The sequence below is a fragment of the Rhodococcus sp. 06-1474-1B genome, assembly GCF_002258885.1.
In the GTDB taxonomy this organism is placed as follows: Bacteria; Actinomycetota; Actinomycetes; order Mycobacteriales; family Mycobacteriaceae; genus Rhodococcoides; species Rhodococcoides fascians.
The window spans coordinates 632552-690222 of record NZ_NOYR01000023.1; the positions used below are offsets into that span (position 1 = coordinate 632552).

The 57671-nt window shown below is 65.3% G+C and carries 50 protein-coding genes and 1 tRNA gene (2 of these 51 running past the window's edge); 22 read left to right on the forward strand and 29 right to left on the reverse strand.

Annotated features, from left to right (window positions below; genetic code table 11):
- Window positions 1-95, reverse strand: the 5' end (the start) of a protein-coding gene (locus CH266_RS13190) for a hypothetical protein (RefSeq protein WP_176457081.1). It extends 739 nt beyond the left edge of the window; 95 of the gene's 834 nt are visible here — the first part of the coding sequence; the start codon lies at window positions 93-95; its stop codon lies beyond the left edge, outside the window.
- A 76-nt stretch (window positions 96-171) separates the two neighbouring features.
- On the opposite strand from CH266_RS13190, the gene CH266_RS13195 reads away from it, so the two are divergent.
- From CH266_RS13195 to CH266_RS13205, 3 genes are read left to right on the forward strand one after another with little or no spacing between them, the layout of a single operon-like run.
- The gene (locus CH266_RS13195; RefSeq protein ID WP_032365846.1) at window positions 172-978 is read left to right on the forward strand and encodes a DUF3097 domain-containing protein; all 807 of its coding nucleotides are present in this window, start codon (window positions 172-174) and stop codon (window positions 976-978) included.
- A gap of 56 nt (window positions 979-1034) precedes the next feature.
- Window positions 1035-1466 (forward strand): NfeD family protein, encoded by a 432-nt coding sequence (locus tag CH266_RS13200; RefSeq protein ID WP_027497041.1) that lies wholly within the window; start codon window positions 1035-1037, stop codon window positions 1464-1466.
- Window positions 1467-1471: 5 nt separating this feature from the next.
- A complete protein-coding gene (locus tag CH266_RS13205) occupies window positions 1472-2656 on the forward strand; it encodes an SPFH domain-containing protein (protein ID WP_032370513.1) in 1185 nt (394 codons plus the stop codon).
- Here the strand turns inward: CH266_RS13205 and CH266_RS13210 are convergent, their stop codons facing one another.
- Genes CH266_RS13210 through CH266_RS13220 form a run of 3 tightly spaced genes read right to left on the reverse strand, consistent with a single transcriptional unit; the run spans window position 2657 to window position 4510 of the window.
- Window positions 2657-3166 carry a hypothetical protein gene (locus CH266_RS13210; RefSeq protein WP_094715397.1) on the reverse strand — a complete coding sequence of 170 codons (510 nt, stop codon included), beginning with the start codon at window positions 3164-3166 and terminating at the stop codon, window positions 2657-2659. It abuts the gene before it with no gap.
- The gene (locus tag CH266_RS13215; protein ID WP_094715398.1) at window positions 3163-3762 is read right to left on the reverse strand and encodes a hypothetical protein; all 600 of its coding nucleotides are present in this window, start codon (window positions 3760-3762) and stop codon (window positions 3163-3165) included. Before CH266_RS13215 ends, CH266_RS13210 begins: the two co-directional genes overlap by 4 nt.
- A gap of 31 nt (window positions 3763-3793) precedes the next feature.
- Window positions 3794-4510 (reverse strand): TVP38/TMEM64 family protein, encoded by a 717-nt coding sequence (locus CH266_RS13220; protein WP_094715399.1) that lies wholly within the window; start codon window positions 4508-4510, stop codon window positions 3794-3796.
- A gap of 200 nt (window positions 4511-4710) precedes the next feature.
- On the opposite strand from CH266_RS13220, the gene mutA reads away from it, so the two are divergent.
- The 3 genes from mutA to meaB are packed head-to-tail and all read left to right on the forward strand — an operon-like array spanning window position 4711 to window position 9859.
- On the forward strand, window positions 4711-6591 hold the full coding sequence (mutA, locus tag CH266_RS13225; RefSeq protein ID WP_094715400.1) for a methylmalonyl-CoA mutase small subunit: 1881 nt from the start codon (window positions 4711-4713) through the stop codon (window positions 6589-6591).
- Complete coding sequence (scpA, locus tag CH266_RS13230; RefSeq protein ID WP_094652831.1) at window positions 6588-8858, forward strand: methylmalonyl-CoA mutase; 2271 nt, start codon at window positions 6588-6590, stop codon at window positions 8856-8858. Before mutA ends, scpA begins: the two co-directional genes overlap by 4 nt.
- 2 nt (window positions 8859-8860) lie before the next feature.
- A complete protein-coding gene (gene meaB, locus CH266_RS13235; RefSeq protein WP_032365780.1) occupies window positions 8861-9859 on the forward strand; it encodes a methylmalonyl Co-A mutase-associated GTPase MeaB in 999 nt (332 codons plus the stop codon).
- A gap of 12 nt (window positions 9860-9871) precedes the next feature.
- Here meaB and CH266_RS13240 read toward each other — a convergent pair whose 3' ends face one another.
- Together CH266_RS13240 and CH266_RS13245 are read right to left on the reverse strand one after the other, a co-directional pair.
- Window positions 9872-10909, reverse strand: coding sequence for a nucleoside hydrolase (locus CH266_RS13240; RefSeq protein ID WP_094715401.1), 1038 nt, complete (start codon window positions 10907-10909; stop codon window positions 9872-9874).
- On the reverse strand, window positions 10906-11376 hold the full coding sequence (locus CH266_RS13245) for an OsmC family protein (protein WP_032365782.1): 471 nt from the start codon (window positions 11374-11376) through the stop codon (window positions 10906-10908). Before CH266_RS13245 ends, CH266_RS13240 begins: the two co-directional genes overlap by 4 nt.
- Window positions 11377-11682: 306 nt before the next feature.
- Here CH266_RS13245 and proP point away from each other — a divergent pair, with 306 nt between their 5' ends.
- Window positions 11683-13113, forward strand: coding sequence for a glycine betaine/L-proline transporter ProP (gene proP / locus CH266_RS13250; RefSeq protein ID WP_370878783.1), 1431 nt, complete (start codon window positions 11683-11685; stop codon window positions 13111-13113).
- 188 nt (window positions 13114-13301) lie between these two features.
- Here the strand turns inward: proP and CH266_RS13255 are convergent, their stop codons facing one another.
- The 5 genes from CH266_RS13255 to CH266_RS13275 form a co-directional block, all read right to left on the reverse strand.
- The gene (locus CH266_RS13255; protein WP_255175900.1) at window positions 13302-14429 is read right to left on the reverse strand and encodes a CoA transferase; all 1128 of its coding nucleotides are present in this window, start codon (window positions 14427-14429) and stop codon (window positions 13302-13304) included.
- 5 nt (window positions 14430-14434) lie between these two features.
- Window positions 14435-15700, reverse strand: a complete 1266-nt coding sequence (locus tag CH266_RS13260; protein ID WP_032365784.1) for a saccharopine dehydrogenase family protein — start codon at window positions 15698-15700, stop codon at window positions 14435-14437.
- 38 nt (window positions 15701-15738) lie between these two features.
- Window positions 15739-17235 carry a glutamate-cysteine ligase family protein gene (locus CH266_RS13265; protein ID WP_094715402.1) on the reverse strand — a complete coding sequence of 499 codons (1497 nt, stop codon included), beginning with the start codon at window positions 17233-17235 and terminating at the stop codon, window positions 15739-15741.
- 134 nt (window positions 17236-17369) lie between these two features.
- The gene (locus CH266_RS13270) at window positions 17370-18833 is read right to left on the reverse strand and encodes an SDR family NAD(P)-dependent oxidoreductase (protein WP_094715403.1); all 1464 of its coding nucleotides are present in this window, start codon (window positions 18831-18833) and stop codon (window positions 17370-17372) included.
- A gap of 142 nt (window positions 18834-18975) precedes the next feature.
- Window positions 18976-19061, reverse strand: a tRNA-Leu gene (locus tag CH266_RS13275).
- Window positions 19062-19254: 193 nt separating this feature from the next.
- Between CH266_RS13275 and CH266_RS13280 the strand changes: the two genes are divergently transcribed.
- Both CH266_RS13280 and CH266_RS13285 read left to right on the forward strand, forming a co-directional pair.
- Window positions 19255-20613 carry a M20/M25/M40 family metallo-hydrolase gene (locus tag CH266_RS13280; protein WP_080729261.1) on the forward strand — a complete coding sequence of 453 codons (1359 nt, stop codon included), beginning with the start codon at window positions 19255-19257 and terminating at the stop codon, window positions 20611-20613.
- A 16-nt stretch (window positions 20614-20629) separates the two neighbouring features.
- Window positions 20630-21157 carry a YbhB/YbcL family Raf kinase inhibitor-like protein gene (locus CH266_RS13285; protein ID WP_027497057.1) on the forward strand — a complete coding sequence of 176 codons (528 nt, stop codon included), beginning with the start codon at window positions 20630-20632 and terminating at the stop codon, window positions 21155-21157.
- A gap of 57 nt (window positions 21158-21214) precedes the next feature.
- Here the strand turns inward: CH266_RS13285 and CH266_RS13290 are convergent, their stop codons facing one another.
- The 3 genes from CH266_RS13290 to CH266_RS13300 form a co-directional block, all read right to left on the reverse strand.
- Complete coding sequence (locus CH266_RS13290) at window positions 21215-22285, reverse strand: quinone-dependent dihydroorotate dehydrogenase (RefSeq protein ID WP_094715527.1); 1071 nt, start codon at window positions 22283-22285, stop codon at window positions 21215-21217.
- Between the two features lie 92 nt (window positions 22286-22377).
- Window positions 22378-22617 (reverse strand): DUF5703 family protein, encoded by a 240-nt coding sequence (locus CH266_RS13295; RefSeq protein WP_027497059.1) that lies wholly within the window; start codon window positions 22615-22617, stop codon window positions 22378-22380.
- A gap of 81 nt (window positions 22618-22698) precedes the next feature.
- On the reverse strand, window positions 22699-23724 hold the full coding sequence (locus CH266_RS13300; RefSeq protein ID WP_094715404.1) for a YncE family protein: 1026 nt from the start codon (window positions 23722-23724) through the stop codon (window positions 22699-22701).
- Here CH266_RS13300 and CH266_RS13305 point away from each other — a divergent pair.
- On the forward strand, window positions 23723-24256 hold the full coding sequence (locus CH266_RS13305) for a hypothetical protein (RefSeq protein ID WP_255175901.1): 534 nt from the start codon (window positions 23723-23725) through the stop codon (window positions 24254-24256). The two genes, CH266_RS13300 and CH266_RS13305, sit on opposite strands and share 2 nt — an antisense overlap.
- Here the strand turns inward: CH266_RS13305 and CH266_RS13310 are convergent.
- The 4 genes from CH266_RS13310 to CH266_RS13325 form a co-directional block, all read right to left on the reverse strand.
- A complete protein-coding gene (locus CH266_RS13310; RefSeq protein WP_094715405.1) occupies window positions 24231-25112 on the reverse strand; it encodes a heme ABC transporter ATP-binding protein in 882 nt (293 codons plus the stop codon). The genes CH266_RS13305 and CH266_RS13310 overlap by 26 nt on opposite strands.
- A complete protein-coding gene (locus CH266_RS13315) occupies window positions 25109-26176 on the reverse strand; it encodes a FecCD family ABC transporter permease (protein ID WP_094715406.1) in 1068 nt (355 codons plus the stop codon). The genes CH266_RS13310 and CH266_RS13315 overlap by 4 nt, the downstream gene beginning before the upstream one ends.
- Window positions 26173-27138, reverse strand: a complete 966-nt coding sequence (locus CH266_RS13320; RefSeq protein WP_371828536.1) for a heme/hemin ABC transporter substrate-binding protein — start codon at window positions 27136-27138, stop codon at window positions 26173-26175. The genes CH266_RS13315 and CH266_RS13320 overlap by 4 nt, the downstream gene beginning before the upstream one ends.
- 103 nt (window positions 27139-27241) lie before the next feature.
- The gene (locus CH266_RS13325; protein WP_032365792.1) at window positions 27242-28174 is read right to left on the reverse strand and encodes an aldo/keto reductase; all 933 of its coding nucleotides are present in this window, start codon (window positions 28172-28174) and stop codon (window positions 27242-27244) included.
- Window positions 28175-28385: 211 nt separating this feature from the next.
- On the opposite strand from CH266_RS13325, the gene CH266_RS13330 reads away from it, so the two are divergent.
- The 5 genes from CH266_RS13330 (at window position 28386) to mshC (ending at window position 32762) form a co-directional block, all read left to right on the forward strand.
- A complete protein-coding gene (locus CH266_RS13330) occupies window positions 28386-29216 on the forward strand; it encodes an undecaprenyl-diphosphate phosphatase (protein WP_032365850.1) in 831 nt (276 codons plus the stop codon).
- A gap of 25 nt (window positions 29217-29241) precedes the next feature.
- The gene (locus CH266_RS13335) at window positions 29242-29961 is read left to right on the forward strand and encodes a histidine phosphatase family protein (RefSeq protein WP_027497066.1); all 720 of its coding nucleotides are present in this window, start codon (window positions 29242-29244) and stop codon (window positions 29959-29961) included.
- Window positions 29962-30096: 135 nt separating this feature from the next.
- Complete coding sequence (locus CH266_RS13340; protein WP_027497067.1) at window positions 30097-30687, forward strand: DUF3090 domain-containing protein; 591 nt, start codon at window positions 30097-30099, stop codon at window positions 30685-30687.
- A gap of 35 nt (window positions 30688-30722) precedes the next feature.
- Window positions 30723-31496 carry an SCO1664 family protein gene (locus CH266_RS13345; RefSeq protein WP_167328042.1) on the forward strand — a complete coding sequence of 258 codons (774 nt, stop codon included), beginning with the start codon at window positions 30723-30725 and terminating at the stop codon, window positions 31494-31496.
- 24 nt (window positions 31497-31520) lie between these two features.
- On the forward strand, window positions 31521-32762 hold the full coding sequence (mshC, locus tag CH266_RS13350) for a cysteine--1-D-myo-inosityl 2-amino-2-deoxy-alpha-D-glucopyranoside ligase (protein ID WP_094715407.1): 1242 nt from the start codon (window positions 31521-31523) through the stop codon (window positions 32760-32762).
- On the opposite strand, the gene CH266_RS13355 is transcribed toward mshC, so the two are convergent.
- The 8 genes from CH266_RS13355 to CH266_RS13390 form a co-directional block, all read right to left on the reverse strand.
- Complete coding sequence (locus CH266_RS13355) at window positions 32759-33997, reverse strand: DUF2399 domain-containing protein (RefSeq protein ID WP_176457083.1); 1239 nt, start codon at window positions 33995-33997, stop codon at window positions 32759-32761. The genes mshC and CH266_RS13355 overlap by 4 nt on opposite strands.
- The gene (locus CH266_RS13360) at window positions 33987-38171 is read right to left on the reverse strand and encodes a TIGR02680 family protein (RefSeq protein ID WP_094715409.1); all 4185 of its coding nucleotides are present in this window, start codon (window positions 38169-38171) and stop codon (window positions 33987-33989) included. Before CH266_RS13360 ends, CH266_RS13355 begins: the two co-directional genes overlap by 11 nt.
- A 4-nt stretch (window positions 38172-38175) precedes the next feature.
- Window positions 38176-39591: a DUF2398 family protein gene (locus CH266_RS13365; protein ID WP_094715410.1), complete on the reverse strand. Its 1416-nt coding sequence runs from the start codon at window positions 39589-39591 to the stop codon at window positions 38176-38178.
- Window positions 39588-41063: a TIGR02677 family protein gene (locus CH266_RS13370; RefSeq protein WP_369597415.1), complete on the reverse strand. Its 1476-nt coding sequence runs from the start codon at window positions 41061-41063 to the stop codon at window positions 39588-39590. Before CH266_RS13370 ends, CH266_RS13365 begins: the two co-directional genes overlap by 4 nt.
- 254 nt (window positions 41064-41317) lie before the next feature.
- Window positions 41318-41617: a Rieske (2Fe-2S) protein gene (locus tag CH266_RS13375; RefSeq protein ID WP_094715412.1), complete on the reverse strand. Its 300-nt coding sequence runs from the start codon at window positions 41615-41617 to the stop codon at window positions 41318-41320.
- The gene (gene nirB, locus CH266_RS13380) at window positions 41614-44103 is read right to left on the reverse strand and encodes a nitrite reductase large subunit NirB (protein ID WP_094715413.1); all 2490 of its coding nucleotides are present in this window, start codon (window positions 44101-44103) and stop codon (window positions 41614-41616) included. The genes CH266_RS13375 and nirB overlap by 4 nt, the downstream gene beginning before the upstream one ends.
- Window positions 44103-44450: a hypothetical protein gene (locus CH266_RS13385; protein ID WP_027497076.1), complete on the reverse strand. Its 348-nt coding sequence runs from the start codon at window positions 44448-44450 to the stop codon at window positions 44103-44105. The genes nirB and CH266_RS13385 overlap by 1 nt, the downstream gene beginning before the upstream one ends.
- Window positions 44451-44551: 101 nt before the next feature.
- Window positions 44552-45532, reverse strand: coding sequence for a PAC2 family protein (locus CH266_RS13390; RefSeq protein ID WP_255175913.1), 981 nt, complete (start codon window positions 45530-45532; stop codon window positions 44552-44554).
- Window positions 45533-45636: 104 nt separating this feature from the next.
- On the opposite strand from CH266_RS13390, the gene metH reads away from it, so the two are divergent.
- The 4 genes from metH to hisG are packed head-to-tail and all read left to right on the forward strand — an operon-like array spanning window position 45637 to window position 51090.
- Window positions 45637-49206 carry a methionine synthase gene (gene metH, locus CH266_RS13395; protein WP_032365802.1) on the forward strand — a complete coding sequence of 1190 codons (3570 nt, stop codon included), beginning with the start codon at window positions 45637-45639 and terminating at the stop codon, window positions 49204-49206.
- The gene (locus CH266_RS13400) at window positions 49199-49867 is read left to right on the forward strand and encodes an HAD family hydrolase (RefSeq protein WP_094715414.1); all 669 of its coding nucleotides are present in this window, start codon (window positions 49199-49201) and stop codon (window positions 49865-49867) included. Before metH ends, CH266_RS13400 begins: the two co-directional genes overlap by 8 nt.
- 59 nt (window positions 49868-49926) lie before the next feature.
- Window positions 49927-50190 carry a phosphoribosyl-ATP diphosphatase gene (locus tag CH266_RS13405; protein WP_027497080.1) on the forward strand — a complete coding sequence of 88 codons (264 nt, stop codon included), beginning with the start codon at window positions 49927-49929 and terminating at the stop codon, window positions 50188-50190.
- 48 nt (window positions 50191-50238) lie between these two features.
- Window positions 50239-51090, forward strand: a complete 852-nt coding sequence (hisG, locus tag CH266_RS13410; protein WP_032372777.1) for an ATP phosphoribosyltransferase — start codon at window positions 50239-50241, stop codon at window positions 51088-51090.
- 33 nt (window positions 51091-51123) lie between these two features.
- Here the strand turns inward: hisG and CH266_RS13415 are convergent, their stop codons facing one another.
- Together CH266_RS13415 and CH266_RS13420 are read right to left on the reverse strand one after the other, a co-directional pair.
- Window positions 51124-51936, reverse strand: coding sequence for a thioesterase family protein (locus tag CH266_RS13415; RefSeq protein ID WP_094715415.1), 813 nt, complete (start codon window positions 51934-51936; stop codon window positions 51124-51126).
- Entirely contained in the window at window positions 51933-52829 is an 897-nt protein-coding gene (locus CH266_RS13420) for a RecB family exonuclease (RefSeq protein ID WP_371828014.1), read from the reverse strand. Before CH266_RS13420 ends, CH266_RS13415 begins: the two co-directional genes overlap by 4 nt.
- Before the next feature lie 369 nt (window positions 52830-53198).
- Between CH266_RS13420 and CH266_RS13425 the strand changes: the two genes are divergently transcribed.
- The gene (locus CH266_RS13425) at window positions 53199-54014 is read left to right on the forward strand and encodes a tRNA (adenine-N1)-methyltransferase (protein WP_048318521.1); all 816 of its coding nucleotides are present in this window, start codon (window positions 53199-53201) and stop codon (window positions 54012-54014) included.
- 22 nt (window positions 54015-54036) lie between these two features.
- Here CH266_RS13425 and CH266_RS13430 read toward each other — a convergent pair whose 3' ends face one another.
- A complete protein-coding gene (locus CH266_RS13430) occupies window positions 54037-54522 on the reverse strand; it encodes a hypothetical protein (protein ID WP_255175915.1) in 486 nt (161 codons plus the stop codon).
- 184 nt (window positions 54523-54706) lie between these two features.
- Between CH266_RS13430 and arc the strand changes: the two genes are divergently transcribed.
- Window positions 54707-56470 (forward strand): proteasome ATPase, encoded by a 1764-nt coding sequence (arc, locus tag CH266_RS13435; protein ID WP_032365854.1) that lies wholly within the window; start codon window positions 54707-54709, stop codon window positions 56468-56470.
- Between the two features lie 81 nt (window positions 56471-56551).
- Window positions 56552-57671: the 5' portion of a depupylase/deamidase Dop gene (gene dop / locus CH266_RS13440; RefSeq protein ID WP_027497085.1), read on the forward strand. It continues 380 nt past the right edge of the window; only the first 1120 of its 1500 coding nucleotides appear in the window; its start codon is at window positions 56552-56554; its stop codon lies beyond the right edge, outside the window.

A 57671-nucleotide genomic window follows, 5' to 3' on the forward strand; every position in this document is an offset into this window, starting at 1 on the left:
CACTCGGACATCGCGTCGATGACGTCGTCCGGCGAACCGACACCGGCCAGCCAGGAACCGGCCCACAGGGCAAGACTTGCACTCGGAGAACACACGACTCACGAGCATAGGTCGGCGTGGCGAACCGTGCTCGGGACGCCGGTATCGCTAGCGTTGGTCGCCGTGAACGACATGTACGGCGGAGACATTCTCAAAGGGCACAGTCGCATGCGGAAGGTCCCGGCACCGGAGGTGCCGGCCGAGCGCGGCATGGTGGTCGAGGACGCAGGTTCGGGTTATTGCGGTGCTGTGGTCGGCTTCGAGCGCACATACGACGGAGATTTCGTCCGACTCGAGGACGGTGCCCGAACGACGCGACTGTTCGCCCTGCGCGAGGCCGCATTTCTGATCGACGGCCGCCGGGTGACGCTGGTTCGCCCGAAGCCCGCGACCGCGGCGAAACCGACCAGATCGGCGTCCGGATCCACCAAGGTCGAGGGCCTGCGAGCCCGGACGGCTCGTGCCAGCCGTATCTGGGTCGAGGGTGTGCACGACGCGGCCCTGGTGGAAAGCGTGTGGGGACACGACCTTCGAGTGGAGGGCGTGGTCGTCGAACATCTCGAGGGCCTGGACAACTTGGGGGAGCGGTTGGCCGATTTCGGCCCCGGCCCGGGCCGTCGCGTCGGGGTCCTGGTCGACCACCTGGTGACCGGATCCAAGGAATCGAAGATGACCAGATCGCTGGGCGAACACGTTCTCGTCACCGGTCATCCGTTCATCGACGTGTGGGAGGCCGTCAAGCCGTCGGCGGTCGGCATTGCGGCGTGGCCGAAGATTCCGCGCGGCCAGGACTGGAAGACCGGAATCTGTCGAGAGCTGGGCTGGGGAACTCCGCAGGAAGGATGGCGGCGGGTGTACTCGTCGGTGTCGAGCTTCCGAGATCTGGAGGCTCCACTGATCGGTGCCGTCGAACAGTTGGTCGATTTCGTCACCGAGTAGCTGTTACGACCAGCTGATCCGTCGGCGGATGTCCGATTCGTGCCAGGATGGAGCTTGTGGCAGCGATCTTGTGGCTCATAGCGGCGGTTGTGCTTGCCGGTGCCGAAGCACTGACGGGGGACTTCTTCCTACTGATGATCGCCGGCGGTGCGCTCGGTACCGCCGGGGTGTCGGCGTTGACCGACTTCCCGGTATGGGCCGACGCAATCGTTTTCGGCGTGTTGTCGTTGGCGTTGGTTCTGGGTCTGCGTCCGATCTTGTTGCGGCGCTTCGCACATCCGCCGGACACCCCGATGGGGGTTGCCGCTCTCACCGGTAAGAGTGCAGTCGTGCTCGAACAGGTCACTGCGCACGAAGGCCAGATCAAACTCGGTGGCGAGGTGTGGACCGCGCGTCCGTTGGACGAGACAGAGGTCTACGCCCCCGGTACCACCGTGACCGTGATGGAAATCGACGGTGCCACCGCCGTCGTATGGAAGGGACCGTAAAGCCAGTGGAAGCACTCATAGCACTGGCCGTCATCGTTGCGTTCGTCGCCGTGTTGATGGCCAAGTCCATCTCGATCGTCCCGCAAGCCGAGGCAGCAGTGATCGAAAGACTCGGTCGGTACACGCGTACCGTGTCCGGTCAGCTCACGTTCCTCGTCCCGTTCGTCGATCGCATCCGTGCGAAAGTCGATCTGCGAGAACGGGTCGTCTCGTTCCCGCCGCAGCCGGTCATCACCAAGGACAACCTGACGGTGTCGATCGACACCGTCGTCTATTTTCAGGTGACCAATCCGCAGTCGGCCGTGTACGAGATCAACAACTACATCGTCGGTGTCGAGCAGTTGACCACCACCACGCTGCGTAACGTCGTCGGCGGAATGACGTTGGAAGAGACTCTGACGTCCCGTGATTCGATCAACGGTCAGCTCCGAGTGGTGCTGGACGAGGCCACCGGTCGGTGGGGTCTTCGAGTCGCCCGCGTCGAGCTCAAGAGCATCGATCCGCCACCCTCGATTCAGGAATCGATGGAGAAGCAGATGAAGGCCGACCGCGAGAAGCGCGCGACCATTCTCACGGCCGAGGGGCACCGTGAATCGGCGATCAAGACAGCCGAGGGCGACAAGCAGAGCCGAATCCTCGCAGCCGAGGGCGGTAAGCAGGCGGCCATCCTCACTGCCGAGGGTGAGCGTCAGTCCAGAATTCTGCGGGCTCAGGGTGATCGCGCCGCGAAGTACCTCGAGGCTCAGGGGCAGGCGAAGGCCATCGAGAAGGTCTTCGGTGCCATCAAGGCCGGTAAGCCCACTCCAGAACTGTTGGCCTACCAGTACATGCAGACGTTGCCTCAGATGGCGCAGGGCGACGCGAACAAGGTGTGGATGATCCCGAGCGATTTCGGCGACGCTCTCAAGGGATTCGCCAAGACCCTCGGAGCCCCAGGCGAGGACGGGGTGTTCCGATACGAGCCCAACGAGTCCGCGGGCAACGAGCCGAAGCCCGAGGACGACTCGGACGAGGTTGCAGAGTGGTTCGAGACAAAGACCGATCCGGCTGTCGCCGAAGCCGTCAAGGCCGCCGAGGCGGTGGCCCGTAAGCCGGTGGACACGTCGTTGGCCGCATCTCCGGAGCTGTCCAAGGGTCTGGATATCGGTGCCCTGTCGGCATCTCCCGAGGCAGAACCGGAAGCGCGCTGATCACGAATTGATCGCGAATCCCACGCCCGCTGCCGCCAGTGCCCACAGAACGCTGGCGAAGGTGCCGATGATGAACTGTTCGGAGGCGTGGGATTCGCGCAGTTCGGGGTAGCGCGCAAGTCCTTTGACCGCCAGTACGATGGCGATTCCCTCGGGCCAGCCGGTGAGAATGGATACCGCAACGGCAACACGTTCGAGAATTCCTATCGTCAACCCTCCACGCAGCGGCTCGACCGGCTCGTCGTCGGTCGAGTCGTTCTGTCGTCTGGCGACGCGAAAGACGCTCGGCACCACGGCGGTGCCGCCGACGGCGGCCACGGCAACGCTCAGGACGACTCCGACTGCATGACCGACGCCGTGTGCCGGCCCGGCGAGCGTGGCAAGCACAGCGGCTGCGGTGAGCAGAGTCGAGGCAGCCGCGGTGGGGACCCACAGCCTGACGCGGTCACCGGCCGGGACGAGGGCGACACCTGCCGTCAGAGCCAGTAGAACGAGGGCGACGACGATCATGACGTGTGGCTTCCTGTCGTGTTCGCCGCGTTCAACAACCTCGCGGCAAGGGTGCGGCCGGCGTTTTCGACGTGCCAGCCGGCGACGGAAAGTCGTTGCGACATAGCCTGTTTGCTGATGTCGAGCCTTTCGGCCGCGTCGGTCTGCGACATTCCCTCTGCCATGAGCGCAACCGCTTCTCGGCCCTGGTCCGAGCGACGAGCGACGAGTATGGCAACCAAGGTCGATGCGGTTTCGGCGTCCTCGGCCGCTTCCGGCTCGGGTGCGGTGACGGCGAGCGCAGCAGGCGCGTTCTTCGCTCTGGTGACGGCGTCTCGGGCAGCCTCGAATGCCTGGCCCCGGCCGGCGCGCGTCGTGTCGGGTAACGGAAGCTCGACCGAACCGACGCCGATTCCCACGCTCCAATGTGGCGTCGCCACCAGGTCGAGGGCGATCGCGACGACGGTTGCTGCGTCCTCACAGACGGCCTGGACCTCGTCGCCTGCGGTGCGTTCGAACGGGCGGATCAGATCGAAATCGCGATAGCGGTCCAGTAGATCGGGCACGCGATCGATGTCACGTCTGCTGCGACGCTGGTCGACGGTCATGACGAACATTCGACAAGGCTAGAGCGTTGATTGGATCAAGTCAAGCTTCCAGGCTTGATTGTCCCGAATCAAGGTTCTCACCCTGACGCCTGTTCTCCGCTGCCGACGCGGCCTCACGAGTCCGCGACAACCGCCAGTCGACGAACAACCCGCTCACGCCGATCGCAATGCAGATCCCGGACAGCACCAGCAGTGCGGGATGGGTCTGCCCGCCGATTGCTCCACCGATCACCACGATCCCGAGGGTGCCGGGCAGCATGCCGGCGGCAGTGGCCAGAGCGAAGGGTACGAGTCGAACCGCCGACACACCGCAGGCGTAGTTCACCAGAGAGAAAGGCACCGGGGCGATCAATCGCAGAGAGCCGACCGCGAGCCACCCTCGTCGGCGCAGGCTCTCGTCGACAGAGTCGAGAGCCGAATGCGACATCCGCGACGCCACGGCTTCTCGCCCGATCGCCCGAACCAACAGCAGGGCGAGGACCGCGCTGACCGTAGAGGCACCGATCGTCACCGCCAGACCGGTGAATGGCCCGAACAGCACTCCGGCGCTCAATGTGAACAGGGTTCTGGGAATGGGTGCAATGGTCACCAGTGCATGGACGGCGAAGAACACGAGCGGAAACGCAGGACCGACCGAGGTGCCCCACTGGCGCATCTGCTCGACGCTCGGATGCGGGGCGAACACCGCAACGACAGCCAGGACGACGATCACCGCCAGTAGCGCGATCAGACGAAGGTCGCGCAGGTGCCGGGTCACGAGAGGCAAGAGTACCGGCGTGAGATGACAGAACGGTTCGGGAGCGGAGCCTGCGGAGTGACCGAAAAGGGGCGGGAGCGGAGCCTGCGGCGTGGGTCACCGAACGTGAGGTGATCCTCACGATAGCCTGCATGTAGGTGGGGTTAGCATCACTTCAAGTCGGGTGTAGGACTGCCCGCCGAACCGAGGGAGCAGCACACGTGTCCATCGCGTCGCACGAAGATGCCGCACGCAGTGCCCACGCGGCCTGGCAGCAGGCGGTGGCCGGGGTCCTGGCGAAGTCTCGCCGGGTCGATGTGGCGGATCTGCCTGCCGATCCCGAACATCTTCTCGATTCCACGACGTACGACGGAATCACGGTGTCTCCGCTGTACACCGCGTTCGACGAGCGCCCCGAGGGTCCGTTGCCGGGGCAGTTTCCGTACCTGCGGGGGCGTGATCCGCATCGGGACGTCAATGCGGGCTGGAAGGTGTGCACGCGTCACGGTTCCGACGTTCGTGACGGTGTGCCCGCGCTGAACGGTCAGATCCTCGATTCGCTCGCCAACGGCACCAGTGCGCTCTGGTTGACGGTGGGGTCGCGTGGGTTGGATCCGTCGGCTCTGTCGGAGGCTCTCCGTGGTGTGCTGCTCGAGCTGGCCCCGTTGACGATCGATGCCCGCAGGGATGTTCGCGCGGCAGCGACGGCACTGTTCGACGTTCTCGATGCGGCAGAGATCGACGATCGCGCCGCCGTCGACGTCAGACTCGGAGTGGACACTCTCACTGCTGCAGTGGCAGGCACGGAATCCATAGAGATGGCCGATGCACTCGACCTGGCCCGCGCGTGCATCGACCGCGCCGAGTCGATGCGTGCCATCACCGTCGACGGCACCGTGTTCCACAATCTCGGTGCGTCGGATGCGCAGGAACTGGGTGCGTCGATCGCGGCCGGGCTCGAGTACGTCCGATCGATGACCGAGAACGGTGTGGCCGTCTCGGATGCATTGCGCCAGATCGAGTTTCGATTCGCAGCAACCGACGACCAGTTCCAGACCATCGCCAAGTTTCGCGCTGCTCGCATTCTGTGGGCACGGATTGCGCAGGTGTGCGGTGCGCCCGACGCCGGTGATGCTCCTCAGCATGCGGTGACGTCGGAAGCGATGATGTCTCAGCGCGATCCGTGGGTGAACATGCTGCGTACCACTCTTGCGTCGTTCGGCGCCGGAGTGGGTGGTGCGGATTCGGTGACGGTGCTGCCGTTCGACGCGGCACTGAACGGTGGCGCCGCCGGAGTGTCCAAGACGTTCGCTGCCCGTATCGCGAGAAACACTCAGTTGCTCCTGCTGGAGGAAGCCCATCTGGGTCGGGTTCTGGATCCGGGTTCGGGCTCGTGGTACATCGAGGAACTCACGGCTGCGGTCGCCGCGACGGCGTGGGACTTCTTCCAGACCATCGAAGCGTCGGGCGGATTCGCTGCTGCAACCGCGGACGGTTCGCTGGTCGCCGACATCGAGAAAACCCGTGCCGAACGCGATTCCGACATCGCGCATCGCATCACTCCGCTGACCGGTGTCAACGAATTTCCCAATCTGGCCGAGGCCCCCCTGACTCCCGGGCAGACGCAGCCTGCCGGCTCGGCACCCGTGTATCGGTACGGCCGGGCATTCGAGTCGCTCCGAGATCGATCCGATTCTTATCTGGTCCAACATGATTCGCGGCCCCAGGTGCTACTGATCCCGCTGGGGACCGTCGCCGAGCACAACGTCCGGACGACCTTCGCGTCCAATCTGTTGGCGTCGGGGGGAATCGAAGCGGTCAACCCCGGCCCCCTGGGAGTCGACGCTGTCGCCGGTGCTGTCGAAGCGTCGGGAGCCTCGATCGCCGTGGTGTGCGGAACCGACAAGCGCTACGGCGACGAGGCCGCTACTGCCGTGGATGCTCTGCGTGCGGCTGGGGTCTCGCGGGTCTTGCTCGCCGGCCCGGAAAAGATCTTCGCCGGCGTCGACGGCCCGTCCCGTCCCGATGGATTCCTGACCGCCAAGGTCGACGCCGTCGCCGTGCTGACCGAACTTCTCGACACGCTGGGAGCCTCGAAGTGAGTACCGACGAGAACCGAATCTCGCACACCATCGGCAGTTTCGCCGACGTACCGCTGGTCGATCCCGACGAGCCGACGCCGTCGCCGCCGTCCGCGGAGGACGTGGCCACACACGTGAAGAACGGTGCCAAGGCCAACTTCTACACGCCTGAGCAGGTGGTGTGGTCCACTCCCGAGGGCATCGACGTCAAGCCGGTGTACACCGAGGCAGACCGGGACGCCGCCGAGGCCGAGGGCTACCCGTTGCACAGCTATCCGGGTGCCCCGCCGTTCCTCCGCGGGCCGTATCCCACGATGTACGTCAACCAACCGTGGACCATTCGCCAGTACGCCGGATTCTCCACCGCAGCCGAGTCCAACGCCTTCTACCGCCGCAACCTCGCGGCCGGGCAGAAAGGCCTGTCGGTGGCGTTCGATCTGGCCACGCACCGGGGCTACGACTCCGATCACCCGCGAGTGCAGGGTGATGTCGGAATGGCCGGGGTGGCAATCGATTCCATTTACGACATGCGTCAGCTGTTCGACGGCATCGACCTCGGTAGCGTCTCGGTGTCGATGACCATGAACGGAGCGGTGCTGCCGATTCTGGCGCTGTACGTCGCCGCCGCGGAGGAGCAGGGCGTCGGGCCGGAGAAACTCGCCGGCACCATCCAGAACGACATCCTCAAAGAGTTCATGGTGCGCAACACCTACATCTATCCGCCGAAGCCGTCGATGCGCATCATCTCGGATATCTTTGCGTACACCAGCGAGAAGATGCCGAAGTACAACTCGATCTCCATCTCCGGATACCACATCCAAGAAGCCGGTGCCACAGCCGATCTCGAACTCGCCTACACCCTCGCGGACGGTGTCGAGTACATCCGTGCCGGCCTGGACGCCGGCATGGACATCGACACGTTCGCGCCGCGACTGTCGTTCTTCTGGGCCATCGGAATGAACTTCTTCATGGAGGTTGCCAAGCTCCGCGCCGGGCGGTTGCTGTGGGCCGAGCTCGTCCAACAATTCGAGCCCAAGAGTGCCAAATCCCGTTCCCTGCGCACTCATTCGCAGACGTCGGGTTGGTCGCTGACCGCACAGGACGTGTTCAACAACGTCGCCCGCACCTGTGTCGAAGCCATGGCCGCGACCCAGGGCCATACGCAGTCCCTGCACACCAACGCGCTCGACGAGGCACTGGCGTTGCCGACCGACTTCTCGGCCCGTATCGCCCGCAACACTCAGCTACTCATCGCGCAGGAATCCAACACCGTTCGGCCGATCGATCCGTGGGGCGGGTCGCACTACGTCGAGTGGCTCACCCATCAGCTGGCGAATCGGGCTCGCGCACACATTGCGGAGGTCGAGGAAGCGGGCGGCATGGCGCAGGCCATCGGCGAAGGCATTCCGAAGTTGCGCATCGAGGAGGCGGCGGCTCGTACCCAGGCGCGCATCGACTCCGGGCGCCAACCGCTGGTGGGCGTCAACAAGTACGTGCCCGACGAGCCCGACACCATCGAGGTACTCAAGGTCGAGAACTCGAAGGTGCGAAAAGAACAGATCGAGAAGCTCGAGCGTCTTCGTGCCGAGCGGGACACCGCCGAGGTCGAGGCCGCCCTGGCGAACCTGACTCGGGCCGCAGCGTCGGACCAGCCGGGCATGGAGAACAATCTGCTGGCTCTCGCCATCGATGCCGCCCGCAAGATGGCCACCGTCGGTGAGATTTCCGACGCCTTGGAGAAGGTCTACGGGCGCCATCAGGCGGAAATCCGGACAATCAGTGGTGTGTACCGCGACGAGGCAGGTAAATCCGAGAACATCACCCGCGCGACCGCGTTGGTCGAACAGTTCGCCGAGGACGAGGGCCGTCGTCCTCGTGTTCTGGTGTGCAAGATGGGGCAGGACGGACACGACCGAGGCCAGAAGGTCATTGCCACGGCGTTCGCCGACATCGGCTTCGACGTCGACGTCGGTCCGTTGTTCCAGACGCCCGAGGAGGTGGCCCGGCAGGCGGCGGACAACGACGTCCATGTCGTCGGAGTGTCGTCGCTGGCGGCGGGCCATCTGACGCTGGTGCCCGCCTTGCGACAGGCCTTGGCCGAGGTCGGGCGCGAGGACATCATGATCGTCGTCGGTGGCGTCATCCCGCCCGGCGATTTCGACGAGCTCTACGCGGCGGGTGCCGCGGCGATCTTCCCTCCGGGCACCGTCATCGCCGACGCGGCGATCGGCCTGGTGGAGAAGCTGTCCGTTGCGCTCGGGCATGCACCACGCGAGGCCAACGCCTGAATATGAACTCTCCGAACAAGGGCCGCGTCATCGACATCGATGCGGTGGCCGAGTCGGTCCGAGCGAACGAACGATCCGGGCTGGCGCGGGCGATCACGTTGGTCGAGTCGACCCGCGCGGATCATCGCGATCTGGCGCAGCAGTTGCTCCTTCGGGTGTTGCCCGACGCCGGCGGTTCTCACCGGGTGGGCATCACCGGGGTTCCGGGGGTCGGGAAGTCGACATTCATCGATGCGCTGGGAATGCGGTTGATCGAACAGGGCCATCGGGTGGCGGTGCTTGCGGTCGATCCGTCGTCGACGCGTACCGGTGGTTCCATCCTGGGTGACAAGACCCGGATGTCGCGTTTGGCGGTGCAGGAGAACGCGTACATCAGGCCGTCGCCGACCTCGGGAACGTTGGGCGGAGTGGCCCGCGCGACCCGAGAGACCATCGTGTTGCTCGAAGCCGCCGGGTTCGACGTGATCCTGGTCGAGACCGTGGGCGTGGGCCAGTCCGAGGTGACCGTCGCGAACATGGTCGACTGCTTCACGTTCCTCACGCTTGCGCGTACCGGGGATCAGTTGCAGGGCATCAAGAAGGGCGTTCTCGAACTCGCAGATCTGGTGGCCGTCAACAAGGCCGACGGCAAGCACGCGACCGACGCGAAGAACGCGGCGCGAGAGTTGGCGGGTGCGCTGCGGCTGATCTATCCGCACGATGCGATCTGGAAGCCCCCGGTGTTGACGATGAGCGCCATCGAAGGCACCGGCCTCGACGAGTTCTGGAACACGGTGCTCCGCCACCAGCAGGTGCTCCGTGACGCAGGCGAGTTCGCCGAGAAGCGTCGCAAGCAGCAGGTGGACTGGACGTGGACGATGGTCAACGATCAGCTACTGCGCCGGTTGGCTCAGAGCCCGTCGGTGAAGGCAATTCGAGACGACGTGGAATCTCGCGTGCGCGACGGGTCGCTCACGGCCGCATTGGCCGCTCAGGAACTACTCGACGCCTTCGATTCCTGACGTCTGCTGTCCCTACTGGGCGGGGTACAGAGTCGCCGCCAGCTCGCCGACGCGTTCGACGAGCTGATCGAAGAACGCCTGAGGATCGGCGTGGGTGGCGATGGCTGCGTTCGGAGGCTTGCCCCACATTCCGCGCCAATCCGCCACCGTCGTTCCGCGAGTGAGGGTTCCGACCAGTTCCACGTCCACGGTCGCGTGCCGGTAGGTGGCGATATCCGGTTGCACCGCCACTGCAGCGGCGAACGGATCGTGCATGTGGGCCAGAAAGCCCTGCTCTTGATCGCGATGGAATTCGAAGTAGAAGCGGACCGCGTCCGAGAAATGGCGCACGATCGGGTTCGAGGCCGTCGATCGCGTCCCCGGCGCATCGGTCGACGAGATCAGCTCGGCCGGAACGCTTCCGGCGCGTTCACCGAGAAGGCGAATGTGCTCGGGTGTCATCTCGATGGTCTCGGTGATGTCGAGTGCGCACACGATCGGACGTCGGTCCTCGGGTAGTCCGGAGAAAGCGGCGAAGACCTCCGCTGCAGCCTCGGGGTCCACCGCGATGTTCCACTCGCTCGTCGGCGTCGTGTTGCCCTGATGCTGAAAAGCACCACCCATCAACACCAATCGCTTCAACAGCCCAGGCAACTCGGGGTCTCGGCGAACCGCCAGCGCGAGATTGGTCAGCGGACCGGTGACGAGACCGGTGATCTCACCCGGTCGCGAGCGAACCAACTCGATCCACATCGTGGTGGCATCGCGTGCGGACAGGTCCCGACTCGACACCGGCAGCTCCGCATATCCGATGCCCTGCGGTCCGTGCGTGTCCTCGGTGGTCATCAGTGGTGCCACCAACGGCACCTGCGCACCGAGCGACACTTCGATATCGGCCGCGCGGCACAGGTCGAGCCAGGCCAGGTTGTTCGCGGCGACCTGGTTCACCGGCACGTTACCGGCGGTGGACGCTATGCCGAGGATCTCGGCCTCGTCGGTGGCCAACAGGTAGAGCAGTGCGAGCGAGTCGTCGATCCCGGTGTCGACGTCGACGATCATCGGTACGGTCATGCGTTCACCTGAGTCGTCGGATTGTGGCGGACCGGGAAGTTGACCGATCGAGCGATGAAGCACTTGGCTGCGGCCTCGGCGTGCAGTTCCTCCGCACGGGTCACCATCGAGGAATCGGCGACCGTCACTACCGGAGCCAGGGTCACCTCGACGAACTGCCCCGAGCCGTCGGATTGCTCGGTCATGACCCCGGTGGGGGAGTCGACGTAGTCGGTGACGGTCACGTGCGACGCGGCGGCCAACCCGAGGTACCAGAGCATGTGGCAGCTCGACAGTGATGCCACGAGTAGCTCCTCTGGATTCCACCGCTCGGGATTGCCTCGAAAGCTCGGATCGGAACTGGCCGAGAGATCGGGCTTTCCGGGTGCCGTGACGAGATGATCGCGGTCGTATGCGGCTGCATTCGCCGTCCCGTGTCCGCGATTGCCGGTCCAGCTCACGGCCAGGGCGTAGTCATGGGTGGGCATGGGTCCATCGTGCCAGGCCGCCGTCCACCGTCGTCACGCACGCCGAGGAGACCTGTCCGTATTGCGATCAATGCGCCAATTGTCAAGGTAGTGGCCAAGATTCGATCGACCGTCCTCTACCTGGGGGAATGTACGCTCGTGCGTGCCGATGTCCGTTTCGGCGTTTGTCTGCTGGTCATTGCGCTCGCTAACGTTGCTGCAATGACGGTTGCGCAAGGTCCAGAATCGCCCGAGTCGTCACCCCAGATCCCGAAATGGGGCCAGCGCCACGTACAGCGTCTGCGGCGTGACGCATTCTTCAAACGTATGCGTCGCAAGCCGGCGATGTCGGAAGAAAGCATCACGGTCGTGGACCAGCCCATGCTCAAGCGGGCCGTGTCTGCAGCGGCACTGGGCAACACGATGGAATGGTTCGACTTCGGTGTGTACGGCTATCTGGCCGCGACACTGGGCAAGGTGTTCTACCCGGACGCGTCACCCGCAGTCCAGCTGCTGTCGACCTTCGCCACGTTCGCGGCCGCGTTCGTAGTACGGCCACTCGGTGGACTGTTCTTCGGCCCTCTCGGCGACCGCATCGGACGCCAGAAGGTCCTGGCCGCCACCATGATCATGATGTCGATCGGTACGTTGGCCGTCGGCCTGATTCCCAGCTACGACTCGATCGGAATCTGGGCTCCCATCCTGCTGCTCGTCGCCCGCCTGGTTCAGGGATTCTCGACCGGTGGTGAATACGGCGGTGCCACGACCTTCATCGCCGAATACTCACCCGACAAAAGACGTGGTTTTCTCGGCAGTTGGCTCGACTTCGGCACTTTCGTCGGATACGCGATGGGGTCCGGATTGGTGACGATTCTCAATGCGGTACTGGGCGACGCCACCATGATCGAATGGGGCTGGCGCATACCGTTCTTCATTGCCGGACCGATGGGCATCATCGGTTTGTACCTGCGCCTCAAGCTCGAGGACACCCCCGCGTTCCGCAAGCAACTCGACGAGCACGACTCGAAGGTCAAGGCGCAGGAGACCGGACGCAGCTCGATCGGAAAGATCTTCACGGTCCATTGGAAAGCACTGCTCATCTGCATGGGAATCGTGTTGCTGTACAACGTCACCAACTACATGGTGACCTCGTACCTGCCCACGTACTTCACCGAGGTCGTCGGTCGCAGCCAGCTCAGCGCCGATCTGTTGGTGCTGTCCGCGATGGTCGTGGTCGTGTCCATCATCGTGGCCGTCGGTCGGCTGACCGACCGAATCGGCCGCAAGCCGGTGTTCGTGTTCGGTGCCATCGGACAGATAGTCCTGGCCATCCCGTGCTTCCTGCTGATTCAGCGCAGCGGATGGATCGGGCCTCTGATTGCGTGCCTGCTGCTGGGAGTGGTGTTGGCGTGCTTCGCCGCACCCAGCGCCTCCACCTTGCCTGCACTGTTCCCGACGCGCGTGCGCTACGCCGCACTGTCGATCGGATTCAACCTGTCGGTGTCGATCTTCGGCGGCACCACACCGCTGGTCACCTCGGCCCTGGTCAGTTCCACCGGCAGCACCATGATCCCGGCCTACTACCTGATCATCAGCGGCGTCATCGGTCTGATCGCCGTCGGTTTCCTCCGCGAGTCGGCTACTCAGCCGCTCGATGGTTCTCCGCCCCAGGTGGATTCGACCGAGGAGGCCAAGGATCTGTACACCGAGGCTTCTGCGCTGACCGGGAGTAGCTCCGCAGACCGGTCAGCGCGGTAACCAACCGGCCTCGTCGCTACCCCAGACGTGAGCCGGGTACGCGTAGTCGGAGTAGCAGTCGAACACCGGTCGCGCTGCCGTCACCGAGCCGTGCGTGACCACGCACTCGGGTGGCGGTAGCGCGGCGGGGCCGTGTTCGGGGTCGCGCCCGGGAAGACCGGTCAGCCACGCCGCCGTTGCTGCGAGCGCTACGTCGACCGGTGCCGCAGTGCCGACCCTTCTACGCGCGCCGCCAGTTCCGAGACGATTCCGGCAGCCAGCAGATAACCGCTCGCATGATCGAGCGCCTGAGCCGGAAGCCGACCGGGCCGACCGTCACGGCCTTCCAGAACAGAGATACCGCTCGCAGCCTGAACGAGGCTGTCGAAGCCCCGCCGCCGCGACCAGGGACCCTCTGTGCCCCATGCGCTGATGCGCCCGTGGACGAGGTCCGCCCGGTGTTCGAGGCCGAAACGATCGAGGGCCCCCGGCCGATACCCGGTGACGAGCACGTCGGCCGAGTCGAGGAGCCCGAGCATCCGATCGAGTCCCTCCGCCGTGTCCAGGTCCAGCAGGGCCGACCGCTTGCCCTGGCCGTTCTCCAGATGCTGCCAGGGCAACTCCGGGTGCCGGGGCGAATCGACACGGAGCACGTCGGCACCGAGAAGTGCGAGAGCGCGCGTAGCGACAGGACCGGCAATCACCCGCGTCAGATCGAGCACCCGGATACCCGCCAACGGGTATTCGGCACCGTGTGGCCGAAGCGACGAAAGCAGCCGGAACGACGGAATGCGCACTCGGGCAGCCGGATCGGCCGCACTTCGTGTAACGACCGGACCGGAGCTCGCGGCAATACCAGCGGGGTGAGCGGACCATTGTTCTTCCGTGCGGACCCGCACGGCCAGAGCGCCCGACGCCGCGCACAGCTCTTCGAGCTCGAACCCGGACATTCCACGGAGTCGATCGCCGAACACGTCGATCGACTCCGCCGAGCCGGCGCCACCGAGGCCCACCACACCGAGCAATGCCTCTCGGTGGTGTGGGTAGTTGGCGTGGGTTCTCACCCAACCGTCGGACACCGGGAAGAAGCCGGACAGATCGGCGAAACCCTGCACCGGCTCGCCGTCGATCCGCAACACGGTGTCGCCCATGAACGACGCGGTGATACGCGCCATGGACGCTGTCGGCGTCACCGTCTCGGAATCCGTCGTCACCGATCCCAGCGCGCTTTGCAACTGGGCGACGGCGGTGCCGAGGGCACCGACCGACTCGGCGGCGAGCGCCGCGACCGGAAGTGTCGATGCGCGATATCCAGTCGTGCCCGACGTTCCCTGCACCGCAATCAGTTCCGCTTGGCCCAGATCTCCATACCGGCCGCATTCAGACGGTCCACCAGAACGTCGCCCATGGCCGTCGCGGGAGTGAGAACTCCGCTGGCTTTGGGCAGTGCGTCTCCACCGAGAACCAGCGCGAGTGCGGACTCGGCGAGCATGACCGCCGTCGCCTTGTAGCCGGGGTCGCCGGACGCTTTGACCCGGGCCCGGTATCGCGCCCCGGACGTCGTCAGGGTGTATAGATCGACCGTGAAATGGCCCTTCTCTCGGGCCTTTTCACTGGGGCCGCTACCGGGCTTGGGCAGGATGCGATCGAGCACCTTGCCCGGCAGTACCGTCATGGCCGATACTCCGACGAACAGTCCGGCCGACAATGCGCCGGCGAGCACCGGGCTGACGACGGACGAGCCGACGCTCATCACCTCGCTGTACCGGAACTGCTTTCCGTAGGCCCAGTCTCGAAGTGCATTGGTACGCCGCACGACTCGTGTGTTGTACGAGGCCATCACGAACGGAGCCTTCCACCCGCGCAGGCTCGGATCGATCTTCTTTCCGTCGATGAGCACGGTATCGAGTTGGCGGCCGAGCTGAGGCTCGAGGCTTCGATCGGGGCTCAGCGAGTACGGACGGGCCGCGATGCGTCGGGCCCGCTTGTCCTTCTTCATGGCCTCGATCTGACCACGGAGCGAGTCGACGGTACCGCCACTGACCCCGCCCGACATCGAGGTGACCACGAGCGTGGTGTCGGTGAGTTCGCCCGCATTGTCGGCCGTGACGGCCTCGTACAGAGCGTGGACACCGATGTCGGACGGAACCGAGTCGAACCCGCACGAGTGGACGATCCTGGCACCGGTACGTTGTGCGATCTCGTGGTTGGTGTCGATGCTCTCGCGAGCGAAGAGCACCTCGCCGGTGAGGTCGACGTAGTCGGTTCCGGCCTCGGCGCACGCAGTTGCCAGTGGCATGCCGTACTTGGCATACGGGCCGACCGTCGTGATGACGACTCGGGTCGATTCGGCCATGGATCGCAGCGCAGCGGTGTCGGCGGCGTCGGCTTCGATGACGGGCCAGTTCTGGGCGGTGGGTCCCAGTTCTTTTCGCGCTGCCTCGATGCGTCCGGTGGACCTGCCTGCCAGCGCGATACGGGTGTCGGCAGGCGCGTGTTCGGCGAGGTATTTCGCCGTCAGCTTTCCTACGAATCCGGTGACGCCGTAGACGACGATGTCGTGGGTGCGGTCGGGGCCTGAGGTGAAATCCGAGTCGGACGTAGTCATGGTTACGACACTAACGCGGACGCCGCCGGCAGCGTCGGCTAGTGGGTCCAGGTGTGCACGGGTTCTCCCGTGTCCATCCTGTCCACGTAATCTCCCAACATCCCCGCGAGAGCCTGCCCCCGAGTATCGCCGGCCCGTTCGCGCGCGACGACGGCGGCTCGCTGCCACCCCGAACCCGACTGCTTGGCCAGGCACCGCGCTTCGATAATGCCGAGATAGCGGTCACGTACGGCAGAGTCGACGCCGTACGCGGCGAGACCGGCCTCGGCCATCGGAAGCAATCGGCGCAGTACCAGCTCCTGCGGACTCACCCAGCCGACCTCGGGCCAGTAGAGCATCGAATCGAACCCGCCGCGCGCTGCGGAGTGCACGTTCTCCTCGGCGGCATCGAACGACATCTGCGACCACAGGGGCCGATCGGCATCGGCGAGAGCCCGTACGGTGCCGTAGTAGAACGCGGCATCGGCGAGGGTGTCGACGACTGTCGGTCCGGCAGGCAGAACGCGGTTCTCGAGCCGGATGTGGTGCCCGTCGCCGGATCGATCGTAGATCGGCCGGTTCCACCGGTACACGGTTCCGTTGTGCATCCGCAGTTCCGACAGCGACGGCGTATCACCTCGGGCCAGAGCGGCTTTGGGGTCCTCTTCGCTGCACACCGGGAGCAGGGCGGGGAAGTAGCGCGAGTTCTCCTCGAACAGATCGAAGATCGAGGTGATCCATCGCTCCCCGAACCACACTCGCGGGCGAACTCCCTGGTTCTTGAGTTCCTGCGGCCTCGTATCGGTGGCCTGCTCGAACAACGGTATGCGGGTCTCGTGCCACAGTGCACGCCCGGCGAGGAACGGCGAGTTCGCGGCGAGCGCAACCTGAACACCCGACAACGCCTGTGCGGCATTCCAATACGACGCGAACTCGTCAGGGGCGACTTGCAGATGCAGTTGGACGGACGTGCAGGCCGCTTCGGGCAGAATCGTGTCGGTCACGATATCGAGGTTCTCGGCGGCCGCAGACCCGGGCAGACGCACGCCCGCGATCTTCAGTTCGATGTCCTCACCACGGGCGGCGAAGATCTGCTGGTTCAGTAGGTCGTATCGCGGATTCGCCGACAGCCAGCGGTGTTCGAAGTGTTCCTTCGTCAGAGTCGGGAGCATGCCGATCATGGCAAGTCGACTACCCGAGCCACGGGCCCGCTCGTCGGCAGCATTCAGCGATCGCCGCAGATCCGTCTCCAACTCGGCGATCGACGAGCCCCGCAGCGGTCGAGGATCGACGTTGATCTCGATGTTGAACTGGCCCAGCTCGGTCTGATAATCAGGATCGGCAATGGCGTCGAGTACCTCGGCATTGGCCATCGACGGTGCCATGTCCTCGTCTACGAGGTTGAGCTCGATCTCCATGCCGATCTGGGGTTCGCCGACCTGGAACGTCTCGTCAGCCAACATGATGGCCAACGCGTCGAGACAGTCCTGAACCTTCTGTCGAAACTGGTGTCGGTCCTGTCTGGTGAACTTTCGGCGTTCGACATCCTCGCCCATGGTGACCGCCTAACGCTGTGTCTCGGTGCCGTTCGCTCACGCGAGACGGCGTCGTTTCCGAGTATCGCAGCCCGGGGTTGCTCCGGGGCATCCACGTGCAGAATCGCCCGGAGGAACGAACCCGGGGCCGATCGTCACCAGGGCGAGGGCTGGTAATCCTTGAGGAACGAGCCGTACAGATCGACTCCGAGTTCGCCCTGGACGATGGGGTCGTACACCCGCGCAGCACCGTCGACCAGATCCAGCGGCGCGTGGAAGCCCTCGTCGGCCAGCCGCATCTTGGTGGGGTGCGGGCGCTCGTCGGTGATCCATCCGGTGTCGACGGCGGTCATCAGGATGCCGCTCTCCACCATCTCCTTGGCACTGGTTCGAGTCAGCATGTTCAGAGCCGCCTTGGCCATGTTGGTGTGCGGATGCCCCGGGCCCTTGTATGCCCGACCGAACTGACCCTCCATGGCAGAAACGTTGACCACGTACTTGCGTCGAGCCTGCGACGCCTCCATCGACGCGCGCAGGCGTGAGACGAGAATGAACGGTGCCACGGAATTGCACAGCTGCACTTCGAGCAACTCGACCGGATCGACCTGCTCGACGGTGTGAATCCAGCTGTTGGTCTCGGCGAGGTCGGGCACCAGGCCGCCCGCGTCGATCGCCAGTCTGTTCTCGATGCGCTCCGCTGTCACCGAACCCGCCACCATCGCCAGAGACGCGACGTCGTCTGCGCTCAGAGTCGCCGAGACCTGCTGACCGCCGATCGCCGTGGCCGGCAACGAGCTGGCCAACGACGCAGGGTGGGCGTCGCTGGTCTTGCCGAACGTGATCCGTTCCGGCCCAGCACCGTCGGTCAGTGCCGCGGGCAACGGTTCCGCTTCGGCGTCGGCCAGCGCGCTGTACGAGCCGGGGGAGCGCTTGACCGTCTGCGCAGCGTTGTTGATCAGGATGTCGAGCGGTCCCTCGGCGGCGACCGAATCGGCAAGTGCCACAACCTGAGCGGGGTCTCGTAGATCGATACCGACGACGCGCAGGCGGTGCAACCACTGATCGCTGTCGTCCATCGCAGCGAACCGGCGCACGGCATCGTTGGGAAAACGCGTGGTGATCGTCGTGTGTGCGCCGTCGCGGAGCAGCCGGAGGGCGATGTACATGCCGATCTTCGCCCGACCTCCGGTCAGCAGTGCTCGCCGGCCGGACAGGTCGGTTCGTGCGTTGCGTTTGCCGCGGTTGAGCGCCGCGCACTCGGGACACAGCTGGTGGTAGAACGAATCGACACCGGTGTAGCGCTGCTTGCAGATGTAGCACGGGCGCGCCCTGATCAAGGTGCCCGCGATCTCACCCTCGGCGCGCGAGGTGAGGGACAGACCTGCGGTCTCGTCGTCGATACGATCCGGGGATCCGGTCGCCGTGGCCGCCACGACTGCCCGGTCGGCTGCGTTGACGGCGTTGCGTGCGGCAACGCGTCGAGCACGCTTGAGATCTTTGAACATGGCACCGGACGCCCGCTGGACGGCGATGGAATCCGGATGATTCTTGTCCAGCTCGGCGGCTTGTGCGAGCACCCGCAGACACGTGTCGAGATCGGTGGGGTCGATCGAGTCCATCTTCAGTCTCCTAGCATCGGCCCGGTCGAGCCGTCGACGTGAGAACAACGAAAAAGACCCCGATTCCGAAGAATCAGGGTCAGTTTCGTCTGTCTCAACTCAGATCTTTTGAAATCTTTGTCTGTGAACAACATTCAGACGGTGTCCGAGGGGGGACTTGAACCCCCACGTCCGTTAATAGGACACTAGCACCTCAAGCTAGCGCGTCTGCCATTCCGCCACTCGGACATGTGCGACCGTTGCCGCATATTCTCTTGTTGCTCTCACAGCTGGTCGCTGTGCGCTGCGTAAGATTATCCGACGGGTTCCCGATAACCCAAATCCCCACGTCAGTTCATGCGTCGAGCGGTTTTCGGTGGTGCCCCGACCCCTCGGTGATGGTAGGAACGACGATGTGGCAAACGATTCGAACGATCCCGAAGTGAGCAATGCCCGAAGCCGAGGAGAACGCGCTCCCACCGTCGCTCTCGACGAAGTGGTGGAGCTGGTCAGCTCTCTGATCAGGTTCGACACCTCGAACACCGGCGAACTCGACACCACGGTCGGCGAGAAGGAATGCGCCGAATGGGTGGCGAGCAAGCTCGAAGAGGTGGGGTACGAGACCGAGTACGTCGAATCCGGTGCCCCCGGACGCGGCAACGTCTTCGCCTGGCTGCGCGGCGCCGACTCGTCCCGTGGAGCTCTGCTCGTACACGGACACCTCGACGTCGTCCCGGCCGAGCCGGCCGACTGGAGTGTGCACCCGTTCTCCGGAGCCGTCGAAGACGGCTACGTCTGGGGTCGAGGTGCCGTGGACATGAAGGACATGGTCGGGATGGCACTGGCGCTGGCCCGCCAGTTCAAGTCGAACGGCACGGTTCCGCCCCGCGACATCCTGTTCGCGTTCCTCGCCGACGAGGAGGCAGGCGGCAAGTACGGATCGCACTGGCTGGTCGACAACCGACCGGATCTGTTCGAGGGCGTGACGGAGGCAGTCGGCGAAGTCGGCGGGTTCTCTCTGACGGTCGCTCGACCGGACGGCACCGAGAAGCGGCTGTACATGGTCGAAACCGCCGAGAAGAGTCTGGCGTGGATGCGGCTGACCGCGAAGGCGCGGGCCGGACACGGATCGTTCCTGCACGACGACAACGCCGTGACCTACCTGGCCGAGGCCGTCGCGAAACTGGGCAATCACACATTCCCCCTGGTGCTCACCGAGTCCGTGTCGCAGTTCTTGCAGGCGGTCTCCGAGGAATCCGGACTCGACTTCGATCCGACGTCACCGGACATCGACGGCACGCTGCTCAAACTCGGCAGCATCGCCCGCATCGTCGGCGCGACACTGCGCGACACGGCGAACCCCACGATGCTCTCGGCCGGCTACAAGGCCAACGTGATCCCGCAGACCGCGACGGCCGTGGTGGATTGCCGCGTGCTGCCCGGCCGCCAGGCCGCCTTCGAGAAGGAGGTCGACGAACTGATCGGCCCGAATGTCGAACGGGAATGGATCACCAAGCTCGAACCGTACGAGACCACATTCGACGGGGATCTCGTCGACGCGATGAACGACGCGGTCCTCGCGCACGACCCCAACGGCCGCACCGTGCCGTACATGTTGTCCGGCGGCACCGACGCAAAGGCGTTCGCGCGCATCGGAATTCGTTGCTTCGGGTTCGCTCCGCTCAAGCTTCCGCCCGAACTCGATTTCGCGGCGTTGTTTCACGGCATCGACGAACGAGTACCCGTGGAGTCGTTGGAGTTCGGCACACAGGTGCTCGAGCACTTCTTGATGCACAGCTGATACGAAAGGAACCATCGTGGCGTACAACCCATACGACTCGCTTCCGGACCTACCGTCCTTCGAGTTGACGTCCGAGGATGTGCAGGACGGCAAGCCCCTGAAGGCCCAGCAGGTCAGCGGAATCATGGGAGCCGGTGGACACGACAACTCCCCGCAGCTGTCCTGGTCCGGATTTCCCGAGGGCACCAAGAGCTTCGCGGTGACGGTCTACGATCCCGACGCACCGACCGCCTCGGGGTTCTGGCATTGGGCCGTGGCGAACATTCCGGTCGAGACGACGTCGCTGGTCTCGGGAGCAGGCGACGACGGTGGAACCGGGGTGCCCAGTACGGCCGTGACGCTGAAGAACGACGCGGGCCTGTTCCGGTACATCGGTGCTGCCCCACCCGCAGGCCACGGCCCACACCGCTACTTCATCGCGGTGCACGCCGTGGACGTCGATCGGCTCGAAGTCGACGAGACGGCGACCCCGGCGTACCTCGGGTTCAACCTGTTCTCGCACGCCATCGGACGTGCCGTGATCACGGGCACCTACGAGGCCTGATCGCGATCCCGTCGTGCGCGTTGTGCGGAGCGCGAGCTCCGCACAACGCGCACGCTGTCAGATTTTGTTCTCCGAACCCACTGCGTCGGCCAGACGAGCGAATCCGTGCTGCTCGAGTCGGGACAGCAGACCACGGTTGATGTTCCTGATCCACAGCGGTCCGCCGTAGATGAACCCGGTGTATCCCTGCACCAGGGACGCACCGGCAACGATGCGCTCCCAGGCCTGCTCCTCCGTTTCGATTCCTCCCACCGAGATCAACGTCAGCTCCGTCCCGACCCGGCGGTAGAGGCGCCGGATGACGTCCAGCGAGCGAGCCTGCAGCGGAGCACCGGACAGCCCGCCTGCACCGATGGCCGCGACCGCCTCCGCGTCGGTACGGAGTCCCTCGCGAGAGACAGTCGTGTTGGTCGCCACGATGCCGTCGAGGCCCAGTTCGACAGCCAGATCAGCGACGGCGTCGATGTCCTCGTCGGACAGGTCCGGCGCAATCTTGACTAGAACCGGCACCGACACCACCGACTGCACGGCAACCAGAATCGGGCGCAACGATTCGACGGCCTGCAGATCCCGTAGACCCGGCGTGTTGGGGGAGCTGACGTTGACGACGACAAAATCTGCCAGGGGCCCCAGCAAGCGGGCGCTGGTGGTGTAATCGGCGGCGGCGTCCGCCGGCTCGACGATCTTCGTCTTGCCGATGTTCGCACCGATGGGAATCCGCGTTCTGCGCGAACGCAGTTTTGCGGCCGCGTACTCCGCACCGTGGTTGTTGAAGCCCATGCGATTGATGATCGCGCGGTCGAGAGGCAGCCGGAACAGCCGAGGCGTCGGATTGCCGGGTTGACCCTGCGCAGTCACGGTGCCGATCTCGGCAAACCCGAACCCCAGCGGGGCCCACGCATCGATGCCATCGGCGTTCTTGTCGAACCCGGCAGCAAGCCCGAGGGGTGCCGGAAATTCGATTCCGAATGCCGTCGAACGCAACCGCGGATCGTCGACGACGAACAGTGCACTTGCCAGCTTACGAAGCGGAGGAAGCGCCGCAACAGCCCTGAGAACACCGAACGCGAGGTGATGAATCCTCTCCGGTGATACGAGGAACATCAGGCGCAACAGGACGCGGTACAGACGGTCTCCCACGGTCTTCTTTCAGGTCGGTACTTCAGGGTCGGTACTTCAGGGTCGTTGTTCGGAGTCGATCGGTGCTGCCGTCGAGCCGGTCAGATTCCGGGCTCCGGCACATGATGTGCGGTTTTCTTGCGCTTGAGCAACACGCGGCGACTTCCGTCGGTGTACAGACGTACGCGAGACAGCTCCCAGCCGCCGAATTCGGCCTGAATCGCGAGCCGCATCGATGCGGTCACGCGAGTGACGTCCGGTGGCAACCGGAGAGGGACGTACTCCCAGTCGTCGGACGGGGACACCTCCCACCCGACGGGCATCTTCGCTCGGCCCGGCATCGAATTCTCGTGTGCGTTCACGTGCCTCCACCATTCTCGAGGGTCGTTCCTGCGGGTACCGTCTCCTGCCGATTCAGCAGGTCAACGGCCCGCGCCGGGGATGCGCTGCAGCCCGTCCCCGGTCGCCGATCCCACGTACAGATCGCCGGTATCCGCGTCGACGGCAACCGAGTTCGGCTGTCGCACAGTGGGCAACCGTTGCGCCTCGACCGGAATTCCGGTGTCGAGTGTGTACCCGACCACCTCGTTGCGAGCCGGCAAGGTGACCCATGCAATACCGGATTGTTCATCGTAGGCGATCGCCCAGGGCGCGGACCCGACCGGAAACCGTTGCCGCATCAGCAGATCGTGCGAGGTGAAGACCAGCAGCTCGGTGCCGGTCGAGTCGGTGACCAGAAGTCGTCCGTACTCGTCGCTGGTCATCTCGGCGGCGCCTTCGCCCGCTCGCAGGGCCACACCGAGGGTGTCGTCGTCGAGGTTCAGATCGGTGATCGAGGTCTGGCGGCGATCGAGTACCGAGACACCGTCCGGTGTGCTGGCCAACGCGTCGGCCGAGGTCACGCCCGGTCCTGAGACCGTGCTCGTCACCTGTCCGGCGGCGTCGAGAATGCGGATACGCCCGGTGGCGTCACCCACCGCCGTGGTGCCGTCGGGTAGATCGGCAGCCGACAGAGTCCGGCCTTCGACCGGAGTATCGGTGCGCTGAGCGTCTGCCACGGTGATCCTCGAGAGAACTCCGTCCATCGGAACCAAGACACTCGAGTCGCGTCCGGCGACCAGCTCTGCAGCGGATCCGCCCAGATCCACCACGCGGGGCTCGCTCGACGCCTCCCCGTCCACCAGGCTCACGGTGGTCGACGCGTCGGTCAGGGCAACCAGAGTGCGCGTTGCAGAATCGAAAGTCAGTGCGTCCACGGGAGCGAAGGCGCGGACGACTCCGGCCGGAGCCACTGCAGTCGCGGGGGACAAGGCCGGCGGCTGCGGCTCGACGGAGATCTCGTCGGCGTTCTCGTCCTCGCTCGAGCAACCACCCAAACCGACGAGTGTGACGACGGCGAGCGCGGACGCCACTGCCGTCCTGGCCGTACGTGCCGACGGTGTTCGCATGGAACCGAACCTACTTCCTGTGGTGACTGTCCCTGGTAAGGCGCTGCCACATCTGTACCAGCGCGCGTCGACCTCGGCGAAATCGACAGCCCGGGACTCGGTGCCGTCCGTCGGGGGCGCGGAGACGGTAGCGTGTTCGATCGGCATCGAATTCGTGAACGAGCACGACATGGGAGCGGATGTGGGATCCGAAGGAACGCACTTCGTGGTCGAGGAAGTGAATGCGGGTACGCACGCCAACGGCTTCGGCAGAACAGACGACGGGCGCGCGTTCGCATTCAGAGTGCAGCGCAGCACGCTCTACGTGAAGATCTATCGGGCCGATGTCGTGTCGGCCGTGCCGGATCGAACCGAAGTGGACGCCGTCGCCGACCACTCGGTCACCGAGATCGATCTGACCGACGAACGCAGCATCATCGGGGTGGTTCGTGACGCAGTCGCTCACGCTCAGCAGCTGTCGGATGTGTCACTGCGAGACACGGCAGTCCGGGCCTTCTTCAATCGCGTCAACTCTGCGCTCGAGGGTTTCTGAACCCTGGTCGTTCCGCAGGCTTCACTCCTGCCCCCCGCTTCGGGATCACCAGTTGCTCACCGGTGACGGGGTGGTCGAAGACATCGACCGGGTGTCGGTAGATCCGGCCGAGTCGCTCGGCGGTGAGAACCTCCCGGGGCGGTCCCGTAGCCACCAGCTCGCCTGCGTCGAGAATCGCGACCCGATCGGCGTAGGCCGCAGTAAGACCCAGATCGTGCAGTACGACAACCACGGCACGACCGGACGCGGCCAGTGAACGCACCACGGCCATCACCGACTCCTGGTGTCCCACATCGAGCGCCGCGGTGGGTTCGTCGAGCATGATCGTGGCGGTGCGCTGTGCCATGACACGGGCCAACGCGACTCGGGACTGCTCACCGCCGGACAGGGAACCGAACGGACGTCCGGCGAATTCGGACACGTCGCAGGCGGCCATGGCGGCGGCCACCTGCGCGTCGTCCTCGCGTACCGCCGACGTTCCGGTCCACGGAGCTCGGCCCATCCGCACGATCTGCTCGACGGTGAATGCGAACCCGATCGCGTGCTGTTGCGGGAGCACGGCGCGTCGTCGCGCGAGGTCGACCGGCCGGAAGCGGGACAGTGGTCTCTCGCCGAGCAGTACCGATCCGGAACTGGGCTCGGTGTCTCCGGACAGGACCGACAGCAACGTGGACTTACCCGCCCCGTTCGGGCCCACGAGAGCCAGAATCTCTCCGACGACGACCTCGAGATGCACGTCGTTCAGAACGGCCCGGTCACCGCGGTGTGCGCCGACCCCCACGGCGACCAGGGTGCGTGAACCCGCTGTCGGGTCGGCAGGAATGTCGGAACGGTGTCCACCGAACTTCCCGATCATGCCCAGCCGCCCTGACGAGACCGGGTGCGGCGCAGCAGCCAGAAGAAGAACGGTGCGCCCGCCAACGAGGTCACCATCCCGAGCGGAAGGTCGACGTTCGCCACGAGCGTCCGCGTGACGAGATCGGCCCCGAGGAGGACCACGCCTCCCGCGAGTGCGCTGGCAGGGATGAGTACCCGGTGCGCCGGACCGAGCACCATGCGCATGGCGTGGGGTACCACCAGACCCACGAACAGGATGATCCCGGTGAACGCCACTCCGGACGCGACGAGCACTGCGACGACCACGATGGCGAACTGACGCAGGCGCTCGACGTTCACGCCGAGATGGCGCGCCACGTTCTCACCGAGTGCGAGCAGGTCCAGTCGGCGGGCGATCATCGACGACGCTCCGATCCCGACCAAGGCCAGCGGACCGACCACCGCGACCGACTGCCACGTGGCACCGGCAAGGGATCCCAACTGCCAGAAGACGATCTGGTCGCGAGCGGCCGGGCTGGCGATGAACGTGAAGAACGCGATCACGCCGCCGGCGAACGCATTGACGGCGACTCCGGTGAGGATGAGGGTCACCACCTCGGTTCGGCCGGCATTGCGAGCCAGGAAGTAGACCGCAATCGTGGTGACGAGTCCGCCCACGAAGGCTGCGAGCGCAACGGTCCAGACCCCGGCAAAGCTGCCGCCCAGGACGAAGACCGAGCTCGCACCGACAGCCGCGCCCGACGACGCGCCGACGACACCGGGTTCGGCGAGAGGGTTGGCGAACACACCTTGGAGCAGTGCGCCCGCGCATCCCAGACAGGCGCCGACGAGCATCGCGAGGGTCAGCCGAGGAAACCGGACCTGCCAGAGGGTCACCTCGCCGCTGGGGTGAGCGGGCATCGGGCCGATGTCGAGGCCCACCCGATGCGTCAGACTCCCCAGAACTTCCGCCGGAGTCGTCGGTACCTGCCCTACGACAGCCGACACCAAGGCCAGGACCAACAGCGCGACCGCCAGCACGACGAACGTCGAGACCACTCGCGTCGTACCCGACCGCAACCGTGCAGACGACACGCCGCTCATGAGGCAGGTTCGTAGACGGCCTTCGACAATGCAGCCAGCACCTTTCCGGTGTTCGGACCGAAACTGAGAACGGTGCCGTCGTCCATGTCGACCACCCGACGCTGCTGGCCGGCGGGCGTCTGCGCGATACCGGGTATCTGCTCGAGCCCGTCGATCCCGCCGATCGATTGCAGCCCCTTCGTCATCATGAGAATCACGTCGGGTGCCGCAGCGATGAGTGCCTCACTGGTCACCGGGACGAACTGTTCGGTCAGACCCGATTCGACCCCTGCATCCCGAGCACCGATCGCCTCGATGAGAGCGTCCGCTCCGGAACCCGGACCGGCGAGCATCTTGATTGCCGGACCACGCATGTACAAGAACGCAACCTTCAGCGGCGCGTCGGATCGAGGCGCGTTCTGTGTCGCGGCGGCAATCTCTTCGGTTGCCCGTTGCGCCAGTGCGGAACCGGCGTCGGGAACCCCGAGAGCCGTCGCAACAGCGTCGATCTGTCCTGCTACCCCGGCCAGAGTTCGAGCGGGGTCGAAGTAGACGACCGGAATTCCCGCGGCCCGAATCTGATCCTGGACAGCGCGCGGGCCGATACTGGTGTCGGTCAGGACGACCGTCGGCGACAGCGCGAGAATGCCTTCGGCACTGAGCGAGTGGCCGGTAGGGGTGACGTCGGGTACGTCTGCTGCCGCGGGAAACGACGCCGAGGTGTCGCGCCCGACGAGATTGTCGCCGAGTCCGAGCGCGAACACCGTTTCGGCGAGGGTGCCGTACTGGTCGGCCGCCACGATCCTGCTGTTGTCCGAAATCGTGACGGGCACGCCGTCGAAACCGGTGACGGTGACCGGTAGTTCGGCAGCCGGATCGACCGCGATGGGCTCCGGATCAGGGTCGTCGACGACGGCGGTGCGGGGGCCGATCGTGCCGGAGTCCGGGACCGCGGAGTTGTTCACCGAACACGACACCAGCAGTCCGGCCGTCAGCAGCGCGGCGGCGAGGCGTTTGACGATCACGACCATAGGTTAGCCTGCCCGACCTTCAGGTGACCTCACCCAGGCCGAGCAGCACCTGCGATCAACCGCTGACGTCGTCCAGGGCCGACGTGATGGCCGCCGGCAGTTCGAGCTCCTCGGCCATCAGAGCACCCATCAACTGGGCCAGATCGCGGGCACCGACGATCGCACTGCTCACCCCGGGACGATCACGGGCCCACGCAAGGGCGACGACCAGGGGAGAGGTGGCAAGACCATCGGCGGCCGTAACCGCCGCATCGACGACACCTACCGCCGAGTCGGTCAGGTACGCATTCACCGCGTCGGCGTGAAGCTCGTCGGCCCCGCGCGAATCGGCCGGAATCCCGTTGCGGTACTTACCCGTCAGGACACCACCCGCCAGGGGAACCGCCGCGAGGATGCCGATGCCGTGGTGCAGGGCGGCGGGAACCAGTTCGTCCTCGATCCCGCGGGCCAACAGTGAGTACTCTGCCTGCGTCGACACGATCCGTCCGATACCGGCCGCACCGGCAGCCGTGGCCAATTGCCAGCCAAGATACCCGCGGGCACCGGTGTAGCGAACCCGTCCACTCGAGACGGCGTAGTCGAGTGTCGCCGCCACCTCGTCGACCGGGGTCATCGGATCCCACGTGGCGACCTGCCACAGGTCGAGATAGTCGGTACCGAGCTCCCGCAGCGTTGCGTCCAACTGACCGAGCAGTCCACGCCTCGAGCAATCGACGTGATACCGGCCGTACCGCGAACCGACCCCCGCGGCACTGCTGATCACCAAGTCCTGCCGAGGAACCACATCGTCGAGCAACTCCGCGAGTACTCGCTGAGCTCGACCGTCGCCGTACGCCGGAGACGTATCGACCAGGGTGCCGCCCGCCTCGGCGAACGCCGACAACTGCGCCGCAGCGTCGTCCCCATCGGTCCCGCTGCCCCACCCGAGAGTGCCGAGGCCGAGCCTCGACACCCGAAGTCCGCTGGTGCCGACCGATCTCTGCTTCATATGTGCCGAATGTCCTTTTGCCTGTGATCGTCGGGTTCGTACTGGCCTGCCGCCAGTGCACAGTAGTGCGCCGCGCCGCTCGGTGCGCAAGTGCCGCGCCGGGTACGGTCGTCCCCGTGAATCGCGAATCCAGGGGGCGGGCACTCGCCCACGCGCCGGCAACAATCGAATCGTCCACTTCGACGCTGGGACGGGGCGCCGCATGATCGACATGACGTGGCTGCAGGCGATCATCCTCGGCGCAGTCCAGGGACTGACGGAATTCCTTCCCATTTCCTCTTCCGGTCATCTGCGAATCGTGTCGGGGGTCTTCTGGAACGAGGACGCCGGCGCGTCGTTCACCGCGGTGACGCAGCTGGGTACCGAAGCCGCTGTTTTGCTCTTCTTCTGGCGCGACATCGTCAGAATCATCAAGGCCTGGTTCGTCGGATTGCGCAGGAAAGAAGAACGGGGTCTCGACTACCGCATGGGGTGGTACGTGATCATCGCCACCATCCCGATCGGCATTCTGGGTCTGTTGTTCAAGGATCAGATCCGCACCGGTGCGCGCAATCTGTATCTCATCGCGTTCATGCTGATCGCTTTCGCCGTGGTAATCGCCGTCGCGGAGAGGCTGGGTCGCAAGGAACGGCCGATCGAGAAACTCACCACCAGGGACGGCATCGTCATGGGCCTCGCTCAATGCCTGGCGCTGATTCCCGGAGTGTCCCGCTCCGGAGCCACCACCAGCGCCGGCCTGTTTCTCGGACTCGAACGCGAAGCTGCAGTGCGCTTTTCGTTCCTGCTTGCCATCCCGGCCGTCACGGCGTCCGGCTTGTTCTCGCTGCCCGACGCCTTCGAGCCGGTCGGCTCCGGCCTCGCCGCGTCGGGACCACAGCTGCTGGTGGCCACGATCATCGCGTTCGGCCTGGGTTATGCCTCGATCGCCTGGTTGCTCAAGTTCGTCGCGAACCATTCGCTGTACTGGTTCGTCGGTTACCGCATCGTGCTCGGTGTGGTTGTGCTGGGTCTGCTGGCCGGCGGGGTTGTCTCGGCTACGTGAACCGTTCCTCGTTAGGCTCGGAGCAATGACAGTCATCTTGCTTCGCCATGGACGTTCGACGTCGAACACTGCGGGCACGCTCGCAGGTCGGAGCGAAGGGGTGGAGCTCGACGACCGGGGCCGCGAGCAGGCACAGGCGGTTGCCGAACGGCTGGGGGTCCTCCCGGTCGTGGAGATCGTGCGCTCTCCGTTGTTGCGGTGCGAGCAGACCGTGGAACCGCTGGCCACTCGGTTGGGGCTGACTCCGATGGTCGAGGACAGGATCGTCGAGGTCGACTACGGACAATGGACCGGTCGAACCATCAAGGAGCTGCTGGCCGAGCCGCTGTGGAAGGTCGTTCAGCAGCATCCGTCCGCGGCGGTGTTCCCCGAAGGCGAAGGCTTGGCTACGGTGCAGCAACGCGCGGTCCAGGCGATACGGGAGCACGATGCGCGGCTGGCCGCCCACCACGGCCGGGATGTGCTGTGGGTGGCCTGCTCTCACGGGGATGTGATCAAGTCGGTGCTGTCCGATGCGATGGGTGCCCATCTCGATTCTTTCCAGCGGATCGTTGCCGATCCGGCGTCGATCAGCGTCGTGCGCTACACCTCGACTCGGCCGTTCGTGTTGCGGACCAACGACACCGGATCCGACTTGAGCGTGTTCGTGCCGAAGGCGGAAGAGCCGACGTCCGACGAAGCAGGCGCGAAACCCGACGTTGCAGACTCGTCCGATGCAGTGGTGGGCGGCGGCGCGGGCACCTAGAGATGCCGGTTCGCCGCCGATCTCCCGATCGGTGGCAGGCTGGAGGGCGAGCAATACCGTCCACGGTCGATCTGTGGCCGATAATGAAAGTTCGCGATTCGTTTCGCGGAGCTTTTCGAGTCGTTAGGAGGTGCAATGCCGCGCGCCATACACGTTTTTCGCACCCCTGATCGTTTCGTCGCCGGGACCGTAGGTGAGCCGGGTGACCGAACGTTCTTTCTCCAGGCGGTGCACGATGCCCGAGTGGTCTCGGTCGCGTTGGAGAAGCAGCAGGTACAGGTGCTGGCCGATCGAATGGGACTGCTGCTCGAGGAGGTGCAGCGTCGCTTCGGTACCGATGTGCCGACCGAGGAGGCCGAGACACTCGACACCAGCCCGTTGGTGACCCCGATCGACACCGAATTCAGGGTCGGCACGATGGGGTTGGGTTGGGACGCCGACGCCAATGCCGTCGTGGTGGAGTTGTTGGCCGTCAGTGAGGTCGAGGTCGACGAATCTGTCGTGCTCGACGACACCGACGAGGGCCCCGACGCGGTTCGAGTGTTTCTGACACCCGTTCAGGCTCGCGAGTTCGCAGCGCGGTCCGAGCTGGTTGTGGCAGCCGGCCGAGCGCCGTGCCCGCTGTGCGGCCTGCCGCTCGCCCCCGAGGGACACGTCTGCATCAGGACGAACGGCTACCGCCGCGGTGCCACCTTCGGTCCGGTGACAGAGGTCGACGAGTCTTGACCGTCGAACTACCTCCCTTCGAGGGCCGCGAGACCATGGAGACCGGCGAGCTGACTGTCGTCGGCCGGGTGGTTTCGGCGTCCAACGCCACCCTCGTGTGCGAGGCGGGCGACGGCGACTCGGCAGTGCGGTGCGTGTACAAACCCGTGCGCGGAGAGGTGCCGCTCTGGGACTTTCCCGACGGCACCCTCGCCGGGCGGGAGGTGGCGTCGTACGAGATCTCCGAGGCGCTCGGGTGGGGCGTGATTCCGCCCACGGTGCTGCGCGACGGGCCGTTCGGTCCCGGCATGGTGCAGAAGTGGATAGATACTCCCGAGGAGCGGGTCGAGGGCCGCGTGGACCTGGTCGACATCTGCCGTCCCGATCTCGTTCCGGCGGGCTGGATTCCGGTGTTGCAGGCCTACGACGGCGATGGCGAAGAGATCGCTCTGATCCATGCCGACGATCCACGCCTGCAGCGGATGGCGGTTCTCGACGTCATTCTCAACAATGCAGATCGCAAGGGTGGGCATGCCCTCGAAGGTCTCGACGGTTATGTCTACGGGGTGGATCACGGCATCTGCCTGCACGCCGAGAACAAGCTGCGCACGGTTCTCTGGGGGTGGGCAGGCCAGGCGGTCGACGATGCTCTGATGGCCGACGTCGTGCGGTTCGTCGAGACCTTCGACACCGTCATCGCTCCACGGCTGGTCGACAAGATAACGCTGGCCGAAACCATTGCGGTGTTGGATCGGGCCCAGCAGCTGATCGCGCGCCCGGTCATGCCGGAACCTCGATCGAGCAGACCGATACCGTGGCCCGCCTTCTGAACGGGCTCGGATAGGCTCGGCTGCATGCATTCTTGGTCCAGCCCGGAGATCCCGACAATCCCAGGACAGGGTCCAGCGCTTCGGTTGTTCGATACCGCAGATCGCCAGGTCCGTCCGGTCACCCCCGGTTCGACCGCTCGCATGTACGTCTGCGGAATCACCCCGTACGACGCCACCCACCTGGGACATGCGGCAACGTATCTGACGTTCGATCTGATCAACCGCTTGTGGCGTGATGCGGGTATCGACGTGCACTACGTGCAGAACGTCACCGATGTCGACGATCCGCTGTTCGAGCGCGCGAATCGTGACGGTGAGGATTGGCGCGATCTCGGTGCGCGCGAGATCGAGCTGTTCCGCGCCGACATGGAGGCTCTGCGGGTCGTGCCTCCGCACGACTACATCGGTGCCGTCGAGTCGGTGGAGGAAGTCGTCGAACTGGTGGAGAAGCTGGTGGCGTCCGGCGCTGCCTACGTCGTCGACGACGCCGAGTACCCCGACGTGTACTTCCGTGCCGACGCCACCGAGCAGTTCGGCTACGAATCCGGCTACGACCGTCCCACCATGGACACGTTCTTCGCCGAACGCGGCGGAGATCCCGATCGTGCGGGCAAGCGCGATTCACTCGATGCGCTGCTCTGGCGCGCGGTACGTCCCGGCGAACCGTCGTGGCCGTCGCCGTGGGGCCCCGGCCGACCGGGCTGGCACATCGAATGCGCTGCCATTGCACTCAATCGCATCGGAACCGGTTTCGACATCCAGGGCGGCGGAAGCGATCTCATCTTCCCGCACCACGAGTTCTCGGCGGCACACGCCGAGGCGGCAACCGGTGACTCTCGGTTCGCCCGGCACTACGTGCACACGGGAATGATCGGTCTCGACGGCGAGAAGATGTCCAAGAGCCGCGGCAACCTGGTGTTCGTCTCGAAGCTCCGCGCAGAGAACGTCGATCCGGCCGCAGTGCGGCTGGGCCTGCTCGCGGGCCACTACCGGCAGGATCGGCCGTGGTCCGACGAGGTCCTCGAGCGAGCCCACACCCGCCTCGCGCTGTGGCGTCGAGCAGCGGCGCTCGAGTGCGCAGCGTCGGCCGACGACGTCGTCAACCGCCTGCGTCAGCATCTGGCCGATGACCTCGACACACCCAAGGCTCTCGACGCCCTCGACGCGTGGGCAAGTTTCGCAGTCGAGCGCGGTGGATCGGATGCGAGCGCACCCGGCACTTTCGCCGATGCGGTCGATGCGCTGCTCGGAGTTCCGCTGCGTTAGTCCGCGGCCCCCAGGCGTAGATCCGCCAGCAGATCCGGGATCAGGCGTTCTTCCATGACCGCTCGTCCCGAATCTCGCAGTGCAGCAGCCAGTTCCGGGTCCCACGGAGTGTCCGTGGGATGCCCCTTCAGTGGTTCCGAGTTGCGCGCGTCCAGTGCGCGGCGGTACGAGTCGACGTCCATTCGCCACGGCACCGCGTCGTACCGGGTGAGTGCGCGGGTAACCATGTGCATTCCGGCCCAGTCGAAGTCGGCACGCCATTCGATCGTGGTGCCGGGGGCGCGCGCAGCCAGCAGCCGATGCACTGCGGCCGAGGGCTGACCGTCGGTGCAGATCAAGCTGGCACAGTTCGAGCCGAGAGAGCGGGCTGCGGCCGCGAGCACAGCGACGTTCTCGCACACGAACACGGTCGACGAGCTGTTGGTGAGAGGGCCGCGCGCGAGCATGTCCACGGTGACGGGAAAGGGCACGCCCTCGTCGGCTGCTTCGTTGAGCCAGCGAGCCACCGTGTGGGTCTCTGCGACGCGGTAGCCGAGAACCAGTACCCGGCTCGACACGGCGTCGACCGACACTCCGGCCGTTTCCCACAGCGCTCTGATACCCACTGGATCGACGGGTCGAGGCACGTTCTCGCGCAACGACAATGCATCGAGGACGAGTTTCGCGGCACCGCCGCCCGTGAGGGCCTTGGTATCACCGGTGGCCAGTTCCGCCAGCTCGGTGAGCGACATCCCGTCCACCGGAAGCAGCGCCAGGACCTGTGTTGCGACCCCGAGTGCGTCGACGGCGACGCGGCCGCCGAGGGTGCCGTCCTGATTGAGCAACGACGCGATCCAGTGCTCGATCCACTCGCGATCGGTACCACCGCCGAGCGCCGCACGCGCCCGGTCGAGTGCATCGGCGCGCACCTGAGCCTTGTCGGCCGCAATGCGCTTCTTGTCCTGCAACGGGGCCTGACCGGCGAGGGTGTCGATCAGACCGATACCGCCGTTGAGCGGATGGCTCAGCCATGCGTCGAACCGCTCGAGATCGAGCCGGGTGCTCCGTGCCCGAGAGTGCAGGCTGGAGTTGGACTTCGAGATGGCACTGCACAGACGCCACAGTTCCGGCGCATCACTCAGGTCGACGGTGATGTTACCGCCGACACGAAGCCAGTTGGACTCCAACTTCTTTCGCGCAGCGTCCAACAGCGCCGCCAATTCGACGCTGCCTCGCCACTCACTGTTACCGGCCAAACTCCAGCCCACCTTCGGTTCGGGTCGGCACCCGGCGGGTCAACGGTGATCCGAGGGCGGCTGCGAGGTCGGTGCCGTCGTGTTCGGCGAACAATTCACCGTTCTCCCACACCAGAAGTGCTGCGCTGACGGTGTTCTCGGCGGTCGAGTGCGCCAAATCGTAGTGTGCGCAACCGGGGACGTCCGCGTAGGTGATCCACAGGTCGTAACCGGTCATGAACAGATCCAGGTCGAATTGCACACTCAGTCCGAGCAATTCGCTACGACCGTTGTCGTCGACACCGGCGAACGCCTCGTCCAGCGCCAGCAGCCGCGGCGAATGCGGATCGGCGGACGAGAGCATCACGTGCGCCGCGGCGAACAGCGGCAAATGCAGCGACACCGATTGCTCACCGCCCGAGAGTGCACTGTGACGAGCGACGGTCAGGCGATCCTCGTTGCCGTCGCCGCTGATGAGCGTGAACGCGAACACCCGCCAGCGACGATAGTCCAGTGTCGCGGACAGGATCTCGGGATACGACCGTTCCGGATGTGCCGCACGAGCGATCCTGATCTCCGATGCGAAGTGTGCGCGCATCGCGGCCAGATCGTCCTGGCTCAGCGCCGAGGCATCGCGGTCGAGCAGCTTGGACACTGCCCGCGCCCCGTCGTCGAGGTTGTCCGCGAGCACCCAGTGCACGCCGATCGTGTTGCCCGAGGACATACGGCGTTGCTTCATCTCGGCGGACATCTGCGCGATCAGCTCACGCGCGTCGACGGTGCGCTCGTGAATCTGCTGCGCCAACCCGGTCAGCAGCGCGTCTTCGAGAATTCGGCGTTCCTGCTCGGTCAAGAGCAGTTCCTGGTCGGCCCGGGCCGCACCGATGCGGTCGGCGAAGTCTCCGACCGAGGAATAGCCCTGCTCGTCCTGCACGCGTACCACCGTCAACCCGTCCGGTGCGTCCCACTGCAGGCGGTAGTCCTGACCGGAAGCGGCCAGTTGCGAGTCGAACTCCTGCAGTGCGCTCGTCAGTGCCGTTCGTGTCGACTTCCGGCTCGAGTCGGTCACTTTCACCGACGCCGTCGCCGTGTCGAGTGCCGAATGCAGCGCGAGCACCACCGGTGGAAGTACCGGGACGTCGTCGTCGGGGCCGGCGGCCTGCTGAACCCGATACAGGATCTGTTCGACCGTCAGCCACGCCGAGTCGCTGGCCGGCCACGTATACGTCTCGTGCACGCCGAGGATGTGCAGCAGATCCTTGCGGGCGTACGGTGCCAGTCGGACGGCATCACCCAGGGTCTCGGTCACGGCAGCGCGCAGGCTCTCGAGCGCCGTGTTGCATGCACCCTCGGCCTTGCCGATCGCCTCGCCGGCTTCCTTGTCCGCCTTTCGGGCTGCTCGCTGCTCGGCTCGGCACTTCTCGATGCGATCGCGCGCGTTGTCGAGATCGGTGTTGATCTGTTCGGCCGTGGCACCGAGTTTCTCGCTCAGCAATTCCAGACGCTGCAGCTGTTGCCGATAGCTCTCGTCGGCTATCGCGGCTTCCTCGGCGAGTTCCTCGGCCAGTCCGGTGGCCTCCTCGAGGCGGTTGGTGGCCTCGCGCGCCCGCTCGGTCTCGCGTGCATGGTCGCTGCGTTTACGGATGACCGCTGCGCCCTGATGCTCGAAATGGCGAATCGCTGCGGCGAGGGCATCGACATCGCGGCCCAGGTGCGGGGTGCGATGGGCCACGGCGACGGAGCGCAGTTGTTTCTCTTTCGCGGACAGGTCGGCGATCGCCTGGTCGAATTCTCGATCTGCCGCTGCAGACGCATCTTTGGAGGTGCGCAGCGCGCCTGCGGCTGCCGTGACGGCACGTTGCGCCTTGACGATGGCCGAGACTCGGGGGAGCTGCTTGGCGGCCGCGTTCAACGCCTGCACCAGCTCGCGTGCCGCCAGCTCGGCGGCGGTCGCGGTCGCGAGTTCGGCTGTCGCGGAATCGATCGCAGCACCGAGCTCGGCGATGCGCTGCTCTCGCCGACGCGCCCGCGCCGTCGCACCGATGTACTCGGCATCCGGTTTTGCGTGGCGACCCTGCTGCACTCCCTGCCAGTATCGACCGTCGACGCCTATCGAGACAGAACCGTCCGAGGGGTCTTTTCGATCCTGCTGCAATGCAATCGAATTCAGCACATCGAGGATCCGCGATTCCTGGACGGCAGTACCGGGCTCGGGTTCCAGCACGGACGCGAGCGTCGAACCGGTCGGCCTCGCGGCCACCGGTAGCGGCGACAGATATTGCTCCGACGTCGCGTCGACGGGGGAGTCTGCGGTCGGGTGGATCCACCCGTCGAGCAGGTTCGCGGCCTGCAGTGCGGATTCGATCCCCGCCGCGTCGGCAGAGGAGACCGCATCGGCAAACCGAACCAGTTGCCACAGCGGTGCGCCCGAGAGATCGGAACGGCTGTCGGTGCGCGCTGCGAACGATGGTGGGGCATCGTCGTGTTCGGCTCGTACCAGGGACAGTTCGCCCCGCAGCGCCTTCACCTCGGCCTCGCGCGCGGCCACGTCGACGCGTGCCTGTGCCTGCCGGGCGCGAATCGCGTCGATACCATCCGAGGTCTGCTCGGCGAGCACGGATTCCAGGCTCGGGGCGTCGTCGTCGCCGATGCCTGCCAGGGCTGCGTCGAGGGCCTCGAACACAGCGGAGGTGTTGCCCGCGGAGGAGTAGAGCGACGAGTTGCTCGACCACCAGGCCCGCAGGCCCGAAGCGAACTGCGCCTTCTCCAGGTCCACCGTCGCCTCGGCCTCGGTGACGGCAGCCGCGGCTGCTTCGAGCAACTCGCGCGCCTTCGTTGCGGCCTTCTCCGCGCGAGCGCGTTCCGTCGACGCCTTCTCGACGGTAGTCAGCGCCTCACGCACTGCACGTACGTCGCCGTCCCGTTCCTCGGCGTGCCCACGAAGCGCGGTACTGATCTGGTCACTGCGCGCCGTCCCGGGCAATGAGGTCCACACGATGCCCGCGTCCTCGGCCGCAGTCTGCAGCTCGTCCTCCGCGCGAGTCACACCGGCAACGGAGTCTCGGAGTGCGGCGTCCGCCCGGGCCGCCTCGGCCGTGCGCTGTTCCAGTTCTGCCTGCGCTTTGCGCGCGCGATCCGCCTGCTGCGCCGTCGAGACCTCCAGTTTCGCAGCGGATTCGGCGAGATCGTCCAGTTGCTGCTTACCCTCGTAGGCACTCGAGCGCTGCAGGGTCTCCCGGTCCGCGACGGCCTGATCGAGCGCACGCTCGGCCTCGTCGAATCGAGTCTCTGCGGCCGCCCGTTCCAGCAGACGCCGGTCCTTCAGGGCGGCGGCGGCGAAGTGCGCGGTGGTCGCGTGCGTCACGGCTTCGAGCCGACGCGAGACTTGCTCGACATCCGAACGGGTCTGTACGCGAAGGTATTTGGAGTAGACCGACACGAAGTTCCTGGCCGCCTGATCGGCTTGGGCCAGTCCCTCCAGCGCGCGTCCGACTTCCTCCATGTCGCTGAAGGAGCGTGCTGCCTCGAGCACCAGTTGCTCGTCGAGGGGACGCAGACCATCGGTCAGCGCCTGGGACAACCCTTTCGGATCGAGATTCTTGGCCAACTGCGGACGGCGAAGTGTCAGAATCAGATTGATCAACTGGTCGTACCGTTGCGCGCCGAGCCCGAACATCCGGGCATCGATCGCGGCGCGGTAGTCGACCGGACGATCGGTCAGTGCATCGCTGCCGAGTTGTTCGGCCAATTGCTTCTTCGTCAGCGGCCGGTCGTCGGAGCCCAACAACGAGAAGTCGACGCCCACTCGGCCGTCGGCCACGAAGTACCAGCGGGTCACCTTGTCGTTGTGGCGGCTCGCCCGCATACCGATTCCGACGGTCACCGATTCGGGGTCCTCGCGCGAGCCGCGGCCGAACTCCATCCACACGTACGAATGTGCGCTTTCCTGCCCTCGGTAGAGCAGGTTGGACTTCATCGTTCGTTCTTCACCGGCGAACGGGTTGAGTCGGCGCGGCTCGATCCGGCCGTCGAGGACGAAGGGAAACAGCACTTCGAGCGCTTTGGTCTTGCCGGATCCGTTGGGACCACGCAGCACCAATCGACCGTCGGCGAAAGAGAACTCCTGATCCCGGTAATCCCACAGGTTGACGATTCCGGCGCGCGTGGGCCTAAAGCGATTCGAGTGTGCGGTCATCTACTCAGGCCTCTACTTCGGATGGATCGGTACTGGGGGCTTGTTCGGTGCCGAAGAGCGAGTCCTGCGGGGCTCGGTCACGCACGCTGACCATCACGTCTCGGTACCGAGCGATCACCGGTAGCACCAACACGCCGCCGGATACGCTGTGTATCAAGCGAAGTCGATGCAACAGCGCAATCGCACGGATGCGTAGACCGTCCCGGTCGGTCTGCCACTGCGCCGCGAACGTGCGACCGAATCGGTCCACGAGATCGTCGACGACCGAGACCAGCCAACTGTCCTCGATCAGCGGGTACTGTGTGCGCTCCGCCGAGTTCTCGACCGTCGTCGGATCGGCGGGAAATCCGAAATCGGCCAGGTCGCCGAAGATTCCGCCGCCGGGGATCGCGTCGTCCAGCTGTTCGACGAGTAAGTCGCTCGCAGGCAGCGGATACGTGGACAGTGCCGGAGCGTCGGGATCCACGACCCGATCGGAGATTTCTCCCGCGATGAGCAACGCAACCTGGGCGATCGTTCCGGTGCTGGGAAAGCGGTGGTCGGACAACCGTCCCGAGGTGTCGATGAGGGCCACACCCTCGGCGCGACGCTCGGCAACGAGACCGGTGAGCAACTCGACGTCGGCGACGGTCCGCGAGGCGGTCAGGGCGGTGCGTGCGTCGCCGTCGAGATCGTCGAGATAGACGACGGGGTGTTCGACCAACGCTCGGCGGACCGCACGCAGCGTTTCCTTCGGGTCTGCCTCACGCCCGGACTCGATGTGTCCGAGATCGGAATCCTCGGGATCGATCGGGGCATCCGAGCCGGCCAGCAGGCCACGAATCGAACGCAGGTGCTGCACGGCACGCGGCGGCCGAAACATCGCGACGACCACCGATCGGTCGATGTCGTACAGGGCCTCACCGGCCGTCGGATTGTTCGCCCAGCCCGTGGCGTCGCCGTCGGCCAGCGAGATCGCACCACGCGTGGCCAGCCATCCGATCGCGTCGACGAAGGCGTCTCGGTCGCTCGCGCGGTCGGTCGTGAGTTCGACGCCGTCCACCTGACTCGACTCCGTCGCCACGTGATCGGCGAGTTCGGACAGAGTGATCTGGTTTCCGGCCCGACCGAGCGCGGCAAGCGCCAGCGCCAGATACGCGTACCTGCGGCGGTCGAACACCCGCTCGGACGGCGTTCGCGCGGGTTGACTGTCGTCGAGACGATCGATCACCGGGAACAGACGCGCGGTCGTCTCGGTGACCTCGAAGCGGTAGCCGAACAGCTCGAGGAGGTCCTCGCGCAGTTCGGTTGCCCACCTGCGCAGCAGCGGTAACGCGATTCGATCGGGGTACGTCGCGGTGACCAGGTGATTGGACAATGCGACTCGGGCAGCCCGCTGGTAGGAATCCAGAGCGAGCGAGGAGATCTCACGTGCTCTCACCGGCGTGCCACCTCACTGACGTCGAAGGCGAGGCGGTCCAGATGCAATCGGCCACGGCTGGTGCGCACGATCGTCGAACGGTCGCTGTCGCTCAGCGTCAGGCGCACGCCACTGTCCGATCCGGACGAGTCCGAGGTGCGTCCGCTCACGCGTACCCGGGCAGTCAACGCGGCGTTGAGCAGACTCAGCAACACTTCGGTTTCCTGCTCGTTCAGAATGCGGTCGTGGATTCCGGCCGAGGCGAGCGACTGCGCCGCGGCACTGCGTGATCGCTGCGACTCGAGTTGCTGCTCGCGCAGTCGTCTGATGCCGCCGTCGTTGCGCTGTACCCGCCCTGGAACGCCGGGGGTCGGAGTACGTCCTGTCTCGGCCAGCGTGCGCGAGATTTCGACCGGCGGTGCCTCCCACCATGATCGGGACATGGGGATGATGTCGGCGTCGGGATGGACCATCGACAGGTGCCGGGGTCGGCCGAGGCCGAACACGGCGTGAAACAGAGCATGTGCGCTGTCCTCGGTGGGAGCAGCAGCGAACCAGCCGGCGAGGTGACGCAGTTGGCTCTCGCGACTCACACCGCCCTTCCGAGTTTCGGTGACGCGCCGCAGCAGTGACAGCACAGCAGCGATCGCGCTCATCGTGCCCTCGCGGAGGCGCTCGGATTCGCTGAGCTCGGATTCGGCCGCGACGAACCAGTGCGACAACCCGGCCCATCGGTCGGTCCAGTCCGCTCGCCGTTCGTCGACGGAGAGAAAGACTCGTTCGTCGCTGATCGCGGCACGGTCGACGAGTTCCTCGATGCCGGTGCTCTCGACGAGTGCGATCGCTTCCGCCAACTTGGGGGCATAGCGGGTGAGATCGGAGCTGAACTCACGCATGTGCGTGAGCAGTGCATCCTTGTGCGCCAAGAACGATTCGGGCGTGATCTCGGTGGTGCGCACCAGGTCGCCCAGCACCAGATAGAAGTGGGCGGCGCGGGTCGCCATCTCCGACAACGTCGAATCGAGTCTGCTGAGCTTGCGGTAGATGCGGTCGCCGTCGGCCTGACGGTTCGCCTCGGCCAGCTCGTGCATGTCGGCCAGCAGCTCGGGGAGCACCAGCCGGGACAGCGAGGCGTCGTCCAGGCGCGCACCGAGCACGTCCTCGACCGCGCGGTAGGCCTTGTAGCCGGCCTGACCGAACTGGTAGACGAAGTGCCGGTTGCGGTATTCGGCGAGGGTCGCGGCGCGGGTGCCGTCGTAGCTGCGTTCGAGCAGACCCCAGGTGTGGAGTTGATCGAGCAGGGGTGCGATGTCCAGTGTGGTCAGCGCGTCGTGACGCCCGGGGCTACGAGCGATGAGATCGGCGACGTCGCCCGAGTGCAGCAACACCACGTAGTTCGCGCGAGCGGTGTCGAACGCCCGCAGTACTGCCAGGTATTCGGATCTTTTCTCGGCGACGGCGAACGAGAAGAGACCGAGACGGTCTTCCTCCACGAACGCATTCGCGGCACCCAGCCGTGCGTCCTCGCCTGATTCGGTCACTGGAACAGGGTAGGGGGTAGGAGTGGAGCCTGCGGAATGACCCTGGTGGGAGGAGTGGAGCCTGCGGAATGACCCTGGTGGGAGGAGTGGAGCCTGCGGAATGACCCTGGTGGGAGGAGTGGAGCCTGCGGAATGACCCTGGGGGTAGGAGTGGAGCCTGCGGAATGACCCTGGTGGGAGGAGTGCCAGTTGTTCGACCGTGCCGGTTACAGCTCCACGGTCACTTTTCCGTTCACCACGGCCGCGGGGTAGGTGCGGACCGAGTCGATTCCACTCGGGCAGGTGCCGTCGTCGAGAGAGAAGGCGTATTGATGAAGTGGGCAGACGACTACGGACCCGTCGATTTGGCCGTCGGCCAGTGGTCCGCCCCGGTGCGGGCAGACGGCGTCCATCGCCCGCACCGAGCCGTCACTTAGCAGGAACACCGCGACCTGTTGGCCGTCCACGACGTAGGCCCGTCCCTCGCCGGGAGTCAGATCTTCCAACGCTCCCACCGGCACGCTCATCGGACCGGCACCTGCGGCAGCGGGAGCAGTGGCAGCGAGGGTGCGAACTGCGCGGGCGATTTGGGTGCCGTGCGGTCCTGCCATGGGTCCACGTAGCCGTCGACCGATGTTTGCAGTCGCTCGTCGAGTCCGGCGACGATGCCGTCACGGTCGTCGATCAGAACGCTCTGCAGTTCCTCCAAGCCGATGCGCGGAACCCAGGCGTAGGTCCGTTCGAGCCACTGCGCGTTCTCCCGATAGTGCTGGATGAATCTGCCTGCCACTGTGATCACCTCCTCGGCTCCTGTCACGGTGGCCAGCAGATCTCCCTTGCGGATGTGAGCCCCGGCCGCGCCGCCGACGTAGATCTCCCACCTGTCCTCGCCGACCGAGACCACGCCGAAGTCCTTGCACAGCGCCTCCGAGCAGTTGCGCGGGCAGCCGGCGACCGCGAGTTTGAGTTTCGCGGGAGTCTCCAACCCTTGGAACCGCTCTTCGAGCGCGATGCCGAGAGCCGTCGAGTCGCCGAGACCGAAGCGGCAGAAGTCGCTGCCCACACAGGTTTTCACCGTGCGCATGCTCTTGCCGTAGGCGAAGCCGGAGGGCATGTCCAGATCGCCCCACACCTTGGGTAGGTCTTCCTTCTTGATCCCGAGGAGGTCGATGCGCTGTCCGCCGGTGACCTTGACCAGCGGGACGTGGTACTTGTCGGCAACGTCGGCGATCTTGCGCAGTTGATCCGGGGTGGTGACGCCACCCTTCATCTGCGGTACCACCGAGAACGTGCCGTCCCGCTGAATGTTGGCGTGCACCCGGTCGTTGATGAACAGTGCGCCGCGCTCGTCCACCCAATCCGGACCCCAGACGGTGCGCAGCAGTGACGCCAGCGGCATCTTGGCGGCGGCGTCCTCGACGCCTTCGGTCGCAAGCGCCGTGAACACCTGCGAGACTGCCCGCAGGTCTCGCGACCTGATCGCTTCGATCAGTTCCGGCTTCGTCATCGGGATACACGGCACGTACCGGTCTGCGGTGGGGTCCGCTTCGACTGCGCCACCGGCTGCGCACGCGATGATGTCGTTCACCAACCCCTTGCAGGACCCACATCCCTTGCCTGCTCGGGTCTGTGCAGTCACATCGCTCAGATTCTTGGCACCGGCGTGCACGCAGGCCACGATGGCACCCTTGGTGACGCCGTTGCAGTTGCACACCTGAACGTCGTCTGCCAGCTCCGCGGCTCCTGTTGCCGCAGAGGGCGTTCCCATGTCGAAGAGCATGCTGATGCGCTCGTCGGGCAGCGGCACCTTCTCGTCGAACGCCTGGGTGAGAAAGTTGGCCTTGGAGATGTCGCCCAGCAGAGTGGCGCCGACGAGCTTGTTGTTCCGCACGATGACCGATTTGTACGTGCCACTGCGTGGTTCGTAGAACTGAACGAATTCGTCGTCGTCGCGCTCGGGCGCGGTGATCCCCATCGACGCGACGTCGACGCCGGCCACCTTGAGCTTGGTCGTCAGACGCGAACCGTGATACGCGGCAGCGGGATCGGCACCGGTGAGTACGTCGGCCAGGACAGCGGCCTGCTCCCAGAGGGGCGCGACGAGGCCGTACACCTCACCGCGGTGCTGACAGCATTCGCCGACGGCATAGATGGAACCCTCGTCCTCGCAGCGCAATTGGTCGTCGACCACGATTCCGCGTTCGATGACCAGGCCGCCGGCGCGGGCAAAATCGACACTGGGCCGAATTCCGGCGGTCACGACGACCATGTCGGCGTCCAGCGAGGTGCCGTCGTTGAAACCGACGCCGATGACGGTACCGTCGTCCGACCGCAACACGGAGGTGGTTCTCTTCGAGGTGTGGACACCGACGCCGAGCGACTCGATCTTGTTGCGCAACACTCGTCCACCGCGCTCGTCGAGCTGCTGGTTCATCAGGTGCCCGGGGGAGTGCACCACGTTCACGTCCAGCCCCTGCGTCCGCAGTCCGTACGCTGCTTCGAGACCGAGCAGTCCGCCGCCGATCACCACCGCCGACACGTCGTCGCGTGACTGCGCCATCTGCAACATGCCGTTGGTGTCGGCGATCGTGCGGAATCCGAACACCCCACGTGCCAGTCTGCCGTCGGACTCGCGCAGACCGTCCATGTTCGGGAAGAACGTGTTGCTACCGGTGGCGATGATCAGTATGTCGTAGTCGACGGACCGACCGCTTTCGCAGACAACCGTTTTGGAGAACCGGTCGAGCGACACGGCTCGATCGCCCACGTGCAACGTCACGCCGTTCTCGCTGTACCAACTCATGGGGTTGAGAACGAGATCCTCGTCGTCGACGGTGGCCTCACCGGACAGCACGTGGGAGAGCATGATGCGGTTGTAATTGCCGTACGGTTCGTCGCCGATCATCGTGATGTCGAACAGCGAGCTGCCGTCTCGCTCGAGGATCTGCTCGACCGTCCGGGCACCGGCCATTCCGTTGCCGATCACGAGCAATCGCTGTTTTCCCGAAGGCATCAGACCAGCACCAGACCGAAGTCGACGACGACCTCTCCGCTGGTTCCGGCAGGGGCCGCGATCACCAGCTCGAGCACGGTATCGGGATCGACGTCCTCGACGACCCGCAACGGAATGTTGACGCCGCTCTTGGCCCCCATCGGGAACATACGCATCGGGCTGCCGTCGCGCAGCAAGGTCACGACCACCAGCTCATCGCTCGAATTACCGCCCCGGAAGTACAGCGGTTGGGCCGTCACCCCCTCGGGGACGACGAAACTCAGGCTGGGATCGATCAACTCGGGCTTGTCCAGACCGTTGCCGGTGAAGGAGAAGACGCCTTGCAGAAATCGCGGTGTGCTGGCCATACCCACGAGGCTCCGGTGTCGGGGTGACGCCACCGCTGCGGTGACGTTACGTCGGCATCAGAAAGACCTCACCGGCTCCCGGCTCCTCGTGTGCGTTCGGGTCAGAGCCCGAAGTTGCCCGGGCCGCGCCGCCGGAGGTACTTCTCGAACTCGGCGGCGATGGCGTCGCCGTCGATCTTGGCGATCGCATCGGACATGTCCACCTCGGCGTCACCACGCTCCTCGAGGCTGCGCACGTATTCGCTGATCTCCTCGTCCTCTTTGGTCATCTCGTTGACCGCCTCCTCCCACTCCTCGGCCTGCGTGGGCAGCTCGCCGAGCGGCACCTCGATGTCGAGTACGTCTTCGACCCGCTGCAGCAACGCCACGGTGGCCTTCGGATTCGGTGGCTGTGAGACGTAATGGGGGACAGCAGCCCAGAACGACACGGCCGGCACCCCTGCCTTGACACATTCGTCCTGCAGAACGCCGGTGATACCGGTGGGCCCTTCGTAGCGGGTCTGCTCGAGGTTGAACTGTTCGGCCGACTCGGTGCTGTAGGCGGTGCCGGTCACCGGAACCGGCCTGGTGTGCGGGGTGTCCGCCAGCAGCGCACCCAGAATGACCACGGTCTCCACGCCGAGCTGTTCGACGAATTCGAGCAGGTCGTCGCAGAAGCTGCGCCACCGCATGTTGGGCTCGATACCGCGCAACAGGACCACGTCACGGTCGCTGCCGGGCGGTGAACACACCGACAATCGAGTCGACGGCCACTCGATCTCGCGGGTGACCCCGTCGACCTGACGAACGGTCGGCCGATTGACCTGGTAGTCGTAGTAGTCCTCGGAGTCCAGCTCGGCCAGTGGGCTGGCGTCCCAGGTCAGCTCCAGATGTTCGACCGCGCCGCTCGCCGCATCGCCTGCGTCGTTCCAGCCCTCGAAAGCGGCGACCAGTATGGGGGAGCGCAGCTCGGGAATGTCGTCGTTCAGATCGTCCTCGTCGTAGTCGGCGTCGGCGTCTGTGGCGTTCGCCACAGCATCCTGCACGGCCTCGATCAGCGCGGCGTCCAAGGGGATGTCCGCGTCGGCACCTGATTTGTCCATTTTGTCGGTACCGTCGTCGGGCGGGGACTGATCATCGAGGTTTCGGGGACTCACCACGACAGCCTACGACTCGAGGTAACCGTGGTGCCCACTACTCTGTAGTGATGCCCGATCAACACAAGCCCGGTCTGCTCGATGCGATTTCACGTCGCGTTGTCATCGGCGACGGAGCAATGGGCACGATGCTCCAGGACGCCGACCTCACTCTCGACGACTTTCTCGGCCTCGAGGGATGCAACGAGATTCTGAACCACACCAGGCCCGACGTGCTGCGCGAGATTCATCGCGAGTACTTCGCGGCCGGCGCAGACGCCGTGGAAACGAACACGTTCGGATGCAACCTGCCCAACCTGGCCGATTACGACATCGAGGATCGAATCCGCGAGTTGGCCGAGAAAGGCACCCGGCTCGCCCGCGAGACTGCGGACGAAATGGGACCCGGCCGCGACGGGATGGATCGGTACGTCCTGGGTTCCATGGGCCCCGGAACCAAGCTCCCCACACTCGGCCACGCCCCGTTCGCACGGCTGCGCGATGCGTATACCGAGGCTGCGCTCGGAATGATCGACGGCGGTGCCGACGCCATTCTGGTCGAGACGTGCCAGGACCTACTGCAGGTCAAGGCCGCGATCATCGGTAGCCAGCACGCCATGGACAAGCTCGGCGTCCGAATCCCGATCATCACCCATGTGACGGTCGAGACGACGGGCGCAATGCTGGTCGGCAGCGAGATCGGTGCAGCCCTCACCGCGCTCGAACCGCTGGGCATCGACATGATCGGACTGAACTGCGCCACCGGCCCCGCCGAGATGAGCGAACACCTGCGCCACCTGTCCAAGCATTCCCGTCTTCCGGTATCGGTGATGCCCAATGCCGGACTGCCGACGTTGGGCGCGAAGGGTGCCGAATACCCACTGACCGCCCCCGAATTGGCCGACGCTCTGAGCGGTTTCGTCCGCGAGTACGGGCTGGCACTCGTCGGCGGATGCTGCGGCACCACCCCCGAGCACATTCGTCAGGTTGCCGACATGGTGCACGGGGCGACGAAGCTGGAACGGCAGCCGGCCCCGGAGCCAGGCGTCTCCTCGCTCTACACCGCCGTGCCGTTCGAGCAGGACGCCAGCATCCTGATGATCGGTGAGCGCACCAACTCCAACGGCTCCAAGGCATTTCGTGACGCGATGCTCGCCGAGGACTACGAGAAGTGCCTCGACATCGCCAAGGATCAGACCCGCGACGGCGCGCACATGTTGGACCTCAACGTCGACTACGTCGGCCGCGACGGTGCCGCCGACATGGCCGCACTCGCCAGCAGATTGGCGACTGCGTCGACGCTGCCGATCATGCTCGACTCCACCGAACCGGCCGTGCTCGAGGCCGGCCTCGAGCACCTCGGCGGACGTAGCGCCGTCAACTCGGTCAACTACGAGGACGGCGACGGGCCCGACTCGCGGTTCCAGAAGATCATGCGTCTGGTCAAGGAACACGGTGCCGCCGTCGTCGCTCTGACCATCGACGAGGAGGGGCAGGCGCGTACTGCCGAATGGAAGGTGCGTGTCGCCGATCGCCTGATCACCGACATCACCGAGAACTGGGGCCTGCGCCACGAGGACATCATCGTCGACACCCTCACCTTCCCGATCTCCACCGGCCAGGAAGAGGTTCGACGCGACGGCATCGAGACCATCGAGGCGATCCGGCAGCTCAAGGAGAAGTATCCGAAGGTGCACACCACCCTCGGGTTGTCGAACATCTCGTTCGGCCTCAATCCTGCTGCCCGGCAGGTGCTCAACTCGGTCTTTCTGCACGAGTGCACCCAGGCCGGCCTCGACACCGCCATCGTGCACGCGTCGAAGATCCTGCCGATGAACAAGATTCCCGACGAGCAACGCGAGACCGCTCTGGATCTGGTGTACGACCGCCGCCGTGAAGGCTACGACCCGTTGCAGAAGCTCATGCAGCTGTTCGAGGGCGTCTCGGCAGCATCGGCCCGGGAATCGCGCGCCGAGGAACTGGGTCGGCTGCCGTTGTTCGAGCGGCTCGAACGCCGCATCGTCGACGGCGAACGCAACGGCCTCGACACAGATCTGGACGCCGCGATGGCCGAGAAGCCGCCTCTCGAGATCATCAACGAGACGTTGCTGTCGGGCATGAAGACCGTCGGCGAGCTGTTCGGTTCCGGCCAGATGCAGTTGCCGTTCGTGCTCGCGTCCGCCGAGGTGATGAAGGCTGCCGTGGCGTACTTGGAGCCACACATGGAGGCCACCGACGACGACGGCAAGGGTCGAATCGTGCTCGGTACCGTCAAGGGCGATGTGCACGACATCGGCAAGAACCTCGTCGACATCATCCTGAGCAACAACGGCTACGAGGTGGTCAATCTCGGTATCAAGCAGCCGATTTCGACCATTCTCGAAGCCGCGTTGGACAAACGCGCAGACGTGATCGGCATGTCCGGGTTGCTGGTGAAGTCGACGGTGGTCATGAAGGACAACCTGATCGAGCTCAACTCCCGCGGCGTGGCGGAGCAATTTCCGGTGCTCCTCGGCGGCGCTGCTTTGACGCGGTCGTACGTCGAGAACGATCTGCAGGACGTGTACGAAGGCGACGTGCACTATGCGCGGGACGCGTTCGAAGGCCTGCGTTTGATGGACACCATCATGACCACCAAGCGCGGCGGCGGTCCGGCCCCCGACAGCCCCGAGGCGCTCGCCGCGAAAGCCAAGGCTGCCGAACGCAAAGAGCGCCACGAACGGTCGAAGCGCATCGCGGAGAAGCGCAAGGCCGCCGAGGCTCCGGTCGTGGTACCCGAGCGATCCGACGTCGCCGCGGACATCGACATTCCGGTACCGCCGTTCTGGGGCACCCGCATCGTCCGAGGCGTGTCCCTCGCCGACTACTCGGGCCTGCTCGACGAACGTGCCCTGTTCCTGGGGCAGTGGGGGCTGCGAGGAGCCCGCAAGGGCGAGGGCGCGACCTACGAGGATCTGGTGGAGTCGGAAGGCAAACCGCGCCTTCGGTATTGGCTGGATCGGCTCAGTACGGACGGCATTCTCGCGCACGCCGCATTGGTGTACGGATACTTCCCGGCCGTTTCGGAGGGCGACGACGTCGTCGTGCTCACCGAGCCCGAACCCGATGCGCCCGAACGCTTTCGGTTCACGTTCCCGCGTCAGCACCGCGACCGCTTCCTCTGCATCGCGGACTTCGTCCGATCACGCACTGCGGCAAGGGAATCCGGGCAAGTCGACGTGCTGCCGATGAACCTGGTCACCATGGGGCAGCCAATCGCGGACTTCGCGAACGAATTGTTCGCAGCCGACGCGTACCGCGACTACCTCGAGGTACACGGGATCGGAGTTCAGCTGACCGAGGCTCTCGCCGAATACTGGCATCGTCGAGTGCGCGAGGAACTGAAACTGTCCGACGGCAAATCGGTCGCCGCGGAGGATCCCACCGAGGCCGAGGGGTACTTCAAACTCGAATACCGCGGAGCTCGTTACTCGTTCGGCTACGGGGCATGCCCCGATCTCGAGGACCGGATCAAGCTCGCCGCACTCCTCGAACCCGAGCGAATCGGCGTCAAGCTCTCCGAGGAACTGCAGCTGCACCCCGAACAGTCGACCGATGCGTTCGTACTTCACCACCCGGAGGCCAAGTACTTCAATGTCTAGAACCCACCTGCACGGTGTCCTGTGGGACATGGACGGCACCCTGCTCGACTCGGAGAAGATCTGGGACGTGGCCATCGGTGAGTACTCCCGCACACTGGGAACCGAACTCAGCGCGGAAGTACGCGAGAGCACCCTCGGCAATTCGATGCGAGACGCCTTGCGCAAAGTGCTCGCCAATGCATCGGTTGCGGTCACCGACGACAACCTGGCCGAGGGCCGCGAGTGGTTGACCACGCGCGTCGGCGACATGTTCGCCGAAGGCATTCCGTGGCGGCCCGGTGCCAAGGATGCTCTTGCACTCGTACGCGACATGGGCCTGGCGACCGGATTGGTCACCAACACCGAACGTGGGCTCGTCGAGCGTGCACTGGAGACACTCGGGCGCGACTACTTCGACATCACCGTCAGCGGCGACGAGGTCGAGTTCGGGAAACCGCACCCGGCGCCGTACCTGCGGGGTGCCGCGCTGCTCGGCGTCGACGTCGGTGCCTGCCTTGCAGTGGAGGATTCTCCGACAGGCTCCCTGTCCGCACATACTGCAGGCTGCCCGGTACTGGTCGTCCCGTCTGAGGTGGCTGTTCCGGCAGCGCAGGGATACACCATCCGCGACGGTCTGGTCGGACTGACCGCCGACGACGTCCGGCGGGCCTGGGCGGCCTGACTCCTCGAATCTCGACCGAATTGATTCCGCTGGATACCGACGTGAAAGAATACGAATCCGTGAAGACTTTCGATTCCCTGTTCGCCGAGCTCACCGACCGCGCGAAGACCCGCCCCGAGGGCTCGGGCACCGTCGCTGCGTTGGACGCAGGTGTTCATTTCCAGGGAAAGAAGGTCCTCGAAGAGGCCGGCGAGGTGTGGATCGCCGCCGAACACGAGAGCGACGCTGCACTCGCCGAAGAAATTTCGCAGCTGCTGTACTGGGTTCAGGTCATGATGGTGGGTAGGGGAATCGAGCTCGAGGACGTCTACCGACATCTGTGAGGCAAGGCCCGAACGTCTCCTGTGAACTCACCGATGAAGGAAAACTCCATGCTGCGTGTAGCCGTACCCAACAAGGGCGCGTTGTCCGAATCCGCCGCCGAGATCCTCAGCGAGGCCGGCTACCGGCGTCGGAGCGACTCCAAGGATCTGACCGTCCTCGACCCGGCCAACGGGGTCGAATTCTTCTTTCTCCGTCCCAAGGACATTGCCATCTACGTCGGGTCGGGCCAGCTCGATCTGGGCATCACCGGACGAGACCTGGCTCTCGATTCCGGGGCAGCGGTCGAAGAGCGCCTGGCGCTCGGATTCGGCCGGTCGACGTTCCGTTACGCGGCACCCGCGGGCAAGGAATGGGCACCCGAGGACCTGGGCGGACTGCGCATCGCCACCTCGTACCCCAATCTCGTGCGTAAGGACCTGGCCGAGCGCGGCTTGGAGGCCACGGTGATCCGTCTCGACGGGGCCGTGGAAATTTCCATTCAACTCGGTGTCGCCGACGCCATCGCGGACGTGGTCGAGTCGGGTCGCTCACTGCGTCAGAACAATCTCGTCGCGTTCGGCGAATCATTGTGCGATTCCGAGGGTGTTCTCATCGAGCGCGCCGGCACGCCGGGCACCGACTCCGCACGCAAGCAACTCATCGCCCGCGTACAGGGCGTCGTCTTCGCCCAGCAGTACCTGATGCTCGATTACGACTGCCCCAAGTCGATCCTCGACGAAGCCGTCAAGATCACCCCCGGCATCGAATCACCTACGCTCGCACCGATGGTCGACGACAACTGGGTTGCCGTGCGCGCCATGGTCTCTCGCAAGGTCCACAACAACGTGATGGACGAGCTCGCGGAACTGGGCGCGAAAGCCATTCTCGCCTCCGACATCAGGTCCTGCCGAGCGTTCTGAGTGCGTGGCGGAACGCCCGTCGTTCCGCCACGATCACGCGCGTCGGCGAACCAGCACAGTTTGGGCGATGCGCCCGACCGGCCCCAGTTCGTCACTGAGGGTGCCTGCGCACATGGCGATGCCGTCCAGACCCGTCGACGTCTCGGCCGACACTCCGATCCAGTCACCCTGGGGTTCGCGGAAGACGTGCACCGTCAGATCGGTGTTCAGGAACGTCCACTGCTCGATCGGCAATTTCGCACCCACACCGTTGGCGATGTCGGCAATCGAGAACAGCCGTTCGAGTGGCGTCATCGACTCACCCTGCACCAGAACGGGAGTCGGCTTCGCCCACACTTCACCGGGCCCCGCTGCGCCGAGCTCGGTGAGGAACTTGAACTCGACCGCGTCGAGGTATCCGGAGGTCCAGAGTCCGCCGAAGGTGCTGTCGACGCCGGCGCTCACCGGTCGCATCACCGGATCGCCCACGTGCACGACGTCGTCGGTGGGCTCGGTACGCATACGCCATGCGCTGCCCCGCGCCACCGCTCGCGCCTGCCCCGCTGATCCTCGAGCCCAGAGTTCGGCGACGACGAGTTCGACATTTGCGCCCGGCCGCGCCGTCCATGCGCGAATCGTGATGTCCGACACCGGAACAGGTCCGAGAATGTCGACGACCACCCGGCTGATTCGAGTATCGGGTCTGGCGTCGACCCGCTCGAGTGCGCGGACCAACAACGCGGACGGCGGAGCGCCGTGCTGCATCGTCGGTGCCCACAGGCTGACGGTGTGCTCGGTGGCGGTGACTATCTCGTAACCGTCGTCGTCGACACCGGCAGGAACGAAGAAGGCGTCCGGACTCGTCACAGCTCGGTCTCCTCCTGCTCCGCGGCCGCCTGCGGCCAACCGGGGTACGGCGGGGGAGTGCCGCCGAACTCGGGGCACAGTGCCCGGTGATCGCACCACTTGCACAGTGCGCCTTTCTTGGCGCGGAAGTCACCGGTCTCACCGGCCGCCAGAATCGCCTTCCAGATGGCCGAGAGCATGCGCTCGAAGCGCAGCAGCTCACCCTCGTCCGGGGCGTACGTCAGCTCCTGCTTGTCGGCGAGGTACATCAACTTCAGTTGCGCGGGAACGACTCCGCGCATGCGCATGATCATCAGCGCATAGAACTTCATCTGGAACAGAGCTTTGGATTCGGTGAACTCGCGCGGCGCACGTCCGGTCTTGTAATCGACGACGCGAATCATTCCGTTGGGTGCGACGTCGATCCGGTCGATGAATCCGCGCAGCGGCGTTCCGTCGTCCAACGCGATCTCGACGCGCTGTTCGCAGGACTCGGGATCGAAGTGCGTGGGATCTTCGAGTTCGTAGTACCCGTCCACCAGGGCACGAGCCCGGTCGAGAAACGCCGGACGGTCGTCCGCCGGAACCAGCGACGCGATGTCGGGTGACTCGGCCACGACCCGATCCCAGGCCGGGTCCACCAAATCGCGGGCTGTGGTGGGCACTCGATCGCGGGCAGGGAGTGCGTACAGGGCCTCGAGTGCGGCATGCACCACAGTTCCCTTCACCTGTGCCTCGGTGGAGACCTCGGGAAGCCGGTCCACGGCACGGAAGCGATACAACAGTGGGCACTGCTTGAAATCACCTGCGCGAGAAGGAGACAGAGCCGGGGTACTGCGGTTGCCGGACCTCGAACGCGGTACGTCGGCGCTGTCACCGACATCGAGAAGAGGTAAGTCGATGGGGCTCGACACGGAAATACTCACGACTGCGAGACTATGCCGCTGGTCCGACATCTTCGGTGAAGGCCGTAGTCTGGCACGTCGAGTCGTCCCCCGACGCCCGCCGATCGAGGCCGAGCGTCACATCGCAACGAAAGCAGGTCCGCTGTGTCCTCCGGTGATTCCACATCCGCGTCGACCGACGGATTCGAGGCCGACGCCGCGTTCGACGCCACTGTCGACGCATCGCTGCCCAGTGCGGACGACGTGGTCACTGCCACGACCGACGAGATCGAACTCGACCCGAATGTCACGTCCGGCGCGGAGGTCAGTCCAGCTGCCGACGCCACAGCTGCCGACGCACCGGCGGAGACCGGTCCCGCCCGCAGCGGGCCGTTTCGAGTGGGCGATCGAGTTCAGCTCACGGACGGCAAGGGTCGTCACTACACGGTGGTACTGGAAGCCGGTAAGGAGTTCCATACTCACCGCGGCGGCATCACTCACGACAAACTGCTCGGTGCCGACGAGGGCAGCGTCGTCACCTCCGTCAACGGCACCCCCTACCTCGCGCTGCGGCCGCTGCTGACCGACTACGTGCTCTCGATGCCCCGCGGCGCCCAGGTGATCTACCCCAAGGACGCGGCGCAGATCGTGCACGAGGGTGACATGTTCCCCGGCGCACGGGTGCTCGAAGCCGGTGCAGGATCCGGCGCTCTGACGTGCTCACTGCTGCGTGCAGTCGGTACAGAAGGAACGGTCATCTCCTACGAGATCCGGCAGGACCACGCCGACTATGCCGTGAAGAACGTCGAGACGTTCTTCGGCGAGCGCCCGTCGAACTGGCACCTGACCGTGGCAGACGTCGACCAGTTCGGTGTCGATCGTCCGGGTGAGCAGGTCGATCGGGTGGTCCTGGACATGCTCGCGCCGTGGGACGCGTTGCCCGCGGTGTCCAAGGCCCTCGTCCCCGGTGGGGTGCTGCTGGTCTACGTGGCCACGGTGACGCAGCTGTCCAAGGTCGTCGAGGCGCTGCGCGCACAGGAGTGCTGGACCGAACCTCGATCGTGGGAGTCGATGGTTCGCGGCTGGCACGTGGTGGGTCTCGCAGTTCGCCCCGAGCACCGCATGCAGGGTCACACGGCATTCCTCGTCAGCGTTCGACGCCTCGCCGAGGGCACCGTGACCCCGAAACCGCAGCGTCGTTCCGGTAAGGGCTGACGCTGCAGGCTCGGCTGTCGACTCAGACGCAGGGTGCCTGGCCCATGGCCAGGATCTGGCACGTGCTGGCGTCCGACAGCTTCCAGGTGCCATCGATCAGCACCCAGGTCTGCGGTGCCGGAGCCGCGGTCCCGCGTGGGGTGGCGATGGCGACGTCCGCGGTGGACGTCTCGCCTGCGACGGTCGGTTCCGACACCTCGAAGGTGATCGCTCCGTAGTTCGCCAGTGCGGCGGTCATCGTCTCCAGGTTCGCCAGGCGCGCCTGACCGTTCTCCACCGCCGCCGCCTTGGTCGCGGCGTCCACGTCCGGAGCAACCAACTGCTGCAGCGAGGTCTGCAGCTCGGCGACGGTAGGTGCTGTGACAGCCGGCCCAGCGGTGGTCGCCGGCATGGAGTCGCTGGTCGACGCGGAATTGTGATCGGCGTGATCGGATTCATCGCTCGAACTGCATCCTGCACCCACCAGAGCCACCGCGGCTACTGCGACGCTTGCCGAGAGAATACGCATTTTCACTGGTGAGGCCCCTGATTCCGTCGTCTGTCGATCGTTTGGTCAGGTGAGGCTAACATGAACTGGGATGGCCTTTCGGGGCCGCCGAGCAGAGTGGATGCCGACCCCGTTCGAGGTGTCGGTCCGCATCTCCGCGCCGCTGCCGGTAGCGTTGATAGATCGTCACTGGGAGGAGTCGCTCATGAGCTCAACAGACAATCCGGATGTGGCCGCGGCCAGAGCCGAACTGGACGCCGTGCGAGCCGAAGTCGCGTCGCTACGGCGCCAACTGGGGGAGTCCCCCGAGCAGGTACGCGAGCTCGAGGGCCGGGTCGATTCCTTGTCGCTGCGCAACACGAAGTTGCTCGACACTCTCAAGGAGGCCCGACAACAGCTCATTGCGCTGCGCGAGGAGGTGGACCGTCTCGGCCAACCGCCGAGCGGATACGGCGTCCTGCTGAGCGTGTTCGAGGACGGCACAGTCGACGTGTTCACGTCCGGTCGGAAGATGCGACTGACGTGCTCACCCAACATCGAGGCCGACACGCTCGCTCCGGGACAGACCGTGCGGTTGAACGAGGCGTTGACCATCGTCGAGGCGTGCACCTTCGATCAGGTCGGCGAGATCAGCACTCTCCGAGAGCTTCTGGGGGATGGATCGCGCGCTCTCGTCGTCGGACATGCCGACGAGGAACGGGTGGTCTGGCTGGCCAAACCGTTGATCGACATGGTCAACGACGACGGACCGGTCGACCCGGACGAGCCGTCACGGAAGCTCCGTCCCGGGGATTCGCTGCTGGTCGACACCAAGGCCGGCTACGCGTTCGAGCGAGTTCCCAAGGCCGAGGTGGAGGATCTCGTTCTCGAGGAGGTTCCGGACGTCGGATACGAGGACATCGGCGGTCTCGGGCGACAGATCGAGCAGATTCGGGACGCCGTAGAGCTGCCGTTCCTGCACAAGGATCTGTTCCGTGAGTACTCACTGCGTCCACCGAAGGGCGTGCTGCTGTACGGCCCTCCCGGGTGTGGAAAGACGTTGATCGCCAAGGCCGTTGCCAACTCGTTGGCCAAGAAGATCGCCGAGGCACGTGGCCAGGATGCGCGGGAGGCGAAGTCGTTCTTCCTCAACATCAAGGGCCCCGAGCTGCTCAACAAGTTCGTCGGTGAGACCGAGCGTCACATCCGCATGATCTTCCAGCGGGCACGAGAGAAGGCGTCCGAGGGCACGCCGGTCATCGTGTTCTTCGACGAGATGGACTCGATCTTCCGTACCCGCGGCTCCGGCGTCTCGTCCGACGTGGAGACGACGGTCGTTCCGCAGTTGCTCGCCGAGATCGACGGTGTCGAGGGCCTCGAGAACGTCATCGTGATCGGTGCGTCCAATCGCGAGGACATGATCGACCCGGCGATCCTGCGACCCGGCCGACTCGACGTGAAGATCAAGATCGAGCGTCCCGACGCCGAATCGGCACAGGACATCTTCTCGAAGTACCTGACCGATTCGCTTCCGGTCAACGCCGACGACGTCGCCGAGTTCGGCGGCGATCGCGCGGCGTGCATCCGGGGCATGATCGATCGCGTCGTCGAGCGCATGTACGCCGAGAGTGACGACAATCGGTTCCTCGAGGTCACCTACGCCAACGGGGACAAGGAAGTTCTGTACTTCAAGGACTTCAACTCCGGGGCCATGATCCAGAACATCGTCGACCGGGCGAAGAAGTACGCCATCAAGTCGGTTCTCGAAACCGGAAACGCCGGACTGCGGATTCAGCACCTTTTCGATTCCATCGTCGACGAGTTCGCGGAGAACGAAGATCTGCCGAACACCACGAATCCGGACGACTGGGCTCGGATCTCGGGCAAGAAGGGCGAGCGAATCGTCTACATTCGCACGTTGGTCACCGGCAAGAACGCCAGCGCGAGCCGGGCGATCGACACCGAGGCCAATACCGGTCAGTACCTGTAGATCCACCGCTGGGCAGTATTCGGGGCGCGTCCGCACCGGGCGCGCCCCGAACTGCATCCGTCGGCCGTCTAGGCTCGACTTATGCAGCGCATCATCGGTATCGAGGTCGAGTACGGCATTTCTTCACCGACCGAACCCACCGCCAACCCGATCCTGACGTCCACCCAGGCGGTGTTGGCGTACGCGGCAGCCGCAGGAGTGCCCCGCGCCAAGCGCACCCGCTGGGACTACGAGGTGGAATCACCGCTGCGCGATGCCCGAGGCTTCGATCTCGGACGGTTCAGCGGACCGGCTCCGGTCATCGATGCCGACGAGATCGGTGCGGCGAACATGATTCTCACCAACGGTGCCCGCCTGTACGTCGATCACGCGCACCCCGAGTACTCGGCCCCGGAGGTGCGGGACCCACTGGATGCGGTGATCTGGGACAAGGCAGGCGAACGCGTCATGGAAGCGGCCGCACGGCACGCGTCGAGCGTCCCGGGGGCTCCGCGCCTGCAGCTGTACAAGAACAACGTCGACGGCAAGGGCGCGTCGTACGGCACGCACGAGAACTACCTGATGTCGCGTGAGACGCCGTTCTCGGCGGTGATCGCGGGGCTCTCGCCGTTCTTCGCCTCCAGGCAGGTCATCACCGGCTCCGGTCGAGTCGGTATCGGCCAGTCGGGCGACGAGGCCGGCTTTCAGCTCTCGCAGCGAGCGGACTACATCGAGGTGGAGGTCGGACTGGAGACCACCCTCAAGCGAGGCATCATCAACACCAGGGACGAACCGCACGCAGACGCAGACAAGTACCGACGTCTGCACTGCATCATCGGCGACGCCAACCTGGCGGAGATGTCGACCTACCTCAAGGTGGGAACCACGGCCCTCGTGCTCGACCTCATCGAAGCGGGCGTCGACCTGTCGGATCTGCAGCTGGCCAGACCGGTCACGGCTGTCCATCAGATCAGCCACGATCCCACCCTGCGCAAGGCCGTGGCACTCGCCGACGGCCGCGAACTGACGGGCCTTGCGCTGCAGCGGATCTACCACCAGCGGGCGGCGAAGTTCGTGGCCGCCGAGGGCAGCGACGACGCACGAGCACTGGACGTGCTCGACAAGTGGGCGATGGTGCTGGACCTGCTCGAGCGCGATCCCATGGAGTGCGCGCATCTGCTGGACTGGCCGGCGAAATTGCGACTGCTCGAAGGGTTCCGAC

Bases quoted from the DNA above. Each gene is read 5' to 3' on its own strand.
- metH (WP_032365802.1), top strand. From the start codon at position 45,637: ATGCCCGATCAACACAAGCCCGGTCTGCTCGATGCGATTTCACGTCGC.
- CH266_RS13215 (WP_094715398.1), bottom strand. From the start codon at position 3,762: ATGTTCGTCATGACCGTCGACCAGCGTCGCAGCAGACGTGACATCGAT.
- CH266_RS13315 (WP_094715406.1), bottom strand. From the start codon at position 26,176: ATGAGCGGCGTGTCGTCTGCACGGTTGCGGTCGGGTACGACGCGAGTG.
- hisG (WP_032372777.1), top strand. From the start codon at position 50,239: ATGCTGCGTGTAGCCGTACCCAACAAGGGCGCGTTGTCCGAATCCGCC.
- CH266_RS13260 (WP_032365784.1), bottom strand. From the start codon at position 15,700: ATGACTACGTCCGACTCGGATTTCACCTCAGGCCCCGACCGCACCCAC.
- CH266_RS13360 (WP_094715409.1), bottom strand. From the start codon at position 38,171: ATGACCGCACACTCGAATCGCTTTAGGCCCACGCGCGCCGGAATCGTC.
- CH266_RS13400 (WP_094715414.1), top strand. From the start codon at position 49,199: ATGTCTAGAACCCACCTGCACGGTGTCCTGTGGGACATGGACGGCACC.
- CH266_RS13245 (WP_032365782.1), bottom strand. From the start codon at position 11,376: ATGCCCACCCATGACTACGCCCTGGCCGTGAGCTGGACCGGCAATCGC.
- CH266_RS13295 (WP_027497059.1), bottom strand. From the start codon at position 22,617: ATGCCGGGCCGAGCGAAGATGCCCGTCGGGTGGGAGGTGTCCCCGTCC.
- CH266_RS13195 (WP_032365846.1), top strand. From the start codon at position 172: ATGTACGGCGGAGACATTCTCAAAGGGCACAGTCGCATGCGGAAGGTC.
- CH266_RS13330 (WP_032365850.1), top strand. From the start codon at position 28,386: ATGACGTGGCTGCAGGCGATCATCCTCGGCGCAGTCCAGGGACTGACG.
- CH266_RS13375 (WP_094715412.1), bottom strand. From the start codon at position 41,617: ATGAGCGTGCCGGTGGGAGCGTTGGAAGATCTGACTCCCGGCGAGGGA.
- CH266_RS13270 (WP_094715403.1), bottom strand. From the start codon at position 18,833: ATGGACTCGATCGACCCCACCGATCTCGACACGTGTCTGCGGGTGCTC.
- CH266_RS13240 (WP_094715401.1), bottom strand. From the start codon at position 10,909: ATGACCGTACCGATGATCGTCGACGTCGACACCGGGATCGACGACTCG.
- CH266_RS13345 (WP_167328042.1), top strand. From the start codon at position 30,723: ATGGAGACCGGCGAGCTGACTGTCGTCGGCCGGGTGGTTTCGGCGTCC.
- CH266_RS13210 (WP_094715397.1), bottom strand. From the start codon at position 3,166: ATGATCGTCGTCGCCCTCGTTCTACTGGCTCTGACGGCAGGTGTCGCC.
- CH266_RS13335 (WP_027497066.1), top strand. From the start codon at position 29,242: ATGACAGTCATCTTGCTTCGCCATGGACGTTCGACGTCGAACACTGCG.
- CH266_RS13265 (WP_094715402.1), bottom strand. From the start codon at position 17,235: ATGGGCGAGGATGTCGAACGCCGAAAGTTCACCAGACAGGACCGACAC.
- proP (WP_370878783.1), top strand. From the start codon at position 11,683: ATGCGTCGCAAGCCGGCGATGTCGGAAGAAAGCATCACGGTCGTGGAC.
- CH266_RS13325 (WP_032365792.1), bottom strand. From the start codon at position 28,174: ATGAAGCAGAGATCGGTCGGCACCAGCGGACTTCGGGTGTCGAGGCTC.
- CH266_RS13300 (WP_094715404.1), bottom strand. From the start codon at position 23,724: ATGCGAACACCGTCGGCACGTACGGCCAGGACGGCAGTGGCGTCCGCG.
- CH266_RS13430 (WP_255175915.1), bottom strand. From the start codon at position 54,522: ATGCGTATTCTCTCGGCAAGCGTCGCAGTAGCCGCGGTGGCTCTGGTG.
- meaB (WP_032365780.1), top strand. From the start codon at position 8,861: ATGAACTCTCCGAACAAGGGCCGCGTCATCGACATCGATGCGGTGGCC.
- CH266_RS13305 (WP_255175901.1), top strand. From the start codon at position 23,723: ATGGAACCGAACCTACTTCCTGTGGTGACTGTCCCTGGTAAGGCGCTG.
- arc (WP_032365854.1), top strand. From the start codon at position 54,707: ATGAGCTCAACAGACAATCCGGATGTGGCCGCGGCCAGAGCCGAACTG.
- CH266_RS13310 (WP_094715405.1), bottom strand. From the start codon at position 25,112: ATGATCGGGAAGTTCGGTGGACACCGTTCCGACATTCCTGCCGACCCG.
- CH266_RS13385 (WP_027497076.1), bottom strand. From the start codon at position 44,450: ATGGCCAGCACACCGCGATTTCTGCAAGGCGTCTTCTCCTTCACCGGC.
- mshC (WP_094715407.1), top strand. From the start codon at position 31,521: ATGCATTCTTGGTCCAGCCCGGAGATCCCGACAATCCCAGGACAGGGT.
- nirB (WP_094715413.1), bottom strand. From the start codon at position 44,103: ATGCCTTCGGGAAAACAGCGATTGCTCGTGATCGGCAACGGAATGGCC.
- CH266_RS13390 (WP_255175913.1), bottom strand. From the start codon at position 45,532: ATGGACAAATCAGGTGCCGACGCGGACATCCCCTTGGACGCCGCGCTG.
- CH266_RS13340 (WP_027497067.1), top strand. From the start codon at position 30,097: ATGCCGCGCGCCATACACGTTTTTCGCACCCCTGATCGTTTCGTCGCC.